Origin of the sequence: Bdellovibrio sp. 22V (genome assembly GCF_030169785.1) — a bacterium.
Taxonomy (GTDB): Bacteria; Bdellovibrionota; Bdellovibrionia; order Bdellovibrionales; family Bdellovibrionaceae; genus Bdellovibrio.
In genome coordinates this window covers 170326-227094 of the sequence record NZ_CP125854.1, presented here as the reverse complement: position 1 = coordinate 227094, position 56769 = coordinate 170326, and the positions used below count along the sequence as shown (strand labels likewise).

Here is a 56769-nt window from a genome sequence, read left to right as displayed (position 1 = left end):
TGAGGGGCGACGCTTTGCGGATTAAACAGATCCTTTTTAACGTCATTGGCAACGCCTTGAAATTCACAGACAGCGGCGGTGTCTGGGTGCAGACGACATATCAAAATCGCACTTTGAAATTCACCGTTGAAGATACCGGTATTGGCTTAACCGAAGACGAGGTACAGCGTCTATTTCAACCTTTTAACCAGGCGGATTCCTCAATGGCGCGGCGATTTGGCGGCACAGGGTTGGGTCTTGTTATCTCAAGACAGCTTGCTCGGTTGATGGGCGGTGATCTTGTGCTTGTCAAAAGTGTGCGCGGTATGGGGTCTGTCTTCGAAATTTCGTTAAAGATCAAAAAAGCCTCATAGAATGTTCGCCCTGCGTTCATGCGCAACGAAGCAATTAACGTTTTCGTTTATTTTGTGACTGGGCGTCTCGGTTTGCGGCGGCAGCATCTTCAATAATACATCCTTCCTCACGGTACCAATCAATAACAACAATCCTTAGGAGGGATTTTATGAAGACTCTAGTTCTTGTTCTTGCGTTTCTAGGTATGGCTGGAACAGCTTCAGCCGCGTGTAAAGAAGGTCGTCGCAGCATTATCACGATTCATGATCACGATGATAGATCACGCACGGAAGTGCGCACGTGCGTGAACGGTTCGTATATGACGCCTGAAGAGAGAGCGAAATACATCTACAATCCGCGCACAACCTGCGTAGAAGGCTCAAAAGGTTGGGTGACTTTGTACGATGATAACAATGATCACTCGTACACAGAAATGCGTATCTGTCGAAACGGCTCTTATATGACGGATGAAGAAAGAGCGGCGTACGTTCGTGTCCCAAGAAATCGTTGTAAAGAAGGCTCTCGTCGTGTGGAGACTGTTCATGACAACGTTAACGATCACTCAGTGAACGTCACAAAAGTGTGCCGTGCTGGTAAATGGGTGAATGCAAGAAACTAGTCCGACAACCCTCTGGGCGAAGAGGCCGTAGGGTCTCTTCGCTTTTTGTCATTTTTATTACATCCTTAAAATTTGAATTAGCCTCTGGACGTCACTACATAGACGTCATGTCTCAGCCGATCTCTCACCTTAAACTCGAGCGCAGTGAAATATTCATGGCGCGAATTCGCGAAGCCTGCTCTTTGCTGGGTATTCGCCAAAAGGATCTTGCAGAGAGTTTGCAGCTTAAGCCCAGCCAAATGAATTTATACTTTCAAGGTAAAGTCGAAATGAGAACAGATCGTTTGCTTCCGCTTCTTGAAATTCTTGGCATCGACCTCGAACGGCAGTTGGAAGAAAGAATCAGAGAGCTCGGTGATACGACGACTTCTTTGCAGAATAGTGAAAACAAAGTGCTGGCGAAAATAGGACGCTTGGATGAATACAAAAGACAGTCTTTACTCAGAATTATCCACATTCTTGGATCCAAGTAAGACGGGGATTCCAGAGGCCGGGTTTAGTGCTGACGACTTTCTCGAGAAGGTGAAGGCGGATATTCGGCAGAACTATCAGTTCGCTCTTTTTAGTATTCTGCCAGGACTGGTTTCGGATTTAGATACACTCAAAAAATTAGCGAAGAAAATGGGCGTGGATCCTCAGACGAGCGCCGAGTTTTCATATCGCCTTTTGCGAGCGGGTCTTTGGAAGGTTGCAAACGAGCGTATCGAAACGAATTTTGAGTTCCTTAATTTGGGCGATATTTCCGTGAAAGATTATCTGGCGATGACCGTCAGTATTATTTCTCATCTTTCCGAATCGAAGTCCTATGAATATGACACGTTGTCAGTCGTTACCAATCGCGGACTTATTCGCGGTTTTATCACAAAAGTGAATCAAGCCCTTAAAGAGCTTCATGAAAAGTCGCACGAGGCGGAAGCTGCCAAAGAGTGCGTTTTTTCGTGGAGTCATACAGGTGTTATCGAACTTGAATATAGTGCGAAGAATTCGCATAAGGACCAAGAATTATGAAAAGTGCAGCCCGTGTTGGATGGATTTTTTTTCTAATGTTGTTGTCGATGCATACTTACGCTCAGAGCGTGGGAGGCGGAGGCAAAGGTGGCGGGGGTCTGCGTGGCGAAGCCAATTCCCTGCGCCGGGGCAGTGGCTGTGTCGAAGGTCGCAGGACTCTTTTTTATGAAGTTGAAAAGCGCTCAGGGAATCGAGTGACCGTTGTGCGCGAATGTCAAAACGGCAGCTATTATGATCTTTCCGATTACATTTATAATCCGCAAACTCGTTGCACAGAGGGACGTCGTGAGACGTGGACGGAAAGTGACCGCTGGGGAGATCGCGTGAAATCTGTCACCCGCATCTGCAAGAACGGCAAATGGATTCCTTATGAGCGCAAACCCCTCAGAATCCGCTGGCCGTGGTGGTAGATTTTTACTTAAAGTGTTTTTTAAAACCCTGCCAGCAGTCTTGGTAATCTTCTTGAAGGAAGCCTTTTTGCATCGCAAAGTCTGTAACCATGTAAGGCGTTCTTGATTCGAACATGAAAGCCATCGTGTCTTGGATTTTGTTCGGCTTCAATTCGACAGCGCTCGCCTTTTCGAAAGTTTCCGCGTCGGGTCCGTGGGCAGAGAAGAAGTTGTGCAGGCTTCCTCCGCCAGGCATGAATCCGCCCGCTGTTTTCGCGTCATATTCACCGTAAATCAAACCCATATACTCGCTCATGCAGTTGCGATGGAAATAAGGCGGACGGAACGTGTGTTCGCCCACCATCCAGCGCGGTGGGAAGATCACGAAATCTACGTTCGCAGTGCCCGGAGTGTCGCTGCCTGATGTAAGAACCGTAAAAATAGAAGGATCTGGATGATCGAAGCTGACCGTGTTGATCGTATTGAATTTGCGAAGGTCATATTTACAAGGGACATAGTTTCCGTGCCACGCGACAACATCGAGAGGAGAGTGTCCCATCTCAGCGCTCCACAGTTCGCCGTTGAATTTTCCGATCAACTCAAAAGAACCCTCTTTGTCTTCGAAGGCGGCGGCTGGTGTTAGGAAGTGACGACGATGTGCCAGACCGTTGGCCCCGATCGGACCTAGCTCTGGAAGATGGAACGGATGACCGAAGTTCTCGCCCACGTAACCTTTGCAAGCGCCCTTGAGCGGATTGACTTGGAACTTCATTCCGCGCGGAACCAACGCGATTTCACCCGGTTCACATTCAATCACGCCCAATTCCGTTTTGATTTGTAAAGAACCTGATTGCGGAACGAAGACGAAATCACCATCTGCATTCATCATGTAACGATTGTTCATTCCCTGTGCGAATGAATACAAATGGATGTGAATGCCCTTTTGTTCGTGACTAGAGCCATTTCCACAAACCGTGCGCAGACCCTCGATGAAGGAACCGTTCAAGTCCGGCATTGCGTTCCAGCGCATTTGATTGGGATTGATATGCTGAGGTTTAAAGAATGTTTTTTGCGTAAGGTCTTTCATGGGCTTAAACGCTTTGTGCATAACCGAAGGACGAATGCGGTAAAGCCAGGTGTAAAGATTTTGCGAACGTGGCGCTGTGAAGGCAGAACCACTAAGTTGTTCAGGGTAAAGACCCAACGGCGCTTTTTGTGGAGAGTTTTGATCGGCAGGAAGCGCGCCAGGGCGAGCCTCTGAAGAGAAATGATTGCCAAAGCCAGATAAGTATTTGTTTTCCATGAATAGAGCTAATCAGTCTTAGGCTTTCAAAGTCAACAGAGGGTGCATAAGGACAGAAAATACACCCCCGCGGTTTATGTGTTGGTTCTCCAACCTGTTTTTTTCGTCCATGCCAGAAACTCTTGATAGCGTTTGGCAGGGTCGGGGGGATGATATTCGCCATCCAGCGGAGTAATCACGAGACTTTGCACGGGTTGCAAACTCATTTCAGCACGACGCTCGTTAAGGTGGTTAGGATCTTCAACGTCGGTGATGCGCAGAATACCGTTTTCGTCCCAATCGGAATTAGTGCCATAAACTTGTTTGCGCCCCTCGTAAAAACGAATGCGATCGACAAGAAACGCCACATACGATTTAGGGACTTGGTTATTCTTCGCAAGGACCAGAAGGTTTTCTTCATGCGCACGCATGAATTCAGGCCAGCTGATTGCATGAAGTAAAATGCGCAGAGCCGCGATACAGGCTTCTTCACCGACCTGACTCACTGTCGGAAATCCTTTGTTGGCTTCAATGAGATCTTTCAGGCGCTGAGCATTGCGGAGATGCACCTTTTCCATCTCAGGATGATAACCATGAAAAAGCTCGCCTGTGCTGGCTAAGGCCTCCCGGACGACTTCATCTTCACGCATCAGATGGAGAAGTTCGTCTTTTAAGGTCATCCGAAGAACTCCGACATGAATCTGTTTTTCTCTGCCTCGGCGATGAAACTCGCATCGAAAGCGATTTGATTGCAGCGTTTGAAATCCTGCAAAGTGAATTTGTGCACACGATGAAGAACTTCGTAATCGTCGCTCAGTGTGGTCGCGAAAACTCCCGGATCATCCGAGTTGATTGTGACCAGAACTCCGGCGTTGATAAGCTGACGGATCGGATGTTCCTCGTAAGTTTTGAAAGTTTGAGTTAAGTAGTTGCTGATAGGGCAAACCTCTAACGGAATACGACGGTCGCGAACGAAATTCAGGATGTCAGCGTTGCGAATGATTTGCACGCCATGTCCGATTCTTTCGGCACCAAGAATTTCAATGCTGTCTTTCACCCATTGCGCGGATTCAGGTTGAGGGGCTTCTCCCGAATGAACAGTAATGTGCAATCCCGCCTTTTTTGCTTTTTGAAAAAGAGGAGCGAAGGCTTTGGGATCAAAACCTTCTTCATTGTCGGCTAAATCCAAGGCGATAAAGCTGTCTTTGTGATCAATAGCGAAATCGACAACCTCTTCTGCGGTTTCATAGGACTTAATTCTTTGCACGATACAAATAAGACCTACAGCCATTGGGTAAATCTTTTTTGCCTGATCAATGCCTTTGCGCAGGGACTTATGGATTTTTTCAAATGTTAAGTTTTTGTGACCTTCAGAGATAAACGTGGGCGCATAGCGAAGTTCCAAAAGACGAATGCCGTCGTTATAAGCGTCCTCACAGGCTTCAAAAGCGATGCGAGTCAGAATTTCTTCGCTGGCCAGCACTTTCTGTGCGTTCAGGAATTTGCCTAAGACCGCGCCCAAATCCTTCATAGGCGACGTGATTAGAAACTGGTCCTTTTGACCTTGCGACGTTTTTGCGAGGGGAATTCCAACCTGGGGAGCGAGTTCAATAAGGGTGCTCCAACGCACTGAGCAGTCTAGATGACGGTGCAACTCGACCTTCAAGATGTCGCGAATGTTATGGGAATAAAGATTTTCCATTTAACGCTCCCGGTAAGCAGTCCAGTTCGCTTTACCCTCTACGGGTTCCAGAGTAAAACTTTATCCTATGACAGAACCCATTCAAATCAAAACAAAACTCGCGGGCAACCCTTCCCAGGAGCCTCAATTTAAAACTTACGTAAAAAGCAAAGACGGAAGACAAATTCCCGTTGCGGATCCTCGCGCGACTCGTGCGCTTGTGTCCTTGATGGATATGAACGCTGTCCTTGGCGGAGCAGCCTCGCACTACGGTGGACCGGCGGCTTTGGCCGAATTGATGTCGGCTTTGCACGGGCACGTTTTCGACGTTGCGGCTCGCGAGAAAAAACAATGGCATGAACTTTTTCACATCGTGAACGATGCGGGCCACTGTGAAAATGGTCTTTATGCTTTGAAGGCCAATTATCAAATGGCGGGTTTGACTCTTGAGAGTCTTAAAAAATTCCGTTCGATCGAGAGCGGGTTGACGGGGCACGGTGAGGTTCACTGTTTCCCTGAAGGTGTTTTTATCTCTAACGGTCCCTTGGGTTCTGCATTCCCACAAACGCAAGGCGTGGCGATGGGCGAGGCGATCTCCGGTCGCAATCGCGTCACTGTGACGACCATTTCTGATGGCGCGTGTATGGAAGGCGAAGCAAAGGAGGCGTTTGCAGCCATTCCGGGTTTGGCGGCGACGGGCAAGATGGGGCCGTACGTTTTGATTATCAGCGATAACAACACGAAGCTGTCAGGTCGTATTGATACTGAATCTTTCTCTATGACCCCGACATTCCAATCTTTGAAAACATTGGGATGGAACGTGATCACGTTGGCAGAGGGCAATGACTTGCAAAAGTGTTACGACACTTTGGTGACAGCGATTGAGCAGGCGAAGGCCAATCCAAAAGCGCCGGTTGTTATTCACGCAAAAACAGTGAAGGGGATCGGTACTAAAAAAACGGCGGAGTCTGCAACGGGCGCTCACGGTTTCCCATTGAAAAGCCCGACGGAATTGCCGGCTTTCTTGAGTGAAATTTACGGCGGCGAAAATCTTCCGGCTGTTTATGGAACATGGATCGAAGAGCTTCATAAATGGGAAGCGGAGATCAAAGCCAACGCGGTTAAAGACACAGGCGAAAAGATTCAAGTCGGAGTTTCTTCAGCGATGATTCGTGCGCGCAAAGCGGGCTTACCTGTTTTGAGTGTAACTTCGGATCTTCCTGGCTCGACAGGTGTTGCTGGATTCCGTAAAGAATTCCCGCAAGATTCTTTCGATGTGGGTATCGCGGAAAGCAATATGGTGTCTGTAGCCGCGGGTCTTACGAAGCTGGGATATATTCCGGTTGTGGATACGTTTGCACAGTTTGGTGTGACCAAAGGTGCGTTGCCATTGACGATGGGAGCTCTTTCTGAAGCTCCGGTGATTGCGATCTTCTCACACACGGGTTTTCAAGATGCCGCGGACGGAGCTTCTCATCAGGCTTTGAGTTATATGGCGATGGTTTCTTCCATTCCTCATGTGGATGTATACTCTCTTTCTTGCAGCGAAGAAGCGGACGCTTTGGTTTACGCAGCTATCGAGAATTTTGCAAAAGCGTTGCGAGAAGGACAAGTTCCGCACTCTTCGATTTTCTTCTTGGGTCGTGAAAACTTCCCGAAATCTTACGCGCAAGTTTCTGCGTATGATCTGAAAAAGGCGCAAGTCCTTTTGGATACCGCAAACGACAAAGCGAAATCGGTCACAATTGCAACTACGGGCTCTTTGGTTCCTCAGGCGTTGCAAGCTGCGAAGACGTTGGAAGCCAAAGGCTACGGCGCGGTTGTGGTGAATTGTGCTTGTGTGAACCATATCGACGTCGCAACAGTGAAAATGGCTTTGGAAAAAACGCAAGGCCGTTTGGTGACTGCGGAAGACCATCAAGTCATCGGTGGCTTCGGTCAAATGCTTTCTCACGCACTTTTGCAAGCGGACGTGACATTCACGGTGAAAAGTTTGGGCGTCAAAGGTGAATTCGGGCAAAGCGCTTATACGGCGGCAGACCTTTATGCAAAACACAAGGTCGATGCGGCGGCTATCGTGGAAGCGACAGGTTTGTTCTTCCAAAAAAGCGGCGCTTGGTAAAAGGATTTCTTCAGTTCTAAAATAGAAAAGACCCACTGACGTTCATCAGTGGGTCTTTTTTTTATCTAAGAATCTATTAAGCTGCTTTCGCTTCTTCTTGATGAGAGAAGTGCGCCATTTGGCCCATTTGATCGTGTGAGAAAGCGGATACGATATCGACAAGGATAACCACTTTGTTGTCGACTTTACCCATACCACGAACAAAAGACATTGCGTGTTCATTGCCTAGAACCGGTGATGGTTCAATTTGTGACTCTTGCAAATCAACCACTTCTTTCACAGAGTCTACGATCATACCTACCTGACCGATTTCTGTATCGATCACGATAATGCACGTGTCGCGTGTCGTGTCTTGCGGTTGCATGCCGAATTTAATGCGCAAATTAACAACTGGAATGATCTTTCCGCGCAAGTTCATAACTCCTTTAACATAGTCTGGAGTGCGCGGAACTGGCGTGATTTCACCAAATTGGTTGATCTCTCTTACAGTCTCAATAGCTACGCCGTATTGCTCAGCCATAAGTTGGAAAGTTAAGTATTGGCCTGGTTTTGCTTTCAAAGATACATCACTCATTTCGTCGCCTTTCAAAATCGGGTGAAAAAAGATATCCCCGTACTCTTCGAGAAAAACTTATGTGGACTTAACAAAAAAACTTCACGTATTTGAAAAATAATTTAATCGCATCTGGGCTTCGTCCCGACCTGAGACGAGGGTCTGGTTTCATCTCATTCTGGACCAACGATATAAATAGTTAGGCCCCCTAGGAGCCGATAATTTCTTGTGATTTTTCTATATTAATGGAGCGCAAATGAGCGGTGATAATTCTTTCTTTGAAGAACTGCAGATGGATTTTTTGAATGAGTCTGCTTTTATGTTAGAGCAGTACGAAGAGTCCATGATGAAGCTGGAGAACAGTGAGGATCCAGCGAAAGATCTGACAGATATTTTCCGGGTAGCTCACTCCGTAAAAGGGGGAGCCGCAGCGGTAGGTCTGACGGATCTTTCAAAGTTTGCGCATGTGATGGAAGATCTTTTGGATCTGCTTCGTTCTCGTCCCACGCTTGTAAATTCCAATGTGATCTCGTTGCTTTTGCAGTCAGGCGATGAACTTAAAAACCGTATCACCTCTTTGCAACAAGGACAAAACGGTGCTTGGGATACTTCGGCTCTTGTTGCGCAATTGATTCAAATTACGGAAGAGCTTTCGGGAAAACCTTCTCGTCATGAAGAGCCGAAAGCAGTTGTTGAGGAAGTCAAAGAGGCCGTGCCTGATGACTTCTTTGCCTCAGCGTCACCTGTCGCGGAAACCGCGCCAGCACCGGAAGACGATCATACAAATCACGAATTGCTTGCTGAACTTCTTGCGCAACTCTCTCCTGAGGATCAGGCCGAGTTCCACGCAAAAGAAGAAGAGGCCAAGAAGGTCACAGCGGCGGCTCCGAAGGTGGAAACCCCTGTGGAAAAGCCTGCACCTGTTTTGAAAGTTGTTGAGACTCCGGCACCCGCAGCGGCAAAACCTGCTGCGGCAGCGGTTCCTGCAGCGAAAGCGCCTGTGGATTCTGCTAACTCCGGCAATGGTGGCGGCGGTGCGAACAAAGCTGCTGCAAAAGCGACGAACAGCACAATCAAAGTGGATACGGGACGTGTTGACTCAGTATTGGATGCCGTTGGTGAGTTGGTTGTTTTGAAAAACCAATTAGTGCATGACGAAACGGTTCGCAGCGGGGTGAATCTGCGTTTGGAAGCCATCGTCGATCAATTGGATAAAGCTGTGCGTGAGCTCTATGAAAAAACTTTGAGCATCCGTATGACTCCGCTCAAATCCATGTTCATTAAAATTCAGCGTATCGTGCGCGACGTATCTTTGTCTTTGGATAAACCCGTTGATCTGCAATTGATTGGTGAAGAGACCGAGGTCGAAAGAACGGTGTTTGAACTTCTGGGTGATCCTCTCGTGCACTTGGTGCGTAACTCAATGGACCACGGGGTTGAGAAAAAAGAAACCCGTCTTGAGCGCGGTAAACCCGTGACTGCGAAGGTTGTCGTTTCCGCCAAACAGTCGGGTGGTAATGTTATCATCGATATCTCTGACGACGGTGGCGGTATCAACCGTGAAAAAGTTTTGAATAAAGCTATTGAAAGAGGTTTCGTTCCTACAGGTGTAGATCCTTCCACGATTCCGGATGAACAAGTATTTCAGTATATTTTCCAACCGGGGTTCTCGACGGCGGATAAGATCTCGGATCTTTCCGGTCGTGGGGTCGGCCTGGACGTCGTGAAATCCAATTTGGATAAGATCAACGGGAAGATTAATATTTTCTCTAAGTCAGGTCAGGGAACGACGTTCCGTTTGACGATCCCTCTTAGTACGGCGATCACGGACGGTATTATCGTGGCCTTGGATGGAGCTCGTTATATTCTTCCGATTCACTCCATTCGCGAAATCGTGCGTGTTCTTCCTAAAGACTACACGAATATTTCGGGTGCGGGAAAAGTCGCGAGCATTCGCGGGCATCTATTGCCTGTAATAGATGTTTCTAAGACATTGGGCTCTATCAATTGGTCGTTGAATAAAAAAGATCACCAGCTCGTCGCAAAAAGAGAGAACTCTTTAAGCGCACGCCGCGAAGAAACCATGCTTGTTATTATCGAATCCATGACAGGTCAAATGGCGTTCCCTGTGGACGACGTCTTGGGCCAGGCGCAAGTGGTGGTGAAACCTATTACGACGGGTCAGGATATTCCGGAAGTGGCGGGAGCCGCCATCCTAGGTGACGGTCGTACAGTTCTTATTTTGGAGCCGGGCGCGTTGGTTAGTAACGTTGCTAAGGGGCGGGAGATCGCAGCATGACGGCTGTAAAGAAATCGGAAATTGTCGGCGCTTTATACGACTTTGAAGAGATTAAACTCTCTGACAAAATGTTTATGAAGTTTGCCGAGCGCATGTATGAGTTAGCCGGTGTGGATCTGCCGTTGACGCCGAAAAATCACGCATTGATTCGCAATCGTATCGTAAAACTTTTGCGTCGTCATTCATTGAAATCTTATGAAGAATATTGGACGAAGTTAGAGCACGGAGGTCCCGACATGATCTCTGAATTTATTTCCGCTCTGACCACGAATATGACGTCGTTCTATCGTGAATCCAATCATTTTGATTTTTTGGCTGAAGTTTTGCCGGATCTTTTGCGCAAGAACAGCAATGACGTGCGCATTTGGTGTGCGGCAGCCAGCACGGGACAAGAGCCTTATACGATCGTGATGACGGCTTGTGAAGCTTTGGGCGACGGTGCTTCGAAAGTGCGCCTTCTTGCAACAGATATTGATTTGCAGGTTCTCAAAAAAGCTTCGACAGGAACTTACGAAGATCGCGAAATGCAGGGACTTCCTCCTGTGCAAAGAACCAAATATTTTGAAAAAACCAAAGCGAATGGCGACGAGTTTTACAGAGCCAAAGATTCCATCCATAAGATGATCCGCTTTGCGCCTTTCAATTTGATGAATCCTAAGTATGAATTTCAGCACAAGTTCCACGTGATCTTCTGCCGAAATGTTTTGATCTATTTTGATGAAGCGACAACAAAAAGAGTGATCGATAACTTGGTGACATGTTTGGCTCCGGGCGGTTACTTGATTTTGGGTCACTCTGAATCGGGGAATGTAAAACATCCTTCTTTGAAACCCCTTTCCAGAGCCGTTTACCTTAAAACTTAAAAATGATAGAGGCCCTTATGGCTGGTTCCAAAATCAGAGTATTAATTGTCGACGACTCCGCAGTGATCAGAAAACTGTTGGAAAAAATCTTTTCCTCCAGTCCTGATATCGAAGTTGTAGGTACGGCGTCGGACCCCTACATCGCTCGTGACAAGCTCGTGGCTTTGAAGCCCGATGTAATGACTCTCGACGTAGAGATGCCGCGTATGGATGGCATTAGTTTCCTCGAAAAAGTTATGCAGCATTTTCCAACTCGCACCATTATTTTTTCGAGTTTGGCGAAAACAGGTTCTGAAACGTACCTTCGTGCTCTGGAAGCGGGCGCGATTGAGATCATGGAAAAACCTTCCATCGACGTCAGTCAAAACCTGGAATCTCTTTCGCAGGCGATTATTGAAAAAGTAAAAGCGGTGGCGAAAGCGCGCATCAACCCAATTAAAAAACACGTTCATACAGCCGGAACTCCGGTTGAAAAAGTCAAACACACGTCACTGGCAAGGACGACACATCAGCTGATTGCTGTCGCATCTTCTACGGGTGGAACCGAAGCCCTGAAGGTTTTCCTTAGCGGGATGCCTGCGGATATTCCCGGGACCCTCGTTGTGCAACATATGCCGCCAGGTTTTACGAAATCCTTCGCGGAAAATTTGAATAATATGTTTCCGTTTGAGGTGAAGGAAGCACAAGAGGGTGATCAAGTGGTTCCTGGCCGTGTGTTGATTGCACCGGGCAACTATCATATGGAAATCACGCGCAGTGGTGCTTTCTATTACGTGAAACTTCATCAAGGGCCGCAGCTCCATAGCGTGCGTCCTGCCGCTGACTATCTTATGAAGTCTGTAGCGAAGTTCGTGGGTAAGAACGCCCTGGGCGTTGTTCTTACGGGCATGGGTAAAGATGGAGCCGAAGGTCTTTTAGAAATGAAAAATGCCGGGGCTTATACCGTCGCGCAGAATGAAGAAACGTGCGTCGTTTACGGGATGCCGGCCGCCGCCGTGGCGTTAGGCGCTGCGGATAAAGTTCTGCCTTTGGATCGCATTGCAGGGGATCTGCTTTCACAGATTCAAAGTCGTAACGCCGCTTAGCTTAGTAAAGATTTCACGTGAAGGGCCGAAGAAAATCGGCCTTTCAGACAGAAATCCCACAAAAGTGTCAATCAATACAATGGAACTCTGCGCTCGCTTTCGATAAAACTCCGCTCATCAAACGGAGGTTTTATGAAAAACGTATTCATCGTGGCGATGACAGCATTGTTGGCAACGGCTTGTGCTCCCACATCTTCAGTCGATTCTATCACGACATCAGAAGCGCAAAACTCAATCGTCGGCGGCGACAAAGTTCAAAGCTCAAGCCTTATCGGCCGCAGCACAGTCGGAATCTACGAGCCTAATATCGGCTATATTTGTTCGGGAACTTTAATTGCAAAGAACCTGGTTCTGACTGCGGGACATTGCGTAGATCCAAAAGCTAAAAATCTTGTTGTGATGTTTGCTCCGGAAATGCGAAAAGCGGCGAAGGAACAAATTCGTGCGGTGACGAATGCAATCGTGCATCCTGACTATTCGACAGAGATTCGCGAAAAAGACATGTACGATATTGCGATTCTTCGTTTTGAAGGCGAAGCTCCGGCGGGATTCCAAGTAGCACCGATGTTGTTTTCCTCGGAGTACTTGCAAAACAACGGTCGCACGATCGTTGCGGGTTACGGTTTGAGCTGGACAATAGGTTTAAAGGCGGGCGCAGGAACGTTAAGAACGACGACACTAGAAATTGATGAGGTGGATTATTCATCGACGGAAGTGATGTTGGGGCAATCCGTACGTCGCGGCATCTGCAGCGGAGACTCTGGCGGACCGGCGTACTTGCAAATCAACGGGCAGCTTCATGTTTGGGGAGTTGCAAGTCGTGGCGACTCTTTGCCGGGGTTTTTGACTCCAAAGTGCATGCTGTTCTCTATTTTCACTCGCGTGGGTGCGCATCAGACTTGGATTCAAGATACGATGGCGGAATTGGCGAAATAACGTTTCTTTTATCCCAAAGCTTCTCTAGAATAAGACTCTTGTAAAACAGGAGTCTTATTTTTATGAGAAATTCGCTTCGCCGTTGGTTTCTTTTGTTGCCTCTTCTTGTGGGCTGTAAATCCAAAACTATTGCGCAAGATCCTTATCTTTGGCTTGAAGAGGTCGAAGGGAAGAAAGCTTTAGAGTTTGCGCAAACGGAGAACAAGAAAACTCTTGAACACTTTCAGAAAAATCCCCACTTCAAAAAAATTGAAAAAGAAGCGCGTGCAATTCTTCTTGCCGAGGATCGCACTCCCGCAGTCAGTTTAAGAAAAGGTGAACTTTACAATTTCTGGCGCGATCAAAAAAATGTTCGTGGTGTCTGGAGAAAAACTTCGATTTCCAGTTACAAAACAAAGCATCCGAAATGGGATATTCTTCTTGATATCGATGAGTTGGCAAAAAAAGAGAATGAAAACTGGGTGTGGAGTGGGGCTTCGACTTTAGGTCCTCGACATGACCGTGCGCTCGTCTCTTTGTCTCGCGGAGGCAAAGATGCTGTTGTCGTGCGTGAGTTCGACTTGAATACGCGCCAGTTTGTTAAAGACGGTTTTTACGTGCCAGAGGCTAAAACTCATATCAGTTGGAAAGACGAAAATACTGTATTCGTCGGGACTGATTTTGGAGCAGGCAGTTTGACGGACTCGGGCTATCCCCGAATTGTAAAAGTTTGGAAACGCGGAACGCCCTTATCCAAAGCCGTGACTGTTCAAGAGGCTTCCCCAAAGGATATGTCTGCTTACAGTTACATTATTGATGAAAACGACAAGCGCTATGTCTTTCACAGCATTCGCAAGGGTTTCTATAGCAGTACAAATTGGTACGAGGATAAAAATGGCAACAAGACTCGCCTGCCTATGCCAGAGGACTCCGAATTTTGGGGTGTCTTTTCTGACAAACTTTTCTTTGAGTTAAAATCTGACTTAGGCTCCTTCAAAAGTGGCAGCATTGTTTTCATGCCTTTAAATGCTCTCTCTCAAGGTGAAGCGGCCCAGAAGACATTGCGAGCTTTGTTTGTGCCGACGGATAAAAGATTTATTCAAGGAATGAGCCCCACCAAGAATCATATTCTTTTGCATGTCACAGATAATGTTTTGTCTAGGATCGAAAAAGTCACTTTTACATCGGCCGACACGTGGACAACGGAAGTTGTGAAGTTGGGGGAAAACGGTGTTTCTTCAGTCACTTCGACGGAAGAAGAAAGTGACAATTATCTCGCTCAGTATGTGGATTTCCTTACGCCGAACTCCCTTTATCTTGGCAATGCCTCTGACAAAAACAATCACATGGATCTTCTGAAAAAATCTCCTGAAAGATTTAACAGCGTCGGGTTAAAGACGGAACGTTTTGAGGCCACCAGTAAAGACGGTACCAAGATTCCGTATTTTGTCGTGTCTAAGAAAGACATAAAGCTCGACGGAAAAAATCCGACTTTGCTTTATGGTTACGGCGGATTTCAAGCGCCGATGCAGCCTTCTTACTTGAACGTTATTGGCAAAGTGTGGGTTGAAAAAGGTGGCGTGTATGTCTTAAGCAATTTGCGTGGTGGCGGAGAGTTTGGTCCCGCTTGGCATCAAGCTGTTTTGAAAGAAAATCGTTACAAAGTTTATGAAGACAATATCGCCATTGCTGAGAGCTTGATTGCAAAAGGCATCACGTCTCCGCAGCACTTGGGAATTTCGGGTCGCTCTAATGGAGGGCTTTTAACGGGTGCGACTTTCACGACTCGTCCCGATTTATTCAATGCTGCGATCGTGGGTGTACCTTTGTTGGACATGCTTCGTTACCACAAGCTTCTTGCGGGTGCGAGCTGGATGGATGAATACGGAGACCCCGATGATCCTAAAATGCGCGAAGCGATTTTAAAGTATTCTCCCTATCAGCGTCTTAACAAAGAAGTGAAGTATCCTGAGGTGTTTATCATGACCAGCACGAAGGATGACCGGGTTCATCCTGGCCACGCTCGTAAGATGGTGGCGCGAATGAAAGAGCAAGGACATCCTGTGTTTTATTATGAAAATACGGAAGGTGGGCACGCTGGCAGCGCTAATATTGAACAAACTATTTTGTGGAATTCACTTGAATACAGCTATCTTTGGGAACGGCTGCAGTAATTCTTGAGCCCTCATTAACCGGTGAGGGCTTTGTTGGCTTTCTTCAGGCGTTGGGACAGAGTTTTAACCAGCGCCTTCGCCCACGAAGGTCTGGTGAAAATCACATTGTCTAAAGACGCGTGCGGAATAGCAATCAGTTCGACTTCAGTGATGGCTTCGACTGTCGCTGAACGCGGGTCGTGATTGAAGTGGCCCATTTCTCCGACGAATTCTCCCGCCATGATTTCGCCGAGCATGACCTTGTCGCCATCATGTCCCGAACAATAAGCGCGAAGGCTGCCTTTCTTCACAATGTAGGCGATCTCTGTACTGTCACCCTCTTTAAAAAGAACTTCTCCTGGCTGCAGTTGCTTCAATTCGTACTGGGCTTGATTGCTGTCTTTTTTGGGAGAAACGATTTTAGAAATACATTCCATCAAAGCCTGTTCGCGATCGGGCTCTGTTAAAAACTGCACGCGACCCGAGGCCACTTCGGAAGAGAAAAGATCATGATCCGCTACGTAGGACATGATGATGATAAAAATGTCGTCATTGTTTTTTTCTTTGAGAATTTTTGAAACGACGTCAAAGCCCGAACCCTTTGGGAGGTATTCATCAATGAGAATGGCTTTAGGATGAACGTTGTCGAGTTTGTATTTGGTTTCAAACCACTCGGCGCTGTGAAAGACAGAGCAGTTGGGAATATTGCGCGAAAGTACGTCGGTGCAACGCTGAATTCGCGTCTTATCTCCGCTGACGATCAAAAACGTATTCTTTTTTTCGAGTCCCATTTCCACCCTTTCCGTGAGACGAATCTCATTCCATGGTGTTCAATTTATTATCGAACTTTATGGGACTCTCAGCAAGAGACGGGCTTAAAATAAGATTTGTATGTCTTGAAATGAGATGAAAACGTTAATGTTGGGGCTCTTGCGAGGATTTCGTCGGAATTCCTGCGCGATACTTCTCGATTTGTTGAAGCCAAAAATGCATTTTCGAGCCTGACAGAGAATAATCCATAATGGCCAATTTCATTGCCAATGGGAAAGCTTCGTTATGGACGAAAGCCATCTGTCGACGCTCGCCTTTGCGAGTGTAGTTTTCGATGCGATGAAGTCCGTTCATCAAATGCAGAGCTTTGAAAAACACAGAGGCTTCTTGTTTAAAGATGCCCATTTCCTCGCGCATGAAATACGCCAGTTTCGGATCGTTAAGGATCTCTTCATGATTCCAAGGTTCTTCGCCATATTGGGCTTTCATGAATGCAAGCATGAAGCCTGCGAAAAGTTCCGTTGGATTGTTCTTGTCGATATGTGCAGAGTTGATGCGCGCTAAATGGATCTCGAAAATCTCCATTTTGACGGGATCGACAAAAACAGAGTGCAAGCCCGGAAGAATCTGCTCAAGAATATGCAAATCGAAAAGCTCCATGAACGCCAAGTGAGGTTCTTTAAGGCGTAGGAATTTCAACCACTCTTCACGACGGCGCGGTAGAACGGATTTTTTTAACTCAGGACTGCATTCGGCAATTGCAGCACGCATTGAAGACTCAATGGAAAAATGCAATTTGTGCGAAAGGCGAATCGCACGCAAAATACGAATGGGATCTTCGATGAAGCGCTCTTTCGGATCGCCGATCATGCGCAGTACGCGGTCTTGGATGTCCTGGATGCCGCCACAGAAATCGATGAGCTTATGTTTTACGGGATCATAGAAAACAGCGTTCGCCGTGAAGTCGCGGCGTTTCGCATCTTCTTCGCGCGTGCCGAAGTAGTTATCGCCCTCAACAGATTCATCGCCCATATTGTTGAGTTCATCTTGCGTCATATTACGACGGAAGGTCGCAACCTCAAATTGCTGATCTCCGCGTTTTACCAACACAAGTTTGAAGCGGCGGCCAATAACGTAGGCGTTAGGGATTTTTTTGCGGACTTGGTTTGGCAGAGCGTTGGTTGCAATGTCGAAATCTTTAGGATGAATGCCAACGAGCAGATCACGCACGCAGCCACCTACTAGGTAAGTTTCGAAGCCAGACTCTTGCAGGGTCCGAACTATTCTCAAGGCGTACGAATCAATCCAGTCCTCGTGGAGCTGGGGTTTTTGCTGGCTCATCATTGGGGCTGAATCTACATCCCTTCGCATCAAAATTCAAACGTGAAATGACGGGTGTTTGCGGGCGGGGGTATAAGCAGTCCTATGGCTTACTTGAATAATTTTTATCATCATTTTTATGGTCCCGAAAACGGGCGCAAATGGATCTTCGTGCACGGCTTGATGGGTTACGGCCAAAACTGGAGAAGGATCGTCTCTGGCCTCGAGGCTTCTGAGCGCTGCCTTGTTTACGATCAACGCGGTCACGGTCGCTCTTTCCAGCCTGCAGAGGGTTATACTCCCGAAGATTATGCTCATGATCTCAAACTCATTGTCGACGAGCTTGGGTGGAATAATTTCATCTTGGTCGGTCACTCGATGGGCGGCCGTAATGTTCTGCAGTTCGCCTCGCAATATCCCGAATACCTCAGCCACTTGGTCATCGAGGACATCGGCCCCGAAAACAACCCCCAAGCCCACGAGTATTATGAATATTTATTAAATTTGGTACCCTCGCCCTTCCCAACACGCGAAGAGGCCAAGCGCTACTTCTTCGAGGACTTCGTCAAGACGGCGAAGACCCGCGAGAACGTTCAGGTCATGGCCAATTATTTCTACTCGAATATGGTGGAGCAGCCGAATGGAACGGTGGATTGGCGTTTTTCCAAGAAAGCCATCATTGACTCCGTCCGTTTGGGGCGAGGGCAAGACCGATGGGAGGCGATCGCACAGTTGAAGGTGCCGACTCTTCTTGTTCGTGGGGCCAACTCTCGGGAGCTTTCTCGCGAAAATTACGAGAAAATGCTGGCCAGCAACTCAATGATTAAGGGCGTCGAAATTCCGGGCGCAGGTCATTGGGTCCACTCAGATCAACCACAGGCCTTCATCGAGACTTTGAAAGTGTTTGTAGGCGGCTTTTAGGCCCGCCTCTTTGACAATTCCCAAGAGGATCAGTAGGTTGGGAGCTTCAGACCGGAGTAGTAAAAGTTGAAATTCTCAGAATTGAATTTAGATCCCAGTATTTTAGCGGCAATCCAGAAGTTGAACTATGATGATTGCACGCCCATCCAAGAACAAGCAATGCCACCGGTTTTGGATGGAAAAGACGTCGCAGGCCTTGCGCAAACAGGGACAGGAAAAACGGCTGCCTTTTTGATTCCTTTGATGGAGCGTATTCTAAGAGCTCGTCCTGTTGCCGGTGAAATCAGCGAAGAACAAAAAGCTTTGATTGAAAAAAGAGCTTTCAAAGATTGGAAACCGCAAAATTTCATTTTGATTTTGGTTCCGACGCGTGAGTTGGCAGAACAAGTCCAAGACAACATCAACAAACTTAGCGTGGACTCGGGTCTTCGCGGTTTTGCGATTTATGGCGGAACTGGTTACGACAAGCAAAAAGAGGCTTTGAAGAACGGCGTTGAATTCATCGTCGCGACTCCAGGGCGTTTGATTGACTTGTACAAAGAGCATCTTGTTGATTTGAAACAAGTGCGCGCGATTGTCTTCGACGAAGCAGACCGTATGTTTGATATGGGCTTTAAAGATGACATGAAGTACATCTTGCAAAGAGTTCCTCGTGAACGTCAGTTCTTGGTTTTCAGTGCCACATTGAACTTTGATGTTTTGAACACGGCTTATCAGTTCGGTTCCGAGCCTGTTGAAATCAATATCAGCCGTGACCAAGCAAAAGCTGAAAATGTGAAAGACCAAATCTTCCACGTAGGTAACGAAGAAAAGCCTCAGCACTTATTGTCTTTGTTGAAAATCCACAATCCAAAACAAGCGATCATCTTCACGAACTTTAAATTGAGCGTGGAAAAGATCGCGAAGTTCTTGGTCGATAATGGCATTCCTGCTATGGCGATTTCGAGCTTGCTGACTCAAGCGCAACGTAATCGCGTCATTGAGCAATTCAAAGCTGAAAACAATATGAATATCCTTGTTGCAACGGATGTTGCGGCTCGCGGTCTTGATATCAAGGGCGTGGATATGGTGATCAACTTTGAACTTCCAAACGACAGTGAATCTTACGTTCATCGTATCGGTCGTACGGGCCGCGCGGGTACGACAGGACAAGCATTCTCACTGGTTGGCGACAAGGACATTGAAGCTTTGGCGCGCATTGAAGACTACTTGAAACATAAAGTAGAAGTGGGCTATCTCGAGACCGAGCAATTGGTGAAAGACTTTAAGCCGTTCCCATCGCATTTCGAGGGTCATTATCCTAAATCATTGGATCGTGCTCGTGCGCCAAAAGCAGGCGGCGAACGTCGTGAACGTCCAAGCGGAGGCGGCAGAGACCGTCGCGGTGGCGAGCAACGCCGCCATGAAAAAGGTCCTCGTGATCAGCAAAAAACCGCTCACGGTGGCCGTCCAGGCGGTGCTCGTGGAGAGCGTCCTGAGCACAAACGCCACGAGGGTGGAAAGCGTGCGGATCATCCACAACACAAGCGTCATGATCAAAAACGCACGGATCACAGAAAGCATGAGCACCGTAAGGGGGCAAGTGCACCTCATAGAAAACCAGCTCCTGTCGTGGCACAAAAATCTTTGGGCCAAAAGATCACGGGCTTTATCAAACGTCTTTTCTCTTAAGAGTTTGTCATACAAGGAAGGTCTTTCGGGATCTTCCTTGTGATTCATCACTCCTTTCCAATTCAAATTGAAGATGACTGCGGCAAGTCCTAGAAAAGAGGCATGCTTGAACGGGCGTCTTTTACGGAACTCATCACGAGCTTTGTTAACCGCAAGAACTATCCTTGCGTTGCTGCGATTCATTCCATTAACAAAAATGAATACGACGTCGGACACTTCGGTGAGCTTGGCGTTGGATCAGAAAGTTTACGGTTAGCTCGAGAACTTTTAAAATTCCGTGACGAACAAGAAAACACCGGCGAGCAGTATCTCAGTTATATTGCCGTCTTTGAGGGACCTGACAATTTAAGTGAAGAAGAATTTGAGAAACGCCTTTGGCTGGAACTTTCTTACCTTACTTCACACGAAGAACTTTCTTCAGAATGGGATCCCGCCTTCAGTTCTGATCCTCGTGACAAAGATTTCTGTTTCTCCTTGGGCGGAAGCGCTTTCTTTGTTGTAGGAATGCATCCAAAAAGCTCCAGAAAATCAAGGCAGTTTCCGTATCCAATGTTAGTGTTCAATATTTATCAGCAGTTTCGCGATTTGCGAGCGGCAGGCAAGTTCGAGCCCATGGTGAAAACTATTCGCGACAGAGACAAACTCTTTCAAGGCGATGTAAACCCAATGGTTGAAAAGTATGACAACACCTGGGAGTCCATCCAGTTCTCTGGCAAAAACAATCCTCCAGACTGGCAATGCCCTTTCCAACACGGCCTCAAACCCTCATTCTCATCACCCCACCCCTTCTCATCGGGGATCCTCGCCCCGCATACGGAAGCTCCCAAATCACATCATCAAAACCAGCCCTCTTCCAAGACCGATCTCTCTTCATAGTAATTTCCACCACGAGCAATCCTTGCTCGACATTTCGATCTATATACCTCTTCAACGTACTGAACCCTCGCCCCCAACTCGCAACTCGAGTAAACGGCCTGAGGTCCCACATACCAGCCGACTTAAATATCATCTTCGAAATAGTTCCTGTCAGTGCACTAATAAAGCTTACGTACGCTTGTCGATCGGGGACTCTTATGAGGATATGGATATGATTACCCACATTAGCAAAACGATAAAGCTTCACTCGAAAACGAAACACAAATCGTCGCGTGTATTTAAGAAGAAGCTTCCTGTTCACCGGATGCAACAGGGACCTTCGCCCGAAAGCTTTATTACTTTTCAAAACCAAATGAATAGGCTCTTTCTCTGAAAGAGGTCGGCGCGACTTTCTTTTGCCTTTCGAAAGATCTCCGCCAAAAGACGTTTCGAAAAAATCGTGCGAGATATTTCCTTGTAATGCGAAATGTTTTGCCATGTTCGGCTCCTTTATTGAGAAGCCGATGGTGCAAAAGGGGCGGGGGTCCTTAAGAGGGAGTGGTTGAATAAGGGGCATCGGGAAGGGGCGAGGGTCGGGCAGGGATGGCGGACAAAATATGGGCCGGGAAAGAGGGGAGGGTATTCCCGGCCTTGGCGAATCAGTGACCTACAGGGCCGCCTTGTTGGTAAGATGAGCGAGAGGATTTTGTTGATCGAGAAGATTCGCCGGAACGTTCAGAGGCTTCGGCAGAGCCTTCTCTTTGTACACGAAGTTGATTCGTGACATCCCTAACTCCGTAACATCTTTCAGAGCAGTCTTCGGCCAAATGTTTCATGCGACGATCAGGAACAGTTCCTGTAAGTGTAACGACACCTTCCTTCACGTCGACATCAATCTCGCTGGCATCAATATCCGCATCACGCGTAAGCATCTCACACACTTCGTCTTTGATGCGTTCATCGCTTCTCTTAAAATTCTTGGGACCCTTGCCCGTGAATTGCTCCGATCTTTCGGACTGAGAATATCTCTCAGGGCTTTGTGATTCTTCGTACATAGAGCTATAGCGGTCTCTAGATCCGTAGTCTTGTTGATAGCCGCGTGATTGTTCTCTTCTAGATTGTTCGTACCCTTGCCCCTGGCCGTAGCCATAGCCTTGTGATCCATATGACTGGCGTTGGGCAGGATGGCCATAATCTGGATAGTTCCCTTGCTGTTGATAAGACTGGCCGTAGGGATAACGATTTCCAGAGAAAGTTTGTCCGTACGTGTGACCATATGGAAATTGACCCGCACTCGTCGTAGTGTAAGTGTCTTCATAAGGGTTCTGGCCGTAATTAGATTCATGGGAACGTGGGGCACCCACAGAAGATCTCTCCCAGTCATCGCGGCTCGAACCACGGTATTCTTCTCTATAATCACCATAATTTCTGGCACCCTCGCCCGGATTGAAATCCCCGGGCTGACTTCTCACATTGTACGATTGTCTTTCCATATCGTCTGGCATATGGCGCTCTTCCCAATTTCTTTGGCTTTGGCCAAACTGTCTTGATCCACGTTGTGAAGATCCATATCTTTGTTCGTTTTGGCGATATCCGCGTTGCTGCTGGCGCATAACTGAACTCCTTTTTTTGATGTCGAAGACAAAACGGTAAGAGAAGAAATAATGGGGAGCAATTAAGGGGTCTTTGATTCTGAAAAAAGCAAAGAATCAGAAAAGTTTGTGTGAATTGGCGAGCGGAGGTTTCAAAGATGTAACTGTATCGCGGGCGAGGGTCCCTCGAGAATGGAGGGGCGGAGGTCATTATGTCAGGGAAAGGTGGATTTTTGTTGGGGTTGTTTTTTTGGACGGGTGCAGTCAGTGCAGCTGAACAGCACTTGGAACCTGTAGCCGTCATCTTGAATGATGCTCAAGGAAAACAAGTGGGTGATGTAAATCTCACGGAGGAAGTAAATGGCGTACAGGTGATTGTGAATCTCAAGGATCTCCCGCCTGGGACTTATGCTTTGCATTTTCATGAAAACGGAAAATGTGAAGGACCTGACTTCAAGTCCGCCGGCGATCACTTCAATCCTGAAAAAAGGAAGCACGGAAACGTTAAAGGCGGGCCTCACGCAGGAGACATGAAAAATATTAAAGTAGAAAAAGACGGGACGGGCCATCTTGAAGAAAAGAATGCACGTGTGACTTTGAAAGAGGGTGCGAATTCACTCTTAAAAAAAGGTGGAACCTCAGTGATTCTGCACGAAAGAGCGGATGATATGAAATCCCAACCGGCCGGCAATGCCGGTAAACGTATTGCCTGCGGTGAAATCAAGTCTCCCGAGGGAGAAAAAAAATAATTTTACTTAGAAGAAAGAAGACGAACAGCTTCCTTATTGTTGAGGCTCTTCGCGATATCTAAAGCGGTTTGTCCATCTTTGGTTTTTATCTTGCTATCAGCTCCCTGAGAAATAAGAAGTTTTACGGCTTCAATGTTACCAAAACGGATGCTCTGAATAAGAGCCGTTTCACCTAACTTATTTGTCTTGTTGATAAGAGCTTTGTTCTTTTGCAAGATCAGTTTAGCCGTCTCAATATCGCCTAACGAACGCATGAAAAGCGTATCGCCTTCTTCTCCGGCAACGGTTACGTCGACATTTGCGCCGGCCTTAATCAGGGCCTTTGCAGCAGCGAATTGGTCGTTGGTAACTGCCACTGCTAAAGCGGTATCTCCTGATTGATTTTTTGTTTCTAAAGAAACCTTCTTACTGACCAGCTGCTTTAAGATATCAACGTGGCCACCAAGAGCTGCACTCATTAAAGCGGTCATTCCGACTTCGTCTTGGGCGTTCAAGTTTATTTTTTTATCCTTCAGAAGAGCCGTGACCTTCGCCTGATCTCCAGTCTCGGAGGCTTTAATAAGACTCAATTCTTTGGAACTGATTTTCGCGTGAGCGGAAGCTCCCGCAAGCAAACCAAATACAATAAAGAGTTTAAATAACTTTTTCACGTGCAACCTCTAGCCTTTATTCTTATTGGCAGAAATTTCCGTTGCCAAGCTCGACCCTTTATCAAAAGCAAGTGGAAGAGTTTCTTTATAGTTGATAGATTTCGCGCCGCCATTATCAACAATCAATTGATTCACTTTCTTTTTGATTGTCGCATTTGCGGAGCCCCACTCTGTGCGGTTGTCCGTATGCATGAGGACGGCGAAGTAAATCTCACCGTTTTTAGTTGAAACTGTTCCAGCGAGGGTCTTGGCTTTATTTACGCTTCCAGTTTTCGCAGTTGTAGAGCCAGCAAAGTTGCCACCATAACTTGCTACCGTCGAGTCTGAATCAACTCCAGCCACGGCCATCACTTCGCTAAGCTCGTAGCCAGACTTTTCAAGATTCTTATCAAGTTTGTAAAGAACCTTTACCATCGCCTCACATGTCGCTTCATTATAGATGTCCGTATTTGGATTGTAGATGTAGTTCGCGTTATTACCAGAACCCAAATAGAATTCCATTTCGTCGGTATTCATTGAAAGAGAATTTTTGATGAATTGTTGGAATGCCGTCGTTCCGCCCAAATTCCAATACATAGTATCTGCAATGTAGTTATTGGATTGATTATTCATTCTCTTTAGAATCACGCGAAGAGGCGCCGATTTGTAAACCAAAGTCTGAGTTCCTTCTGGTTTTGTATAAGCGGATTTTGGTTTGAATTCGACACGGCGAACGCTGATAGTAGGGGTGGAAGCCATAGTTACGCCGATTCTAGCAGCCTTGTTTTTCAAAGAATCGTATCTGTCTTTGCGAATAGCGGAAGCAAAGTCAGCAATCAATGAATTGCGAACGGCATCGGCCTGTTTTTCGATCGTATCGTAATAAGGAGTGTCTCCGCCAATGCGTGGACTTTCCTCGGACAGCCAATCTAGCAAGAAGTTTTCATCAAATGTTAGAGTTTCAATTTTTTTGATTGGAATACTAAGACGATTCAACTCAGAAATAAGGAAATAGCTGGAGTTTCTGCCAAAGATTGGGTCGCGGCCGCCTTCAATATGCACATCGTATGTGTCATTTCCCACGCGAGTAACATGGAGTTTCGTTTTAAAACGATAATCAGGTCCGAGTTTTTCGACAGCCCACAAAGACGTCACAACTTTTGAAATGGAGGCTAAAGGAAACTTTTCTTTTTTCTTTTGATCGCCCTCGATAACCTGTCCGGCTGAATTGGCTTTCATATAGCACATTGAATTTACGTAAACTTTTGCTGAAGCAGATGAAGCAGCAAGCGCAGTTCCCAACGTTACGTACAGCATTTTCATTTTCAATGAGTTCACCATCTAAGCACTCCTCGTCGTCGGTCCTTTGCTTACACGGATCATGCCTGTCTGGCACATTACTTATTTTCAATATGGGTGTTTAGATTTAAGACAGTGACAATTTTGAGGTGTCGTTTTGAGACATATTTTAAATAGGTCTCAGATTGAGACGCCGGGCGAGGGTCCCACGTTGTGAAAAATTGCGGGATGAGGAAGTGATCCTTGTCCGGGGCGAGGGTCCATGGTTTATTGGGGGCATGAGTACAAACATCACTATAGAACGAACGAAAACGCCTAAAGAGAAACCTTCTTCCCAATCGCTGGGGTTTGGAAAGTACTTTACGGACCATATGTTTTCAGCGAGGTATTCGGCGGGGCGAGGGTGGCATGAGGCGAAAATTACGCCTTATCAAGCGTTGCCGCTCGATCCTGGTGCCAGCGTTCTTCATTATGGACAAGCGTTGTTTGAAGGGATGAAAGCGTTCCGTCATAGCGATGGCCAATGCGTGATGTTCCGCCCCGAGTTTAATTGGCAGCGCATGGTCGATGGAGCTGAACGTTTGTGCATGCAAGCGCCTCCGAAAGAGCTTTTCTTGCAAGGAATCGCTGAACTGATAAGGGTTGATCAAGACTGGATTCCTCGAGAAAAAGGCTGCTCTCTTTATATTCGTCCGACATTGATTGGGACCGAGGCCTTTTTAGGAGTCCGTCCTGCAGAAGAATATCTTTTCTTTACGATTCTTTCTCCGGTGGGCAACTACTACGGTGATAGCAATAAGCCCGTTAAGATTTGGGTTGAGGAAGAATTCGTTCGTGCCGCTCCCGGCGGACTTGGAGCGACGAAAGCCGCTGCGAACTATGCTGCGAGTCTGAAGGCCGCCTACGCGGCGAAAAAGAATTCGTATGCTCAAGTGCTCTGGCTCGATGTTACACGGGAATACGTGGAAGAAGTCGGAACTATGAATGTGTTCTTCGTCTTTGAAGATGAAATTGTGACGCCTTCTTTGGGTGGAACAATCCTGGGCGGGGGTACAAGACATTCCATCATCACGCTTCTTAAGGGCATGAATAAGCCTATCGTTGAAAGACGTATTAAGCTGAGTGAGCTTCGCGAAGGAGCAAAAACGGGCCGTCTTAAAGAGATTTTTGGTACCGGCACTGCCGCGATTATTAGCCCCGTCGGCGAATTGGCAGCGAAGGATTGGAACATCGTCGTGAATAATAATGAAATAGGTCCCATTGCCGCTCATCTCTATGAAGAGCTTCTCGGCATTCAACAGGGAACGAAAAAAGATCCCCACGGCTGGCTTTATACGGTTTAAACGTTCTTTATGATCCAGGCTTTGTTAATTCTTTTGATCTTTCAGTTTGCGGGCGAGGGTACCGTGAGGGGGTTGGGGCTTATAGTTCCTGGTCCTGTTGTGGGAATGGTTTATTTTTTTGGGGCTTTGATTGTGTGGCCTGGTCTGAAAGATCGCGTGGCCGGGCTGGCGGACTTCATTACGAAGCATCTGTCGTTGTTTTTTGTGCCTGCGGGCGTGGGTATCATTGAGTATTTCGATCTCTTGGGGAAATACGGCGTCGGGATGGTTTTCACAATTGTTGTGAGTACTTTGGTGACCCTCGCGGTGACGGCCCTGATCTTTAATCGTTTATTAAAGAAGACGCCGTGACTGAACTTTTCTCTCTCATTATCACTTTAGGATTTTATCTGTTGGCAAGAAAGCTCAGTGCTCGTGGCAATAACCATCCGCTACTAAGCCCTGCATTGCTTGCCATTGCCGCGGTTTGCGTCGTTCTTTTGCTCTTAAATATTAGCTATAAAGATTATTTTCAGGGCGCACGGCCGATCCATTTTATGTTGGGCCCGGCGACAGTAGCTTTTGCTCTTCCATTGTACAATCAGTTCGCCCGATTTAAAAAACTTTTATTGCCGCTCATAATATCACTCACGATCGGATCAGCGATTGGGATTTTAAGTGCTGTTTTCTTAGGCCACGTCGTGGGACTGCCCCACGAAATTCTATTGTCGTTGTCACCGAAGTCTGTCACGACTCCGATCGCAATGGGAATCGCTGACAAAATCGGTGGAGTCGCCTCACTAGCAACGGTGTTCGTGATGATCACGGGGCTCGTCGGCGCGGCTTCTGCGACAACAGTTTTAAATCTTGTGAAGGTGCATGACCCTGCTGTGCGTGGCTTTGCATTGGGACTTTCTTCGCATGGCTTGGGAACCGCGCGCGCTTTCCAAGTCGATCAAGTTGCAGGAGCATTTGCAGGATTGGCGATGGCTCTGAACGGTCTTATGACCGCTCTTCTAATTCCACTTTTGATGGTGCTTTTTCCTTAAGTAGATCCGCAAATCCTTGCACCCAGCGTTCATCGTCATTCAAACAAGGAACAAGATGGTATTCGTCGCCGCCTTTTTCTATAAAGAGTTCCTTGCCACCAATACCGATTTCCTCGAGGGTTTCGATACAATCAGCGACAAACGACGGGCAAACCACGGCGATCTTTTTCTTTCCTGTTTGCGCCAGAATTTCCAATGTGTGATCGGTCGCAGGTTTTAACCATTCACCTCGGCCTAAGCGCGATTGAAATGAAACGCTCCAGTGACTGGCAGGGATCTCGAGGCTTTCCGCAATGCGTGTCGCAGTTGCAAAACACTGCGCGCGGTAACAACCCTTTTCACAGGCATTCGGGACAAAACAACAATCGTCCGAGCGTAAACAACCGTGAACTTTACGAATCTGGCTTTCCGGTAAACCGTGGAAAGAGAAAAGATAGTGATCGACCTCTTTCCCTTCGAGGGCATCGCGAATGATCTGCACGGAAGGAGTGATAAAGGCCGGGGCGTGGTAAAAGGGGGCGAGGGTCCGCAAAGGGGTGTTGAGGCCCAGACGAGCGGCTATTTTTTGCGTTTCTCTGACAGAGGAACCCGTTGTTGCTTGCGCAAATTGCGGGTAGAGCGGTGCGAGTAAGATTGTATCAACAGCAGCTGTCGCAAATTCGCGGAGAGCTTTTTCGATCGACGGCTCTGAATAGCGCATACCGATTTTCACGAGAAACTGTTCACCGAGCTGCTTCTGCAATTTATCGGCAAATCGTCTTGTATAAACTGTCAGCGGTGAGCCTTCGTTATCTATCCAGATTTTTTTGTAATTGGCGGCAGAGTATGGAGCTCTTTTCGGCACAATCATCGCATTCACAAGAGGCCAGCGCAGCAGATAAGGAATGCTGATGATATCTTTATCCATCAAGAAAGTTTTTAAGTATTTTGCGACATCGGAAACTTCATAAGAGAGAGGGCTTCCGATATTTAAAAGCAGTATGCCTGTTTTACCCATGCGTTCCCGCAATCTGTTCAGCCAGAACTTCACTGCGTTCAAGAATTTTACTAAGACCGATTCCACTCAAATAGTTGCCGTGCAAATAAACACCTGACGGAAGATTTTGCGACAAGAGCAAAGAGGAGACCTCTTCAAGCTGTAAGTCGTAATAAGGGAGGGCGTCCTTCCAGCGATTGATACGGTAATCGAGCAGGCTTTCTTTATGTCCCAGTATTTTGAATCGCTCTTCCGCGATAAGCTTTAACACGTCCCGGTCTGGAAGATCCAAGAGAGAAGATTCCTCGTAACCACCCATGATCCAAGTTTCGTTGTAGTGTTTGTTGCGGTCTTTAAATATGTACGAATTCATCAATACGCCCAAGGCCTTCAAATTATATCCGCGAGGAATAAGACAGCCAAAACCTTGGTAACTTGTTTGTGCTTTATTAAAGAAAAGAGTCACGCTCATGAGAGATGACATGCGGATCTTCCCCAAGACCTGTGAAAGTTCAGGATGTTTGGACAACGTGAGAGCGGAGGCCGCTTTCGCTGATGTCGCAATGACTACAGGACCTGTTAACGATGCGAGATCGGGCGCGGTATTCAGGTGAATGCGCACACCTTTGTCGCGCAGAGCTTTTTCAAGAGCATCCACGAGATCTTGCATGCCACCGCGACTGGTAAGAAGCCCGCGATATTTGTCCTTTTTCTTGCGACGAAATAACGGGCCTAGAATCAAACTCGCACTTAAGCCGGAGATGTCATTGCCATAGATACCTTGCATGGCCGGCCCAAGAATAAAGCGAGTGGCTTTAGGTCCCAGCAGGCGCTTTCCCCAGGCTTCCAAAGTTTCTTGGGGGCGCGGGCGAAGGTGCCGTTTTCCTAAAAGAAGGCGAGGCACCACACGTGCAAGCAATGAAAGGCTTTCAGAGAAACTCAAAGGCCACGAACGGGGATGATCACGAAAAAGGAAGCGTTTTTTTGAGGACTCCAAGGGGAAACTTGGAGTCAGGCCCAATCTTGCGAAAAGATCGTTGGCTTTTGTCGTGCGAATAAGAGCATTGGCGGCTCTTTCGGCGATGCCGTATTCCGTGTAATCGGTGCCCAAAAGACCTCCCACGCGGGAGGAACTTTCATAAAGATCGACTTGAAAACCTTTTTGCGCCAGTTCCAAAGAAACTGTTAAACCCGCAAATCCGGCTCCGATGACGGATACATTCTTCATATAGACTGAGAGAAAATCTTTGTTTGAGGTTGTTTCGCTTTCAGGCGCTCGTCGAAAAACACACAAGCATTGCGCAAGAACGGACGGCCCGCTTCTTTGACGATCAGCTTATGATCTTTAATCTCGACCAAAGAATCCTTTAGCATTTCGCTGAGGAACTCTTGAGAACGCGCTTCTTGCTCTGGACTCACGAAAGAAACTTCAAACTCTGTCATGAGTTTCAGAATCTGATCGCGACGAATTCGGTCTTCTTCCGTCAGTACATGTCCGCGCAATGTAGGAATACGTCCTTCATTAAGCGCCGATTCGTAAAGAGGCAAAACTTTTTCATTCTGATGGAAGCTGAACGGAGTTTCAGAAATAGAAGAAACACCCAAGCCTAAAAGAACATCCGTGCGCTGATCTGTATAACCCATGAAGTTACGATGTAAACGCTTTTCATTCATCGCAATGCTGAGGTTATCTGTTGGAAGAGCAAAGTGGTCCATGCCCACTTCGACATAGCCAGCTTCAAGCAGAATGCCGCGGGCGATTTCGTAAAGCTCTCTTTTTTCAGCCGCCTTCGGAAGGTCTTCATCTTTAAACAGGCGTTGCGCTGGCTTGATCCAAGGAACAAGAGCGAAACTGTAAAGAGCAATACGATCAGGACGCAATTTTACGGTCGCTTTCGCTGTTTCGCGAATGGACTCCGCCGTTTGTTTCGCCAAACCGTAGATCAAGTCGAAGTTTACAGAGGAGTAGCCCATGTCACGCGCCGCTTTTGTCAGTGACTCTGTAATCTCCAAAGGCTGAATGCGATTCACAAGTCGTTGTACTTCGGGATTGAAATCCTGAACACCCATGCTGACACGAGTGAAGCCCAGGTCTCGCAAAGCTTTCAATTGCTCTGCGTTTGTTCTGCGTGGATCCACTTCGATGGATCCTTCAAAGTCTTTCGCATCAATTTTTACACGAGTAAGAATAGGCTTAAGAAGCTGTGTAAGAGCGTCTGCGCTCAAAAACGTCGGCGTGCCTCCGCCCAAGTGAATGTGTTTAAGAGGTTTTTGCGTGAGCTCTGGAACGCTATCGAGATAAAGCTGCCATTCTTTGAGAATCATCTCTACATAGGGAGATTCCCTTTTATGATCTTTGGTGATGATATTGTTGCAACCACAGAAGGTGCAAAGAGATTCACAAAAAGGAATATGCAGATATAAAGACCAGCCACCGGCGCCCTCACGTAAGGTCGCACGAAGATGATCAATCCACTGTTCGCTGGTAGGATTCGTTTCCCAATACGGCACTGTCGGGTAAGACGTGTAGCGGGGAGCAGGGACATCGTATTTCGCAAGAAGTTCGGTCATCATGAAAGCACCTCACGGACAGTATCAACAAAGAGCTTTACATTTTTTTCCGGTGTTTTAGGCAAAACGCCGTGCCCCAGGCCACACACCCAACCGGCGCGTTCCGCAGGAGTCATTGCTTTCATAGGAGCCAAGAAAGTCTGCAAGGCTTTTTTGAAATCTGCGTCGTCCATGAACAAAAGACTTTGATCAAAATTTCCCTGAACGAAACCTTTGTTTTGAACTTTGAAGGACTCCTGCAAAGAGCAACGGTGGTCAAAACCTTGACCTGCCCAGGGAAGCTCCGTGAAAGACTTATCGAAGAACACAGGTTGCGTGCCTTTTGAGTAGTAGCCGATCTTATTGGGATAGTCTTGAGACAAACGAGCCAAGACAGGTTGAATCCATTCTTTAAAGAAAGAAGAGGAAACTTCGCCGGCCGCCGTATCAAAAATCATGACGACTTCCGCGCCACCTTCGAATTGCAGACGGATGTTTTCTTTAAGAAGAGGGTACATCTTCTCAAGAAACTGCGGGAACATGTTGATCAGTTTTTTAGACTGAATCAAAGATCCGGCGTGAGAACCTTCAACCGCATAGACAAACAGTGTCCAAGGACCGCCGACAAAACCGATAAGACTTTTATGAGAAGGCAAAACGGCGCGAGTCGCTTTCACGGCTTCCTTTTGAAAGCTCATGAAATCAATCGCTTTGTCGACAGGGCCGAGAGTGCCCAACGTTTCAGGAGTCAGTTTAAAACCCAGTTGCGGACCGTGATCCGTGTAATCCAAGCCCATGCCCAAAGCTTCAAGAGGAAACAAGATGTCGCTAAAAAGAATAGAGACGTCGAAGTCAAATTCAGCAACAGGACCGAGTGCTACTTGAGCAGCAAGTTCCGGCTGTTTGCAAAGCTCCATGAAGGAATGCTTCGCGCGCAAGCCTTGATAGTGTTGGTGATAACGACCGGCCTGGCGCATGAACCAGATAGGAGGAACGGCTTGCGGAGTTCTTTGAAGTGCGTTTTTAAAAAGTGTGTTCATGTATTTTCCTCCACGGCCCATTGGTAGCCTACGCCACGTACTGAGCGAATGTGTTTCTCGCCATCGTCGCCGAGCAATTGGCGAAGACGGACAATGATATTGTCGATAGTTCGAACACTAGGGTTTTTATCAACACCCCAGATTTCATTCATAATTTCATCGCGGCTTAAAACGCGCGGTGATTTTTCAATTAAAAGCTGCAAGATCTTCATGTCAGTCACTGGCGGATATTCAATCTGTCCCGACTTTCGGCGTACTGACATATTCGTGAAATTCACGACGCAAGTTTCGAGCTCAAGTTCGCGTGCAGGAGCGTGAGCATCCAAAACGTGCTTCACGCGCAAAAGAAGTTCTTTCAAATGAAAAGGTTTGGGAATGTATTCTTCCGCACCTAATTCAAAACCGCGCAATCGAGATTCCGCATCCGCTTGCGCCGTCAGAAACAGAAAAAGGACTGAAGAGATTTGTTTGATTTTCGCAGCCAACTCAAAGCCGTTTCCATCAGGGAGGCCGACATCAAGAATTACGATGTCAAAGTCCTTGGATTTCGAAAACAATGTCCAAGCTTCAGAAAAGCTTTTTCCCCAAGTAACGTCATAGTCCTTCTTAAGACGTTCCGTAAGCGTTTCACCTAACGAGAGGTCATCCTCAACCAAAAGAACTTTTCTCATGGCAAGTACCCCTCGAGTTCAAGATAAGAAGCAAAGCCGTCGTTTTCGATGGATTCAAAACGAATGTCGCCTTTCATTTTTTGTAAAAGACGTTTCGTCAAAAGAAGACCGATACCATTGCTGCGGGAATCTTGAGACATCAGAATTTCAGAGCCAAGTTTTTCCAAAGCGCCTTTAAAGCCCAAACCGTTATCTTGAACCACAAGCTCGATGCGGTGGCCTTTCAAAGGACGAACCTTGATACGAACGGTAGAGGCTTTTCCGTGCAATACGGAGTTCTGCAAAAGATTTTTAAAAACGCTGAGCAGGGCCCGACGATCGCCGCGAACAATCACTTCACGTTCCAATTCCAAAGAAAGTTCCGTGAATTCATTGCGCAGGCTCGAGAATAAATTATTCAATGAGATGTTTTCTTGCAGAAGCTCGCCGACTTCCAAATTTGCCAACAGGAGTGAATTTTCCAACTGCAGATCCAGACGCTGAATGTCCTGAATCAAACGTTTCATCACAGGATTGTTGTAATTGGGAAGGTCTTCTTCCAGAACTTCAGCTTGCAGTCGCAAACGAGTGATCGACGTCTTGATGTCGTGACTGAACGTCGAGAAAAAGAAACGCAAACGCTGATGACGTTTTTGATCGCGATACGAAAACACGATCAAAGCAATACCGCCCAAAAGAATCGCGGCGAGAAGAATTGTTCCTTCCCACGCAAACATTCTGTGGGTCGAATTGGAAGGGCTGAATTTAATAAGAAAGAAAACCCACCACCATGCAACCAAAGAAAACGTGAAGGCGAACCATATGATCGCCAGCGCCGTTTTAACTTTTGGTTTCAGGAGGTTTTGAAACATCTTACTCTGCCGCCTCAATAATAACTTGAGCTGCTTGCTGCAAAAGCTCATCTGTGTGAGCCATCGAAACAAAACCGACTTCATAAGCATTTGGAGCCAAGTACACCCCATTGTTCAAAGCTTTCAAGAAAAGACCTTTGAACGTCGCCCCTTGGTTACCGGGAATTTGTTCAATAGAGCGGATAGGAGCCGGTGTCGGGCCGTGGATCCAGAATAAAGAAGCCACCTGGCTTACTTGCAATGACGATCCTTTTTTAGCAAAACCTTCGCGCAGTGTTTGTGCAAACTTCGCCGTCCTTTTTTCAAGAACGTTCCAGCCATCCAAACGCTGCATCTTTTTTAAAGTCGTAAGACCTGCGCGCATACCGATCGGGTTCGCACTTAAAGTTCCAGCTTGGTAAACATCACCGCTTGGCGCGACCATATTCATCAATTCTTTTTTTCCACCGTAGCAGCCCACAGGGAAACCGCCGCCGATAATTTTTCCGTAAGTGACAAGGTCAGGACGAATGCCTGTTTTTTCAACCATGCCGGCAAGACCCACACGGAAACCCGAAATCACTTCGTCAAAAATCAAAAGGCTGCCATTTTTCTCACAAAGCTCAGCCACTTTTTTCAAGAACTCGGGACGTTGAACAAGAAGGCCGTAGTTCGCTGGAAGAGGTTCAATGATCACAGCCGCGATGTCTTTGCCCTGAACTTGGAATACTTCCAAAAGTTTTGCTTCATCATCAAGCGGAGTGACTACAGTATGTGCAGCAACTTCCGCAGGAATACCCGCGCTGGAAGAAGCCGCTGTTCCCGCAAGACCACTGCCGGCTTTCACAAGCAGATTGTCGACGTGGCCATGATAGCAGCCTTCGAATTTCAAAATTTTATTACGGCCCGTTGCCGCACGAGCGACACGCAAAGCACTCATCACAGCTTCAGTGCCGGAAGAGACAAAACGCAATTTTTCCATGAACGGTAGAGTCGAAGTGATCCACTCCGCAAGTTCCAATGAATAAACTTCCGCAGCTCCGAAGGTCCAAGCGGTGTCCACCATGCGGTGAACTTCTTCTTTCACTTCCGCATCCAAGTGGCCCAAGATCAACGGACCAAAGCTTTGACAGAAGTCGATGTATTTTTTGTCTTCGACGGAAGTCAAGAAAGCACCTTCAGCGGATTTAAAGAAAACCGGAGCGCGGTCCAAACCTTTGAAAGAGCGGACAGGAGAGTGAACTCCACCGGGAGCCACCTGCAAAGCGCGTTGGAATAATTCTTCAGATGTTACTTTGTGCATTGTTTTCTCCAGTCCTCTTGATCCAAGAAAACACGAAGACGGCTTGGATCATATGCATTCTGTTTTTCCAAATAAGCACGGATCACTTTGTGTGTATTTCCGGGCCCACTGGCATGATGTTTATTCAAAATCTCGGGTGCTTGCTGAACAGCGTGAAGAAATTGACTTCCACTGCTCCAAAAGAAACTTTCTTTGCCCGCAACCGAAGGTATTGTTCCTAGCGGCTTTAATGTGTAGGTCGGGATGAGCTGCATGCTTTCCTGACCGGCATCAAAACCCTCTTCGTGAGAGAGTTTTCCCCAGCGAAGATCCGAACCCGCGAGAACATCTAGACGTGCGTCTTCTTGTTCCCCTAAGCTCTCTGAACAACCATGCACCCATATACCTTTTTGCGCGAGGTTTTTCCACGTTTTTAGACCTGCGGTCCAAACAAAGTGAGGCCCCTTCAAACCCTCGGGCCAAGCCTCAGAGCGGGCCACGTAAAGCGCATTTATTGCAGAGGGAATTTCGACAGAATTCAAAGCTTCACGGTCCGCACGAACCTCCGCAGACCAAAGAGCCGCTTCAGGGAAACGTGCCACCGATTGTTGCGGCAAAAGTTCTCGTTTATCTAAAACCTGACCGCTGTCGGTAAGACCTTTCAGCAATGTGATCTCGCCGTAAGGACGAGACAAAACCGCCACACCGATTTTCTGGTGGCAACCGCCGCCAAAACTTGAAAGCACGTCACGCTCTTTTTGGGAGCAGCGATAAGTGGCTTCGTCGTGAATGGATTTTAAAAGGTCCTTTAGATCCTGGCGAGAAGACATGACCTCGACCGCCAACGCTCCTTGGGCTGCTGCATTTGGGTTGATGCTTAAAGGCAGAACCACCCAGTTGAGCTCATCGAGATACGAACGCAGCTGTTGCTGCACTTCTTTAAATTCCGCCTGAGGAGCTGAAAGCAAACGGTCCAAGGCCGCTTTCGCGACGATCAAGCCGTCAATCTCACTCGACTCTAAAAGTTTACGAATGCGTGTTGGAATATTTCCACGCACACTTTCAAACTTCACGCTTTCCAGCGTGAAAGGCAGATGTGACTTAAAAAAGTTCGTCAGGTTGTATTCACGGCGGGGCGAGGAGCTGAATACACGCAATGCCTTCGCCGCTTGAATCTTCGTGAAGTGAGATTTTTTTAAAAGCAAAAGATCTCTTTGATCGGCGCGAGGCAAAGTCGCCGCGATCACCGTGTCGGATTTATGCTCGGTTGGAAGGTCCTTCCAAGAATGGACAACCATATCCGTTTCACCGCGCAAAAGCTCGCCATAGAAATCTTCCGTGAAGACACCTTTTTCTGGAATCTTCCAGAGGGGATCTGTCAGATTTTTATCGCCCAATGATTCTTTGAAACGGAATTCGATTTCAAGGTGCGGGTGTTTTTTTTGAAGGGCGTCTCCAACCATATAAGCTTGCAGACGGGCCAGATCGCTTTTGCGAGCTGAAATTTTTAAGCGCATATATCGTCCCAACCAAGTGGGCGAAGCTCCGTTCTTTGCATGAAGGCTACGGCTTTTTCAAGCAGAGTCTGTTTCAATGCTTGAATTTTAGTTTGCGTATCCTTTTTCGTTTCTTCGATTTCCGCAAAGAATTGGTGAAGTCCCGTCAATGAGACATGCGGATATTGGGCGGCAATTAAAGAAGGTAAATTGTTTTCTTCCCCACGCAAATCATAAATAGCAACAGGTCGCGTGTCTTGTCGGCTCAAGAGTTCCAAAATGCGCGCATCCGATAGAGGAGCGGCAATCACCATCGCCTCGCCATGAATATAAGATTCATTGTAAGTCGTAATTGTTAGATTATTGTATTTCTCTGCCAGATTTTGCAGTTTCGCAGGATCGCGGCAGATGGCTTGCATAGAAGCCTTATGCGCAAGCCAAGGAAGAATTTCCTGCGCCAACTGACCTGAACCGCACACAGTGACGGAGCCAAGGTCTTTGGTGTTGCGGCGGAGCAAGCTGCCATAGCTTTGTGAGCCTAAACCCACCAAGTGTTCCGAACGCGTCTTTTTAACTTCGGCCAAAATAAACTGAAGCCATTTTTGATGATCGGCAAAAAGAGTGTCACCCAATTGTTTACGTGATTCGACGAAATTTTTAAACTGCCCGAAGACTTCGGTTTCACCAACGATAGGAGAATGCAAACCACAAAGGATCTCTAAAAGAAGACTCAAGGCATTTTCGCCGCGAAGAATTTGATCTTCTTTCTCAAACACATCCGCATAGGAATTCAATTCGATCTCTGTACAAAAAAGAATCTGACGCAAACACGTTTTCCAGATGGCTGCATCTTGAAGAGACTCGGCGAAGTTTCTATTGGATTTTCTGTGAACGAGAAGTATATCTTCCATTGTGGTTTAGGTTTATCACTAAACTTTCAATAAAGTGTCATCGAAATGTCATGCTCTCTGTAGATCGCACAGCGCAGAGCGCTGAAAATGCCTCAAATGTAGGCACCCCCGGTGGAGGAATTATGAAATTAACTCAAAGGCCGCGCAGAAATCGCAAGTCTGAGTCATTGCGCCAAATGGTCGCGGAGACAGACCTAAGAGTGTCTCAACTTGTTTTGCCTCTTTTCGTCGTCGGCGGAAAGAATGAAAAGCAAGAAATCGCTTCGATGCCGGGTATATTTCGTATGAGCCCTGACATGCTTTTGGGTGAGGTGGCCAAAGCTGTTGAATTAGGAGTGAAATCGTTCGATCTTTTTCCGGCGTTGCCTGAAAAGCTCAAAGACACTTACGGAACAGAATCTTTAAATCCAAACGGCCTGTTGCCCACGACATTGAAAATGATTCGCGACAAATTTCCCGATGTCACACTGATTTCAGATGTAGCTTTGGATCCGTATTCTTCAGATGGACACGACGGTGTCGTGAAGAATGACAAAATTTTAAATGATGAAACTGTCGAAATCCTTGCGAAGATGTCCGTTGTGCATGCGCAGGCGGGAGCCGACATCGTTTCACCCTCTGATATGATGGATGGACGTGTGGGAGCCATTCGTGAAGCTCTCGATCAATCGGGATTCATTGACACAGGTATTTTGTCTTACTCTGCCAAATATGCTTCCAGCTTTTACGGTCCTTTCCGTGAGGCGCTGGATTCCGCTCCTAAGTTCGGTGACAAGAAAACTTATCAAATGGATTTCCGCAATGCGCGCGAAGCTTTGCGTGAAATCACTTTGGACGAACAAGAGGGCGCCGACATGGTGATGGTAAAACCAGCGCTCAGTTATCTGGATATTATCGCGAAGGTGAAAGAACACACGCATCTGCCTGTGGCCGCTTACAATGTGAGTGGTGAGTACGGTCTTATCAAACTAGGCGCGAAAGCGGGTATCATTGATGAAACTCGTGCGATGGTGGAAACTTTGTACTCCATTCGTCGGGCGGGAGCGGATGTGATTTTCACATATTTCGCTTTGCCTATGGCGGAATGGCTTCGCAAGAATTCTTAACGATCTGATAAGCAACAAGTTTCAGGTGTTCGCATTGAGCGGAATGAGGACGTCTTTTAAAATTTCTCCATAAACAAGGAGAATCTTATGAAAGCCGTCCGCTTCGTTGGCGTGGGAAAACCTGTGCAAATCACTGAACTTCCTAAACCGGAACCAAAACCGGGGGAAGTACTCGTCAAGATCGGCGGCGCGGGCGTCTGCCACTCAGATTTACACGTCCTCGATCACGGTATCGGCATTGATCATCCATTTACTTTAGGCCACGAAAATGCGGGTTGGGTCGCTGGCGTCGGCGGCGGTGTCAAAGCTTGGAAAGAGGGAGACGCCGTCGCGATCTATGGACCATGGGGCTGCGGTCACTGTCATTCTTGTTTGCTCTCGATGGAAAACTATTGTGAAAACTGGAAGCCGGGACAAAGTTACGGCGGCGGCCTTGGTGAGAACGGCGGTATGGCGGATTATATGATCGTGCCTTCCGAACGACTTTTGGTTTCGTTAGGGAAGCTAGCTCCTGAAGATGCGGCTCCTTTGAGTGACGCGGCTTTAACTCCTTATCATGCGATAAAAAAAGCGTTGCCTCTTCTGACTCCGGAAACGACAGCCGTCGTTTTGGGTGTCGGAGGTTTAGGTCATATGGCGGTTCAACTTCTTCGTGTTCTGAGTGGTTGTCGGATAGTCGCCGCGGACGTTGATGATACGAAACTCAACATGGCGAAAAAGTTGGGAGCGGATCTTGTTGTGAATACAAAAAACGGTGACGAAGCCGCAGAGGCCATCAACAAATTCACGGGCCCCCGCAAAGCGGCATTCGTTCTTGATTGCGTCGGCGTGCAGCCGACTTACGATTTGGGCCAAAAAATTGTAGGGATGAATAGCCAGTGGACGATCGTGGGACTTGGCGGAGGTACGGTGGTCTTTGACTCAAATAAAATCCCATTCGCTTGTCAAATCAGTACGCCGTATTGGGGATCGCGAGCGGAGTTGATGGAGGTTCTTGCACTGGCGCAATCAAAACGTATTCATGCCGAAGTCACGCACTACAAACTTGAAGATGCGGCAGAGGTTTATCACAAATTGCACGATGGAAAAATCAAGGGACGAGCCGTGCTCGTCCCGAATATGCACTAACTACTGAAAGAAATATCGGTAGTACACCATAAATAGTGTGTCGATTTTACCGTTATCAATATTCTTTCCGTTATAGGTTTGATAGTTGTGCAATTTGCCGTGGCTTTGTTCGATTCTAAAACCGATGCGCCATTGGCGTTTGCCGGTGGAAAGATCGACATAGCCCGTGCCTTGGTATCCCGTTTGATATCCGCGGGACTCATGGCCTACTTCCGCTCTGTAAGTCAAAGTGTTTTCGTTTTGTTGACAGTAAAGCGTGCTGCCGACTTTCGCTGCCACATAACTTGCGCGGTTGATGGTGCTGCCTTGCGAACCGGCTTCCGTAAATGCTCTGACACGACATAAGTTTTTTAAGAACAGATATTCTTTCGCAACTCCCAAGTAAATTCCCAGGATCGCGCCGTTGCGCACGCCTTCTCCGTCGGGAAGATACGTCGGAGTTTTCATTTGGCCAGGTTTAATACTGTTCACCATTTCATGAAACTTCGCCTGTTGAGTCGCGCCCGAAAGAGCTCCGCCACGCGATGCGGAGTTGAGCTGCTGCCAACCGGCTTCCGCTTTCCAGTAAAAGACTTTGCCGCGGTTTTTGTCGACAGTATCAATAATGATCTTCAAAACATTTTCATTCGTAAAATGCTGATCCACGTAACGACCGCCATCTTCAAGGCGTCGCGCGGTACCTTCAATGGGTTTTGTGTAAAGATCCGAAGCATAGCTGAATGTCATGTAGTGACCGCTTGGCAAATGACCACCGATCGCGATTTTCGATCCGTGCGTGTAACCATGATCGTCGGTGCTTGCAGCCACGATCGGGCGAAGAACATTGTAGTCGTTCGTTAAAGAAAGATAGATGCTGATGCCACGAGGACGATCAAAGTTTTCACCGGGAACAAATTGAGAAAATAAAGCAGGAACCTCTTTCGCATCATCGAAATCAAGGCGAACTACGCTGTCGAGCTTTTCAGGAATCACCACCATCTGGCCATAGCGTTCTGCAAAGTTGATGTCTTCTTTGGGAGCTTGAACGGGAGTTTTCCAGAAGTCGTCGTTGGCATGCGCGAAGGATGAAATGCCCAAGACCGTCGAGAGACACAAAAGAGCCGCTTTCGAATTCATTATTTCCGCCTTAGTTATGTGAGGAAAAACCTAAGGTACATTCGGAAAAACCACAATAGACATCGGGGTAACGCATCTATTTTACACGAGAGAGTCTAAAGTTCAGACATCTCGCACTCACGGAATTTGCTGGCACAGGGGTTATTTTTTAGGAGACTCTTGAGGGGCAGGGGCAGAGGCTTTTTCCTCTTCAACCCAAGCAAAGGATTTCATGATCTGGTTGCAGCTTTGCAAGCTTTCACTGAAGCGCGACTTTTCATCCAAGCAGGTCATGATAGCCACGCGGTCTTCATTCTTGAGGATTACTTGGCGGATCTGTTTGTTCTTTGCACGGGAAAGCATATCGACAACCAAAGCGGGACTGCCGTTCAATGTGAAGTTCTTCGCAGAGATCACCTCAAAGCCGTAGCTTGGGTAATCGCGCATCCATTTGCGTGTATAAAGCTCTAGAGAAGCATTCTTAGCTACTTTATCCGTGCGGATGCTGAGACTTCCGTTCTTGCTGCCTTTAGATGAAAAGCGAACGGTATCTAAAAGACTTTGATCGGAAGAGCCCGCAACCGGAACCCAGTCCGTGCCTGCGGTTTTTAACGTAAAGCCTTTATGCAAGAAATAATAACCCTTTTCCGGAGACGTCAAAGCTGACGTGCTCGTCGCCGGGTGAGGCGCCGCCCAAGAGAACGCAGGAAGGAATAAGAAAAGACTTAGAACCTGTTTCACTCCTTTATCGTAGCTTGAGGAGCTGGTTCTAAGCAAGGCCCTAAATCCGTGGGAACGGGGGCTATGTAAATTTGTCGCTTATCTTGAAAAGAACGAGCAAACGCCATTCTTTCCGGATTTTCACTGGAAATAACCGGGGAGAATAAGGAGTCTTTGCCTTTGAAAACAACCTGCGTGCACTGCTTTTCAATGTCATAGACTTCAATTTGGTATTGCTTTTCGCCTTTACGCAAAACGCTGTAAAACAAACGCAGCGGAGGCCGAGGAGCAAAAAACAACTCGCGATATTGTCCTTCACCGCTTTTTAAAACGAAGGGGATTTTTCCTTTCAATTTGAAAAGAACAAGGCTTTGTTCTTCGCTCTTCAAATCTTTTTCCACCCAAGCCAGGCGCGTTTGATCGGGAGTGGCCGCCGGAAAACGCTTTTCTTTTTCCTTTTGTGCCGAGATCAAACTGACAGGCACTTGTTTCAAATCCAGTTTATAAATACCCGCAAGATCTCCGCGACGAGACGTGAAATAAATCGAGGGCCTGGTCGCGTGAGGAAGAAACAAGGGTTCGCCGTCAAAACCCGGCTGCTGCGTCAGTCGCAAAATATTGTTTCCATAAGCGTCGCTCATGTAAAGATCTGACGGCGGAAATTCTTTGTTGAAAGTTTTATTTAACAACGGACTTTCTTTAATTTCGTCAGTCGTCGAGGCGTAAAGAATTTCTGATTCGCTGACGTAAACGGCGTCAAAGGCGTCGCCGTCAGAAAAAGTCACGCGACGTTCTTTGTTTTTATTAAGATCCATTTCATAGATTTGCGCGCCTTTGTGGCTGCCGCGATTGCGACTGACATAAAGAATGCGCGTGGCATCTTCGGAAAAACGCGGGTGATCGTTATCGCCCAAGAACGTAACCTGCTTAGTGCCTTTCGCAAGAAGGAAGTCGGGAGTTAAAACATCTTTGGTCACACTGAGATGAGAGCAGCCCACCATAAAAACAACAAGGACTGCGAGCTTCCCACTTTTCAACATCATACCTCTACCTTATGCAGCACTTTCTGAAGGAGTGATGAAGGGTTGACCTTTTTTAGTTCACTCAACTTCACCCATTCGATATTTTTACCAGTCACAGATTTTTTCTGGGAGACCTGAATAAAGATATCATGATGTGTAATGTTGTGTTTGGCATCATAGGCTTTGGGCTTGTTTTTTTCCATGGAGATTTCGCCAGGGAAAATCATCTGTCCTTTCAAAAAAGGCGCATAATCGTTCTTCACTAAAGCGACCTTTTGGTCTTTGATCGCGACAAGGGGCTTCCAGACCCAGACTTCGCTTTCTTTGCGCGGTTTTTTAAGTGGTAACTTTTCGACCAGATTTTTCTCGCGCGCCACACACGTGCCTGACCAAGGACACATTAAGCACATTACTTTTTGCGGAGTGCAGACCGTCGCGCCTAACTCCATCAACGCTTGATTGACGACGTCAGCTTGGCCCAACAACGACAAGTCGTCTGAAATGTTTTGTAATTGCGCACGGCCTTTGTTGTTCCACCATTCCAGCTTCAAGCCATAACGGCGCGACAAAACTCGAATGACATTCCCGTCAAGAACGCCCACTTTTTCTCCGAAGGCGATACTCGCCACCGCACGAGAAGTGTAGGGACCAAAACCCGGAAGTTCCAAAAGTTCCGCCGCTGTTTGTGGAAAGCCATTCTCTGCCAGAGCCTTCGCGGCTTTGTGCAGATTGCGCGCGCGTGAGTAATAACCCAAGCCCGCCCAAGCTTCCAAGACTTCGCTTTCTGGTGCTTTTGCGAGGTTATGAACCGTCGGGAACTTTTTAAGAAATTTCTCGAAGTAAGGAATGACCGCAACGACTGTGGTTTGTTGCAGCATGACCTCGGAAAGCCAAATACGATAGGGGTCTTTATTTTCTCTCCAAGGCAAGGCACGTTGGTTCTTTTTGTACCATTGCGTAAGCAGCTTGTGGTCGAGTTTATAGTCGTCTTTTGCCGTCATTCGCGGTAATGTATTCTTCGAGTCATTGAGGAGTCAATATGGAATACAAACCCCTAAGTGGACGTGAGTTTCCCCGCTTTTCCGCGATTAAAACTTTCTTCAGATTGCCTTATGTAGCTGTCGACGCAGACTATGACGTGGGTATGTTCGGCATTCCTTATGACGGAGGTGTTTCTTATCGTCCCGGGGCGCGCTTTGCTCCTTCCAAAGTCCGTGAGGTCTCAAGCCTCGGTCGCGGCTTCCACATGACTCGCGCCGAAAACTTTTTTGAAAAATTGAAAGTGGCGGATATCGGTGATTGCCCGACGGTTCCAATCGATCAAGCGCAAACATACGAGCGCATTGAAAAATTCGTCGGTGAGGTTTTGCGGAATAATAAAAAGTTTTTAGCAGTGGGCGGAGATCACTCTACAACTTTACCGGTTTTAAGAGCGCTTCGCAAAAAATACGGTAAACCCTTGGCGTTCATTCATTTCGATGCGCACTTGGACACGTATCCTGCGGCATGGGGACAGGAATACCATCACGGTGCTTTTGCTCGTCACGCTGTCGAAGAGGGCTTAGTAGATCCAACAAAGATGGTGCAAATCGGAATTCGCGGCCCCTTGGCGGGGGGTGACGACTTGAATTTCGTAAATAAACACGGCATTCGCGTTATCACTGTGGATGAAATTCGCAATCAACCGATCAACGAATTTTTGCGAACACTTCCAGTCTTTGACGAAACGCCAACCTACATCAGCTACGACATCGACAATCTCGATCCAAGTTGCGCGCCTGGAACAGGAACACCTGTGCCAGGCGGTTTAACAACTTACGAAGTGCAACGCATCTTCCGTGCTTTACACATTCCAAATCTTGTCGGCGGCGACGTGGTGGAACTTTCTCCTCCGTTTGATCACGCCGACATTACCGCTCTCGCTGTGATGGACGCTCTCTTCGAAATGCTCCATCTTTTTAAAAGTAAGTAAGCTTAGTTGCGTTCACCGTGGGAGACGATCACGATCTGTGACGTCTTCGTGTTGACGGCGACAAAGCTGATGGCGTCGACACTCGGGAACCAATAAGTGTGAGGATCAAGCCAGAAATACTCCAATCCTTCGCGGAGCTTTAGAAGCTCCCACTGGTTCTTGGCTTTGGTGCGACGAAGAATTTCAATATCGTCGGGATGCTGATAGCGATAAATCTGCGCATCCATCGAGCGCATCAAGATATTCAACAGGTCCTTCCAGTTGACGGGTTCGAGGCGCAACTCATACGCTTCGAGAAGCTCATTAAGATCCCTCTGTAACGACTCTGCGGAACTTTGGAAAATCTCAAAACGCAAGCATGCAAATTCAGGATAGCTTTCTTCCACACGGCGACATTCGTGGTGCAAACTTTCGACGGAAGACAGAACGGCGACGGGTGCAGGTTGCGCGAGACCGAGTGAAGAAAAGGCCAAACTTGTTAATAGAAAAATATAAAACTTCATAAAATTCCTCCTGGCGGGGCAGGGTGCAAGACGTAACTCCTATTCAAAAACAGACTCAGAAAAGGCCACGTCCGAGGTCAGGAATCATGATGGGTTCTTAATAAAAACTGCCTTGGCGATGAAACCCAGGGAGCTATCATTAGAGGTGTGGAGGATATGCGCAGAAGTGGACCAAGGAGGATTTATGAAAAAACAAGTCATGACTATATTGATTCTTTCTTCACTGACGGGATACGGCTATGCGGCTCAAAACACGGGATCGCAAAGCGGTTCTGCGACAAATAATAATACGACAAGTGATAGTGGAGCTATGGGCAGCCCAACAACTTCGGGCACAAGCCGAACTCCTAGTTCAACAGGCTCATCTTCAGACTATCGATCTAGTACACCGTCTATGGGAAGTCCGACAGCTTCAGGTACGGACCAAACTCCTCGGGCAGAGGACACGAGCCCATCAGATTACCGTTCAAGAACTCCTTCAACAGGCAGTCCTACAGCGGCCGGTACTGGTGAAACTCCGACAACAACGGGTTCTGGGAGCGACCGCTCCATGAGCGCGGGTCGTACAGGAACTTCGTCTGACACCGACTTAGCGGCGTCAGCACGTAGAGCCTTGCAAGAAGACACAGCTCTTTCTCAAGAAGCACGCAGTGTGCGAGTCGACGTGAGAAACGGCCGTGCGACACTTCAAGGTACTGTCTCTTCTCCTGAAGAAAGACAACAAATTAGAAGTAAAGTAATGGCAACAGAGGGTATTCGTTCCGTTGATGATAAATTAACAGTGAAAGAATAAACGATGTTGAATAGCTGATCTGTTTGCAAAAGCAGATCAGCTATTTATTTTTTGAAATTAAACAGGAGTGACTTCGTTGGGAGGAATAAGACCTTTCTTTTTGATCTTCTCCACCAATGTTGTTCTATTTAAGCGCAGCAAAGCCGCCGCTTGGTTGCGATTCCAGCCGGTCTTTTCCAACGCTTTTAAGATCAAAGCGTTTTCATAAGCATCTACGGCAGAGTTGAAATCCATGCCATTGTCAGGAATTTCCAAACCGCCAATCTCCGAAGAAGGCGATTTGCCTGATTTATATTTCAACGGCAGATCCGAAGTATCAACTTGGCCCTGGCCTTTAAGGATCGTCATGCGCTCGACAAGATTCTCAAGCTCACGAATGTTTCCCGGCCAAGAGTAATTTGTCAGGCAATCCAACGCATCGGCGGTGATTCCAGTCAAACCACGTCCTTTGGATTTATTGAAAATATCCATAAAGTGGTTCAACAAAAGAGGAATGTCTGTTTTACGCTCGCGCAAAGCAGGGACCGTGATAGGAATGACATTCAAACGATAGAAAAGATCTTCGCGGAAGCGGCCAGTTTCAACAGCTTCTTCCAAATTCAAATTCGTAGCTGCGATCACGCGCACATTAACGCTGACAGTTTTTGTTGAGCCTACAGGTTCGAAGCTTCTTTCCTGCAAAGCGCGAAGAAGTTTAACCTGCAATGAAGGTTCCAGATCGCCGATCTCATCAAGGAAGATCGTTCCGCCGTCAGCCATTTCAAAACGGCCCACGCGATTGGCGATAGCGCCGGTGAAAGCGCCTTTCATGTGACCGAATAATTCACTTTCCAAAAGCTCAGAAGGAATCGCGCCACAGTTAATAGGAATAAAAGGACCCGTCGCGCGAGGTGAATTGTAGTGAATCGCACGGGCAATCAATTCCTTACCAGTTCCGGACTCGCCCGTAACAAGAACGGTTGAGTCAGAGTCTGCCACGCGCTCAATCAAACGCAACACGTTTTGGATTTGTTCACTGGTACCAATGATTTGATCGAATTTATATTTCTTATTCAACTCAGAGCGAAGCTGCTGATTTTCTTGCTGCAACTTCTTATGAGTCAAAGCTTTCTCAATCAAGCTCATCAACTCTTCAAGATTGAAGGGTTTTGTGACGAAGTGGAAGGCACCTTTTTGAGTCGCGCGAATCGCGGATTCAATAGTTGCATGTCCTGTAAGAATGATGACTTCCGTTGCTGGCATGATGGACTTCAAATAAGTCATGAATTCAATGCCATCCCCATCGGGAAGATTCAAATCAACGATTGCTAAGTCTACGGGAGTTTCGCCTTGGCACAAGACCTTTGCTTCTTCGATCTTGTTGGCTGTGATGACGTTCAGTCCTTTTCTATCTAAAACTCTGAAGAGAGCGGTTCTGAGTGAGGACTCATCATCTAATATAAGAACTCTTTGGCTTCGCATGAACCTTCCTTCCATGGTGGGTTCTTTTCCTTAAATTAGGATAGTGTGATTTTGACGGTACTGTCAAAAAATCCGCGCCTGGTAAGGCTTTCAGGACCTTAAAACTGGACGGGAGAAGGAAATTTTTGCCACATTTTCCTGGCCTGGAGACGAGGAAAATTCGAGGTGAGCCTCGTGATCACGCAGGATCTGCGAGGCCACAGAAACGCCTAACCCCATGGGAAGACTTGGATTTTTTTCGGGAGTTCCATTGTCTTTGATTATTATCTGGGCAGAGTCCGAGGTCGAGGCGATTTCAATGTCGAGAAAACCTCGAAATCCCTTTTCCTGGCGGGTTCTCTCGGTCACATGGTCAATAGCATTTTGTAAAACGTTTTTCAAAGCTTGGGCCAACAAGTTGAAATGCCCGCGCACCTGAAGATCATCACCAGGGAAATGCAATTTCACTTCAATTCCCTGGGACTTCGTTTGCAGCTCGACAATTTTCAAAGCGCGCAAGCAGGTCTCTTTCAAACTCACATCGCCTTCTTGATCGGCATTTGGATTGCGTGTGAAGCCCAAAAGATTTTGCACGATCTCTTTACAGCGCTGGACGCCGGCTTCCATCTCGACAATGTCGGGATAAAGCGGATTCGACGGATCCATATCCATTTTGATCAATTGAGTGAAAGACAAAATGCCGCCCAAAGGATTGTTCAGTTCGTGCGCGATACTGGAGCCGATCGTCCCTAGCTCCGCCATTTTTGCAGACTCGAGAATCTGATGTTCCATTTTTAATTGTTGAGTGATGTCGTGGTAAAGGTTCACGAACACCGGGGGTTTTTCCGAATCCAAAGACAAACTCTGGCTGTACACTTCATAAGTACGCGGCGTAGAGCTGCGCGATTGCACGCGGAAGTTACTGCCGCGCTGACATCCAGGGCAAGGTTCATCACGATTGTAGAGAACTTTGAAACACTTGCGCGAAGTTTCTTCTTTGTTTCTTTCTTTGAGGCGTTCATCCAAAACTTTATTGGACTGAATGATGTCATAGTTCGTATCAATCAAAACGACAGGATCAGACATCGAGTTGAATGTCGCTTCCCATTGTTCCTTGAAGGATTCCGACTCTTTCAATTTTTGGATGCGATCCAGGGCCAAGGCCACAGCCTCCGCCACGCGCGTAAGGAAATCACTTTCATCACGGGAAAACGGATGATCCGGCGCGCGCAAAAAGAAAATAGAGCCGACTTTTTCATGATGATGAAACAGTGGTACCTGCAACTGCGTGAAACTTAATTGTGTCTGGACTTGGCGCGCGAACATGTCGTCCTGCGGGTGATAGAAGATACGAATCCAAGACGTGTTCACGGTTGCCGCCATAGAGTCATTCAAAAGCTGTTCAATTTCAACAACCGAGCTTGCCTCATGCACGGCCATCAGGGCGCGCTTAAAGCCTTCGATCCGTGAATTGGTTAAAAATAATTTGCGGCGGGCTTCAGTGAGGAACTTGGTTCTTTTCTGAACACGTTCTTCCAGTTCAATCTGCAAACGTTTCAGCTGCGCGGTCTGTTCGCGAATCAACAAAGCCAAATGCTCGTCTTGTTTTCTTTGATTGGCTTCTTCTAAAGCTGAAAAGAGATGCGTTTCTAAATCCCTTTCGTTGTATCCGGAGATAACGCGATAAAAAGAGAACTCTTCGTGCAGGTTGGCCAATTGATGTGCGGAAAAATCTTCCGGCACTACCGCAATAAACTGTGTCGCCGGCGACGAACGTTTGATCTCGTGATAAAACTCCGGAAAACGTTTTCCCAGAATCAGCGTGACCGACAAGGCAACGACGTCATAGGTGGAATCCTGAATCCAATGCCAGGCTTGTTGGAGATCCGTGGCGATATGAGCGCCCAATTCTTGCAGGCGCGCATCCCAAGGGCCAATCAGCAGAAAGCTGGCTTTTAAAGTCCGCATACCTGAATAAGTTCCTTGTGGTGAGAAATCGTGAAGTCCGGATGGTCTTCAGGAATTTGCGGTTTTTCGCCGACGTGTTCGCCGTAAGCAAAGTAACAAGTGTCGGCGCCAATACTTTTTCCGTCGCGAATTTCGCTTGAAAGGCGATTGCCGATACTCAGAAGCTCGTGAGGATGATGTTTTTCAGAGCGCACAATATCGCGAAATGCAGAATCTTTTTTTTCTCCGATGAATCCGTTCAAGATGTAAATTTTCTTGAAGTGATGTTCGATGTTCAAGGCTTTGATTTTTTTGACCTGAGACTCGTAAGATCCCATCGTCACCAGAAAAAGATTGTACTGCTTTTTTAAAGCTTCCAGGTTCTCCAAGGAGCCGGGAAGGAGAGGCAACGTCACTGGCACGTGGGGATTGTAAAACTCTTCCAAAGCATCGTGAATCGCTTTGCCGGCTTGGTTCGTGCCGTAGCGATTGACGATCTGAGTGAAAATTTCCGTATGCGAAAAGTCAGCGGCAAGTTCCTGGCGTGCTTGCAGGCACTCGTCAAGGGTGCAGCGCAAACCCGCAGCCAGCATGGCTTCGCAGGCGCGACGGGACGCCATCGGAACTAAAAGTCCTGAGGTGTCTAACAAAGTGTCGTCCAAATCAAAGGCCAAAGATTTATATTTTGCCATTACGATTTTCCTGTCAGCAATTTCTCCAGGCCCGGTTTGAAGTGAGGCCACACCAGATCCAAGCTGATGTGTTCCTGCTCTTCGATACAGATAACGGGAATCTGATGTTCGATCCAGCCGTACTGCCCCAGGCTTCCCGGAGTCGGGTAGCCGATGTCCTCGCGTGCTTCGTAGGTCGTTCCGCTCGCAAGAATTTCCGCAGCTTCTTTGCCCGGTTGTCCCGTATAGACAACGCAAGGCTCCCACGAATGAAAGTGTACTATGAGCTGTGGCTTTTCGTCCTCAATGAGTTTTACCAAAGCCTGTACTTCGCTCTCGCTTCCGGGCGAAGGGCCAGGGTAATATCGAGGTGCTTTCGCTTCAGGGCTCCAATCGCGGCAGGGAAAATTGCGGTTCAGGTCCACGCCATTGGCGTTCGTTCTTTGATTCTGAGAGTATCCGTCAGGATTAATACAAGGAATGAGAAGCCAAGGGCGAATTTTCTCACTTTTGAGTGCTTCTTGCTCGAGGAGCCAGCGAATCAACTCTTGTGCGAGTCGCACGCCCTCGGGCTCGTCACCGTGAACCCCGCCGATAAAGAGAATGGGACGTTCGGAAAAGTCACGCAAACTGTGTGATTTTTTATACAGCTCGATAGGAGTTCCACGAGATGTTTTTGCCCAAGAAGTTTGGTGAAAAATTTTTCCTTGCATGTGATAATTAAGCCTGTTTTTTTCAGAGAAGAAAAGCTTTTAAAAGGAATCCTCGATGTCAGCAAATGGATCTGAGAAATTGACGGTGATCGCGCTCGCAGCTGGGAAGGGCACTCGTATGAAGTCCCCGCTCCCGAAAGTCCTGCATCCTGTGGCCGGCCGCCCTATGATCGAAAAAGTCATTCAAGCTTCTAAACAAGCGGGCGCTGCCGAAGTGCGCGTCATCGTGGGCCATGGACAAAACTTGGTCCGCCAAGTCGTCGAGCCTATGGGAGTCGCTTGTTACGTTCAAGACGAGCAGTTGGGAACAGCGCACGCCGTTCGTTGCGCGAAACCTGAAACAATCGAAGGCGACGTTGTTATCATGAACGGCGATCATCCCTTGATTGAAGCTGCCGACGTTAAAGAGTTCGTGCGTATTTTCCGCGATGAAAAATGCGATTTGGCGGTGGTGACTGCTGTTGTAAAGAAACCAGGCGAGTTCGGCCGTATTGTTCGTCACAAAGGTGATTTGATGGCAATCGTAGAGGCAAAAGACGCTTCTGCCGATACATTAAAAATCAACGAGATCAATACCGGCATCTACATCGTGAAAGCTTCTATTCTGTCCGAGTATTTGCCAAAGATTCAAAACAACAATTCAAAAAAAGAATTCTACATCACGGATTTAATTTCATTGTGCATTCAGGATAAGTGCCGCGTTCAAGCGATTAAGTCGACGCCGAAAGTCGCTGTCGGCGTAAACAATCAGCTGGAGTTGGCTAACGCCACTCGCTTGATCTTTAAACGCAAAGCTCTTCGTTTGATGGAAGAGGGCGTTTTGATGATCGACCCGCGCTCGACTTATGTGGAAGAATCCGTGGAAATCGGCGCTGGGACTGTGATTTACCCGAATGTCTTTATTCGCGGCCGCTCCAAAATCGGTTCGTTCACTGTGATTGAATCGAATTCTTTTATTTCAGATTCCGAGATTGGTGACAGCGTGCAAGTGCGCGGCGGCACGTATCTAGAGAACTCAAAACTTCATAATAAAGTTTCTGTCGGTCCTTATGCGCGTCTTCGTCCTGAAACGGAAATCTTCGAAGAAGCGCACGTGGGCAATTTCGTCGAAATGAAAAAAGTGAAGTTCGGGAAAAAATCCAAAGCCGGTCACTTAACATATCTTGGCGATGCCGAGGTGGGTGAAGAAGTGAACGTAGGTTGCGGAACTATAACTTGCAACTACGCTGCGGACAGAAAGAAATATAAAACGAAGATTGGGAATCGTGTGTTCGTTGGCAGTGACACGCAATTCATCGCCCCTATTGAAGTGGGTGACGATGCCATCATCGGTTCGGGATCGACGATCACGAAAAATGTCCCCGCAAAAGCTTTGGCTGTGGCGCGTGGGAAACAATTTGTAAAAGAAAATTATACTCCTAAAGCTCCGGAAGCGGATGACAAGGAATAGGTGTTAGTATGTGCGGTATCGTTGGTTATCTAGGACCACAAAATCCAAAAGACATTATTATCAGCGGCCTTAAAAAGCTTGAGTATCGCGGTTATGACAGCGCGGGCGTGGCTATTCTTGATCAAGGCAAAACGAAACGCGTGCGCGCGCAGGGCAAACTTAAAGCTCTGGAAGAAAAGCTGACCACGGAAAAATTCGACGGTCATATCGGTATCGGTCATACGCGCTGGGCGACTCACGGAAAGCCTTCTGAAAGAAACGCCCATCCGCACCAAGTGCGCGGAATCAATCTTGTGCACAACGGGATTATTGAAAACTATCTTGATATCCGTGAAGAACTTGTCGCTCAAGGCGCTGAAATCACTTCCGACACAGACTCTGAACTTGTGGCGCATTTGATCGCGAACGAAGTTGAAAACACAAAGGACCTGTTTAAAGCGGTTGAAAGCGTTCTGAACAAGCTTCGCGGTGCCTTTTCAATTGTGGTGATGTGGGAACATCAACCGGATCGTTTGGTGGCATTTAAAGACGGTCCTCCTTTAGTGGTGGGCTTGGGCGAAAAAGAATCTTTTGTCGCCAGCGATGTGCAAGCGCTTATTCAGTACACGAAAAAGTTTGTGTATCTTGAAGATCGCGAGATCGTGGCAATCAACGGCACGGACGTTCAGTTCTTCTCTGCCAACGGTTTCCCGATTCAGAAGAAAGTCGTCGAGCTCAACTGGAATCCAGAGATGGTTGAAAAGCAGGGTTACGCGCATTACATGCTCAAAGAAATTTACGAGCAACCTCGTGCCGTGGCCGCCGCGATTGAACCGCATGTGAATCCGGAGTTCTTCACTGTCGCTCTTAAAAATATCGGCTTCGGCGGTCACCCTGTTCAGAAATTGGACGAGTTGGACAGCGCTGCGGATTGGACAAAAACGCAAGCCGTCTTGAAGGACATCGAACGCGTATTCATCATCGCGTGCGGAACTTCGAACTATGCCGGCATGGTCGGTAAATACTTGATCGAGCAATTGGCGAAAGTTCCAGTAGAGTGCGATATCGCCAGTGAATTCCGTTACCGCAATCCGGTGATTCCGCCAAAAACTTTGGTTATGACGATTTCCCAAAGTGGAGAGACTGCCGATACGTTAGCAGCGATCCGCATGGCGAAAGAAATGGGCGCAACGACTTTGAGCATCTGTAACGTGCGTAACTCGACGATTGATCGCGAGGCCCACGGTCACATGTACATGAATTCGGGCCCTGAGATCGGAGTCGCTTCGACAAAAGCCTTCACAAGCACAATGGCGGTTTTAAACTGCTTTGCAATTGCGATGGCGCGTGTGCGTGGCGTGATGGATGCGGCGACAGAAAAAGATCTTGTTAAAACTCTTCTTGCTTTGCCGTCGCAGATGGAAGGCGTGTTGGCTTATGACAAATATTTCGAAGAAGCGTCGTCAAAGCTTAAACTTTTCCGCGGCTTCCTTTACATGGGACGTGGAACAAGCTTCCCAATCGCGATGGAAGGGGCATTGAAGCTCAAAGAACTCGCTTATATGCATGCGGAAGGCTATGCGGCGGGCGAAATGAAGCACGGGCCTTTGGCGTTGATTGACGAGCGTATGGCAATCGTCATGGTTGCTCCGACAGATCACCTGTATGAAAAGACAATCAGCAATTTGGAAGAAGCGCGCGCGCGCGGTGGGAAAGTGATTTCTATCGGCACAGGCGATAATGAAAAATTGCGTGCGATCAGTGAATATTATCTTTCGATCCCGAAAGCGCACTGGACTGCGAACGCGATTCTTTCTGTCATCCCATTGCAGTTGATGTCTTACCATCTTGCATGCAATCTAGGTTACGACGTGGATCAACCACGCAATCTCGCAAAATCAGTCACAGTAGAATAATTTTTAGAAAGTCAGTCCTCTAACTCAACAACAGAGGACTGACTTAACTCGCGGAGTTCATTAAGTTATAGAACGATTTCACGCGCTCGACGAAATCAACCGTTTCGTAGCCGCGTGCAGGACCGTATTCAAGTTCATCGGCGTAATCAGGATCCGCCAATAAAGGAAGAACTTCGCGCAGGTGGCGCCAAGAATTAGGATTGCGTCCCATTTTCTCTGCCAACTTCTGAGCGTCTTTGAGATGCGCCAAACCAACATTGTAAGCGGCAAGAGCTAAAGCCAAACGGTCTTTATGATTAAGATGCTTCGGAGTTTTATCCAAAAGATAGCGCAGATATTTGGAACCGCCCCAAATACTTTGCAACGGATCCGTGCGATCTTCGATGCCGACGTGATCTGCCGTTTCTGTCGTCAACTGCATCAAGCCACGCACGCCCGTGAAACTGCGGGCATCTGGATTCCAGTGCGACTCTTGATAAGCAACGGAAGCAATCAACTGCCAAGGCAGACGATGTTCATCGCCGGCATTTTTGAAAGCCTGCTTGTAAGTCGGTAACGTCGTACGAATCTTTTTAAAGAAACGGGAGATGTCGCGTTTATCTAATTGCGAAAGATAAGTTTTATAGCGATCCAGCACAAGCATCACTTCATCGTCGCGGGAAGCTTGTTGGAACCACGCCTGCATCAACGACAAAAGATCCGGATTGTTCGGCGTCACCAACCAGCTTAGAGAGTACGGCTCTGTCAGGGCGGCGATTTTTTCAACTTGGCCATGATAACGGCTATAAAAATCTCCGCTGAAATTTTCAGCAATCGCGCAGTCGTATTTGTTTTGTGACGTCAGAGAGATGAGTTCTTGCGTTTTGATGTTTTCGAGAACTTCCACCTGCACCGCAGGAGAAAGCTGATTCAAGCGTTGAGAAAGCCCGAGGTAGTTGTCTTTGTTGAGGATCGCGATCTTTTTGCCATTCAAGTCTTTGATATTTAAGACCTGCGATTTTTTGTGGCAGTACAGGCTAAGATAAGTTTCTTCGTAAGCCGGGCCCGCCAGAAAGCCTTGATTATTATGAGGAGTCCTCAAACGGGCGGCAGCGATATCTCCTTCGCCTTTTAACAAGGCTCGCATCACCGAGTCCTCATCCGGCAACACCACGTACTTTATCTTTATATTATAGCGGTGGGCGAAGTTTTGGATCAGGTCGTGATCGATACCGAAGGCGTCTCCTCTTTTCGGCTTACTATATATAAGAGGACTTTGCGTAGTGAGTACGACGATCTCGCCCTTGGCTTGAACCTGGGCAAGACTCTCCTGCTCATCCCAATAAATAGAGTCGCACCCATTCATTGCGATGGTCGTGAGTCCTAAAGCCCCAAACAAAAAGGCCTTAGTGATTTTCTGTCGAAATCTTAAAAACCTACTCATAACGTTCGGCCTAGGTAGCCGAGGATGCGCCGCAACATCAAGCATTAAGAGCCGTGGACCCCCTTAAAAATATGAAAGATCGACGTGTTTTGCAGAAAATCGGCACCAGTTTAGAAAAAACTTCAGTCGCCGAGGTGTCTTACAGATCGGCGTTAGGAATCTGGAAAGGCCTCATGATTGTAACGCAGGCGTGCTTTTTGGCAGTGTGCATCCAGTGTTTTTGGAGTCTTTGACACGCTGGCCAGTTTCCATGATCGTTTCGGGGAACAGAACACTGGAGGGGTTTAGTGTCTGAGTTTTCTTATGTTCATCCCCGCGGATGGATTGAAGTTGTTGTGGGTTCTATGTTCAGTGGAAAGACCGAGGAGTTGATCCGACGTCTTCGTCGCGCCGAATTCGCGCGTCTGCAAATCCAAGTTTTTAAACCGATCATTGATAAGCGTTATAATGAAATGGCCGTTACGTCGCACGATCTAACGACGATCCAGTCGCAACCGATTCAAGATGCCGAAGAGATTTGGAATCATCTAAAACCAGGAACAAAAGTGATTGGTATTGATGAAGGTCAGTTCTTTTCGCAAAACTTGGTGAAAGTGGTGCAGGATCTTGCCGATCGCGGATTGCGTGTGATCATCGCGGGCCTTGATACGGACTGGCAGGGCAAACCTTTCGAACCGATGCCGACTTTGATGGCGATCGCCGAGAGCGTGACGAAGCAACATGCTGTCTGCGTAGTTTGCGGAGCTCAAGCCAGCCGCACCCAAAGAACCGGCGGAGGCGACAGCCAAGTTTTAGTTGGTGCGCATGATGCTTATGAAGCGCGCTGCCGTCAGCACTTCAAACCGGAAGTCGATCTTCCCACGATGGACTGGAAATTAAAAAGAGAAGTGGACCTCGCCTAGAGGTCCCGGGACTAAGCCGCTTTTTGCACTTTCTGTTCGTGACCTTCAATCGTCTGCAGGTCTTTCCATACGGAATTTTTCTTTGCAATAAACGAGTCGTTATTATGCGCGTGTTCTGCATAAACAGGATGCGCGCGCAAACTTTTATGCAGAGACTTCAAGTTGTAGTGAGGCACGCTGGGAAACAAGTGATGCGCTAAGTGATAGTTCACATCGTGAGGACTTAAAAAGAAAGACTCAATAGGACCCGCAAGAGTGTTGCGTGACCCATTAAGTTCGTGAGAGCGCACCAAACCAAAATGCTCTGAGATACTGCGAATACGCTGAAACATCGGAAAGAGAGTTGCTAAAGGAACCATCCAGTAAAGGAGAAATTCCTTCCATGTACCCGTGACTGCAACGGTGCCAAGAAGGCCCGCCCAGTAAAGCCCCTTTTTCCAGTCTTTCTTCGACATCTTCACCATCAACGAAATCCACTGCCATCCACCGACAGCGATCTGTTGCAAAAGAGTTTTGGTGATGGCGGATTTAGATTGAGGAAACTGCCATTCCTGCAAAGGAATTTTGCGAACCCAGTCGGGATCTTGCTCGCCATTTGTGTATTTGTGGTGAGCCGTGTGATGCACGCGATAATCCAACGTTGAAATCATCACGGGATATGCCGCCAGCATATTGCTGATAAAATCATTCACTTTGATATTCTTGGAAATTCGAAAGTGGGCACCTTCGTGCATAACTACCAGCAAAGCATGT

General features: G+C 47.4%; 55 protein-coding genes (2 of these 55 cut by a window edge). 25 read left to right on the top strand and 30 right to left on the bottom strand.

The window, feature by feature from the left end; genetic code table 11:
- From QJS83_RS01115 to QJS83_RS01095, 5 genes are all read left to right on the top strand, one after another.
- On the top strand, positions 1–353 hold the 3' portion of the coding sequence (locus tag QJS83_RS01115) for a sensor histidine kinase (RefSeq protein ID WP_284606995.1). It extends 331 nt beyond the left edge of the window; 353 of the gene's 684 nt are visible here — the last part of the coding sequence; its start codon lies off the left edge, out of view; its stop codon occupies positions 351–353.
- A gap of 149 nt (positions 354–502) precedes the next feature.
- Positions 503–952: a hypothetical protein gene (locus QJS83_RS01110; protein WP_284606994.1), complete on the top strand. Its 450-nt coding sequence runs from the start codon at positions 503–505 to the stop codon at positions 950–952.
- A 107-nt stretch (positions 953–1059) separates the two neighbouring features.
- Positions 1060–1425, top strand: coding sequence for a helix-turn-helix domain-containing protein (locus QJS83_RS01105; RefSeq protein ID WP_284606992.1), 366 nt, complete (start codon positions 1060–1062; stop codon positions 1423–1425).
- Positions 1370–1960, top strand: coding sequence for a hypothetical protein (locus QJS83_RS01100; RefSeq protein WP_284606990.1), 591 nt, complete (start codon positions 1370–1372; stop codon positions 1958–1960). The genes QJS83_RS01105 and QJS83_RS01100 overlap by 56 nt, the downstream gene beginning before the upstream one ends.
- The gene (locus tag QJS83_RS01095; RefSeq protein WP_284606988.1) at positions 1957–2370 is read left to right on the top strand and encodes a hypothetical protein; all 414 of its coding nucleotides are present in this window, start codon (positions 1957–1959) and stop codon (positions 2368–2370) included. The genes QJS83_RS01100 and QJS83_RS01095 overlap by 4 nt, the downstream gene beginning before the upstream one ends.
- A gap of 4 nt (positions 2371–2374) precedes the next feature.
- Here the strand turns inward: QJS83_RS01095 and hmgA are convergent, their stop codons facing one another.
- The 3 genes from hmgA to add all read right to left on the bottom strand — a co-directional run bounded on the left by hmgA (position 2375) and on the right by add (position 5333).
- The gene (gene hmgA / locus QJS83_RS01090) at positions 2375–3652 is read right to left on the bottom strand and encodes a homogentisate 1,2-dioxygenase (protein WP_284606986.1); all 1278 of its coding nucleotides are present in this window, start codon (positions 3650–3652) and stop codon (positions 2375–2377) included.
- 74 nt (positions 3653–3726) lie between these two features.
- On the bottom strand, positions 3727–4311 hold the full coding sequence (locus tag QJS83_RS01085; protein ID WP_284606985.1) for a DUF6624 domain-containing protein: 585 nt from the start codon (positions 4309–4311) through the stop codon (positions 3727–3729).
- Positions 4308–5333 (bottom strand): adenosine deaminase, encoded by a 1026-nt coding sequence (add, locus tag QJS83_RS01080; RefSeq protein ID WP_284606983.1) that lies wholly within the window; start codon positions 5331–5333, stop codon positions 4308–4310. Before add ends, QJS83_RS01085 begins: the two co-directional genes overlap by 4 nt.
- Positions 5334–5400: 67 nt before the next feature.
- On the opposite strand from add, the gene QJS83_RS01075 reads away from it, so the two are divergent.
- Positions 5401–7434, top strand: coding sequence for a transketolase C-terminal domain-containing protein (locus QJS83_RS01075; protein WP_284606981.1), 2034 nt, complete (start codon positions 5401–5403; stop codon positions 7432–7434).
- Positions 7435–7510: 76 nt separating this feature from the next.
- Here the strand turns inward: QJS83_RS01075 and QJS83_RS01070 are convergent, their stop codons facing one another.
- Complete coding sequence (locus QJS83_RS01070; RefSeq protein WP_284606979.1) at positions 7511–8008, bottom strand: chemotaxis protein CheW; 498 nt, start codon at positions 8006–8008, stop codon at positions 7511–7513.
- Between the two features lie 235 nt (positions 8009–8243).
- Between QJS83_RS01070 and QJS83_RS01065 the strand changes: the two genes are divergently transcribed.
- From QJS83_RS01065 to QJS83_RS01045, 5 genes are all read left to right on the top strand, one after another.
- Positions 8244–10286 carry a chemotaxis protein CheA gene (locus QJS83_RS01065; RefSeq protein WP_284606977.1) on the top strand — a complete coding sequence of 681 codons (2043 nt, stop codon included), beginning with the start codon at positions 8244–8246 and terminating at the stop codon, positions 10284–10286.
- Positions 10283–11149, top strand: coding sequence for a CheR family methyltransferase (locus QJS83_RS01060; protein ID WP_284606976.1), 867 nt, complete (start codon positions 10283–10285; stop codon positions 11147–11149). The genes QJS83_RS01065 and QJS83_RS01060 overlap by 4 nt, the downstream gene beginning before the upstream one ends.
- A 17-nt stretch (positions 11150–11166) precedes the next feature.
- The gene (locus tag QJS83_RS01055; protein WP_284606974.1) at positions 11167–12234 is read left to right on the top strand and encodes a protein-glutamate methylesterase/protein-glutamine glutaminase; all 1068 of its coding nucleotides are present in this window, start codon (positions 11167–11169) and stop codon (positions 12232–12234) included.
- A 132-nt stretch (positions 12235–12366) separates the two neighbouring features.
- Positions 12367–13170 (top strand): S1 family peptidase, encoded by an 804-nt coding sequence (locus QJS83_RS01050; protein WP_284606972.1) that lies wholly within the window; start codon positions 12367–12369, stop codon positions 13168–13170.
- 62 nt (positions 13171–13232) lie between these two features.
- Positions 13233–15323 carry a prolyl oligopeptidase family serine peptidase gene (locus QJS83_RS01045; protein WP_284606971.1) on the top strand — a complete coding sequence of 697 codons (2091 nt, stop codon included), beginning with the start codon at positions 13233–13235 and terminating at the stop codon, positions 15321–15323.
- 14 nt (positions 15324–15337) lie between these two features.
- On the opposite strand, the gene QJS83_RS01040 is transcribed toward QJS83_RS01045, so the two are convergent.
- Both QJS83_RS01040 and QJS83_RS01035 read right to left on the bottom strand, forming a co-directional pair.
- A complete protein-coding gene (locus QJS83_RS01040) occupies positions 15338–16093 on the bottom strand; it encodes a cyclic nucleotide-binding domain-containing protein (RefSeq protein WP_284606970.1) in 756 nt (251 codons plus the stop codon).
- A 124-nt stretch (positions 16094–16217) separates the two neighbouring features.
- Positions 16218–17417 carry a tRNA nucleotidyltransferase/poly(A) polymerase-related protein gene (locus tag QJS83_RS01035; protein WP_284606969.1) on the bottom strand — a complete coding sequence of 400 codons (1200 nt, stop codon included), beginning with the start codon at positions 17415–17417 and terminating at the stop codon, positions 16218–16220.
- Positions 17418–17498: 81 nt separating this feature from the next.
- On the opposite strand from QJS83_RS01035, the gene QJS83_RS01030 reads away from it, so the two are divergent.
- The 3 genes from QJS83_RS01030 (at position 17499) to gntA (ending at position 20861) form a co-directional block, all read left to right on the top strand.
- On the top strand, positions 17499–18314 hold the full coding sequence (locus QJS83_RS01030) for an alpha/beta fold hydrolase (RefSeq protein WP_284606968.1): 816 nt from the start codon (positions 17499–17501) through the stop codon (positions 18312–18314).
- A 66-nt stretch (positions 18315–18380) separates the two neighbouring features.
- On the top strand, positions 18381–19985 hold the full coding sequence (locus QJS83_RS01025; protein ID WP_284606966.1) for a DEAD/DEAH box helicase: 1605 nt from the start codon (positions 18381–18383) through the stop codon (positions 19983–19985).
- Between the two features lie 102 nt (positions 19986–20087).
- A complete protein-coding gene (gene gntA, locus QJS83_RS01020) occupies positions 20088–20861 on the top strand; it encodes a guanitoxin biosynthesis heme-dependent pre-guanitoxin N-hydroxylase GntA (protein ID WP_284606965.1) in 774 nt (257 codons plus the stop codon).
- Here gntA and QJS83_RS01015 read toward each other — a convergent pair.
- Together QJS83_RS01015 and QJS83_RS01010 are read right to left on the bottom strand one after the other, a co-directional pair.
- Positions 20743–21339: a transposase gene (locus tag QJS83_RS01015; RefSeq protein WP_284606963.1), complete on the bottom strand. Its 597-nt coding sequence runs from the start codon at positions 21337–21339 to the stop codon at positions 20743–20745. The two genes, gntA and QJS83_RS01015, sit on opposite strands and share 119 nt — an antisense overlap.
- Positions 21340–21499: 160 nt before the next feature.
- The gene (locus QJS83_RS01010) at positions 21500–22453 is read right to left on the bottom strand and encodes a BON domain-containing protein (protein WP_284606961.1); all 954 of its coding nucleotides are present in this window, start codon (positions 22451–22453) and stop codon (positions 21500–21502) included.
- Between the two features lie 191 nt (positions 22454–22644).
- On the opposite strand from QJS83_RS01010, the gene QJS83_RS01005 reads away from it, so the two are divergent.
- Positions 22645–23181 carry a superoxide dismutase family protein gene (locus tag QJS83_RS01005; protein WP_284606960.1) on the top strand — a complete coding sequence of 179 codons (537 nt, stop codon included), beginning with the start codon at positions 22645–22647 and terminating at the stop codon, positions 23179–23181.
- Positions 23182–23183: 2 nt separating this feature from the next.
- Here the strand turns inward: QJS83_RS01005 and QJS83_RS01000 are convergent, their stop codons facing one another.
- Together QJS83_RS01000 and QJS83_RS00995 are read right to left on the bottom strand one after the other, a co-directional pair.
- The gene (locus QJS83_RS01000; protein WP_284606959.1) at positions 23184–23831 is read right to left on the bottom strand and encodes an ankyrin repeat domain-containing protein; all 648 of its coding nucleotides are present in this window, start codon (positions 23829–23831) and stop codon (positions 23184–23186) included.
- A 9-nt stretch (positions 23832–23840) separates the two neighbouring features.
- Entirely contained in the window at positions 23841–25151 is a 1311-nt protein-coding gene (locus tag QJS83_RS00995) for a D-alanyl-D-alanine carboxypeptidase (protein ID WP_284606958.1), read from the bottom strand.
- A gap of 236 nt (positions 25152–25387) precedes the next feature.
- On the opposite strand from QJS83_RS00995, the gene QJS83_RS00990 reads away from it, so the two are divergent.
- From QJS83_RS00990 to QJS83_RS00980, 3 genes are read left to right on the top strand one after another with little or no spacing between them, the layout of a single operon-like run.
- A complete protein-coding gene (locus QJS83_RS00990; protein WP_284606956.1) occupies positions 25388–26452 on the top strand; it encodes a branched-chain amino acid aminotransferase in 1065 nt (354 codons plus the stop codon).
- 9 nt (positions 26453–26461) lie between these two features.
- Positions 26462–26803: a CidA/LrgA family protein gene (locus QJS83_RS00985; protein WP_284606955.1), complete on the top strand. Its 342-nt coding sequence runs from the start codon at positions 26462–26464 to the stop codon at positions 26801–26803.
- Positions 26800–27480 (top strand): LrgB family protein, encoded by a 681-nt coding sequence (locus QJS83_RS00980; protein ID WP_284606953.1) that lies wholly within the window; start codon positions 26800–26802, stop codon positions 27478–27480. Before QJS83_RS00985 ends, QJS83_RS00980 begins: the two co-directional genes overlap by 4 nt.
- Here the strand turns inward: QJS83_RS00980 and hemH are convergent.
- Genes hemH through QJS83_RS00935 form a run of 9 tightly spaced genes read right to left on the bottom strand, consistent with a single transcriptional unit; the run spans position 27434 to position 37236 of the window.
- Entirely contained in the window at positions 27434–28477 is a 1044-nt protein-coding gene (hemH, locus tag QJS83_RS00975) for a ferrochelatase (protein WP_284606951.1), read from the bottom strand. The genes QJS83_RS00980 and hemH overlap by 47 nt on opposite strands.
- Positions 28470–29684: a protoporphyrinogen/coproporphyrinogen oxidase gene (locus tag QJS83_RS00970; protein ID WP_284606950.1), complete on the bottom strand. Its 1215-nt coding sequence runs from the start codon at positions 29682–29684 to the stop codon at positions 28470–28472. The genes hemH and QJS83_RS00970 overlap by 8 nt, the downstream gene beginning before the upstream one ends.
- Positions 29681–31030 carry an oxygen-independent coproporphyrinogen III oxidase gene (gene hemN / locus QJS83_RS00965; RefSeq protein WP_284606948.1) on the bottom strand — a complete coding sequence of 450 codons (1350 nt, stop codon included), beginning with the start codon at positions 31028–31030 and terminating at the stop codon, positions 29681–29683. The genes QJS83_RS00970 and hemN overlap by 4 nt, the downstream gene beginning before the upstream one ends.
- Complete coding sequence (locus QJS83_RS00960) at positions 31027–32046, bottom strand: uroporphyrinogen decarboxylase family protein (RefSeq protein WP_284606946.1); 1020 nt, start codon at positions 32044–32046, stop codon at positions 31027–31029. Before QJS83_RS00960 ends, hemN begins: the two co-directional genes overlap by 4 nt.
- Complete coding sequence (locus tag QJS83_RS00955; RefSeq protein ID WP_284606945.1) at positions 32043–32717, bottom strand: response regulator transcription factor; 675 nt, start codon at positions 32715–32717, stop codon at positions 32043–32045. Before QJS83_RS00955 ends, QJS83_RS00960 begins: the two co-directional genes overlap by 4 nt.
- The gene (locus QJS83_RS00950; protein WP_284606943.1) at positions 32714–33568 is read right to left on the bottom strand and encodes a sensor histidine kinase; all 855 of its coding nucleotides are present in this window, start codon (positions 33566–33568) and stop codon (positions 32714–32716) included. The genes QJS83_RS00955 and QJS83_RS00950 overlap by 4 nt, the downstream gene beginning before the upstream one ends.
- A 1-nt stretch (position 33569) precedes the next feature.
- Complete coding sequence (gene hemL, locus QJS83_RS00945) at positions 33570–34850, bottom strand: glutamate-1-semialdehyde 2,1-aminomutase (RefSeq protein WP_284606941.1); 1281 nt, start codon at positions 34848–34850, stop codon at positions 33570–33572.
- Positions 34838–36346, bottom strand: coding sequence for a hydroxymethylbilane synthase (gene hemC / locus QJS83_RS00940; RefSeq protein ID WP_284606940.1), 1509 nt, complete (start codon positions 36344–36346; stop codon positions 34838–34840). Before hemC ends, hemL begins: the two co-directional genes overlap by 13 nt.
- Positions 36337–37236 carry a Rossmann-fold NAD(P)-binding domain-containing protein gene (locus tag QJS83_RS00935; RefSeq protein ID WP_284606938.1) on the bottom strand — a complete coding sequence of 300 codons (900 nt, stop codon included), beginning with the start codon at positions 37234–37236 and terminating at the stop codon, positions 36337–36339. Before QJS83_RS00935 ends, hemC begins: the two co-directional genes overlap by 10 nt.
- A 122-nt stretch (positions 37237–37358) precedes the next feature.
- On the opposite strand from QJS83_RS00935, the gene hemB reads away from it, so the two are divergent.
- A complete protein-coding gene (gene hemB / locus QJS83_RS00930) occupies positions 37359–38342 on the top strand; it encodes a porphobilinogen synthase (protein ID WP_284606936.1) in 984 nt (327 codons plus the stop codon).
- A gap of 87 nt (positions 38343–38429) precedes the next feature.
- Entirely contained in the window at positions 38430–39470 is a 1041-nt protein-coding gene (locus QJS83_RS00925) for an NAD(P)-dependent alcohol dehydrogenase (protein ID WP_284606934.1), read from the top strand.
- On the opposite strand, the gene QJS83_RS00920 is transcribed toward QJS83_RS00925, so the two are convergent.
- The 4 genes from QJS83_RS00920 to QJS83_RS00905 form a co-directional block, all read right to left on the bottom strand.
- Positions 39471–40586 carry a hypothetical protein gene (locus QJS83_RS00920; protein WP_284606932.1) on the bottom strand — a complete coding sequence of 372 codons (1116 nt, stop codon included), beginning with the start codon at positions 40584–40586 and terminating at the stop codon, positions 39471–39473. It abuts the gene before it with no gap.
- A gap of 141 nt (positions 40587–40727) precedes the next feature.
- A complete protein-coding gene (locus QJS83_RS00915) occupies positions 40728–41306 on the bottom strand; it encodes a hypothetical protein (protein ID WP_284606931.1) in 579 nt (192 codons plus the stop codon).
- On the bottom strand, positions 41303–42328 hold the full coding sequence (locus QJS83_RS00910) for a TolB family protein (protein WP_284606929.1): 1026 nt from the start codon (positions 42326–42328) through the stop codon (positions 41303–41305). The genes QJS83_RS00915 and QJS83_RS00910 overlap by 4 nt, the downstream gene beginning before the upstream one ends.
- On the bottom strand, positions 42325–43308 hold the full coding sequence (locus QJS83_RS00905; RefSeq protein WP_284606928.1) for an A/G-specific adenine glycosylase: 984 nt from the start codon (positions 43306–43308) through the stop codon (positions 42325–42327). The genes QJS83_RS00910 and QJS83_RS00905 overlap by 4 nt, the downstream gene beginning before the upstream one ends.
- Positions 43309–43346: 38 nt before the next feature.
- Between QJS83_RS00905 and speB the strand changes: the two genes are divergently transcribed.
- Positions 43347–44279 (top strand): agmatinase, encoded by a 933-nt coding sequence (gene speB, locus QJS83_RS00900; protein ID WP_284606926.1) that lies wholly within the window; start codon positions 43347–43349, stop codon positions 44277–44279.
- Between the two features lie 2 nt (positions 44280–44281).
- Here speB and QJS83_RS00895 read toward each other — a convergent pair whose 3' ends face one another.
- Entirely contained in the window at positions 44282–44782 is a 501-nt protein-coding gene (locus tag QJS83_RS00895; protein ID WP_284606925.1) for a hypothetical protein, read from the bottom strand.
- 184 nt (positions 44783–44966) lie between these two features.
- Here QJS83_RS00895 and QJS83_RS00890 point away from each other — a divergent pair, with 184 nt between their 5' ends.
- Positions 44967–45575 carry a BON domain-containing protein gene (locus QJS83_RS00890; protein WP_284606924.1) on the top strand — a complete coding sequence of 203 codons (609 nt, stop codon included), beginning with the start codon at positions 44967–44969 and terminating at the stop codon, positions 45573–45575.
- Between the two features lie 57 nt (positions 45576–45632).
- On the opposite strand, the gene QJS83_RS00885 is transcribed toward QJS83_RS00890, so the two are convergent.
- The 4 genes from QJS83_RS00885 to QJS83_RS00870 form a co-directional block, all read right to left on the bottom strand.
- Positions 45633–47036: a sigma-54-dependent transcriptional regulator gene (locus QJS83_RS00885; RefSeq protein ID WP_284606923.1), complete on the bottom strand. Its 1404-nt coding sequence runs from the start codon at positions 47034–47036 to the stop codon at positions 45633–45635.
- 90 nt (positions 47037–47126) lie between these two features.
- Positions 47127–48983 (bottom strand): histidine kinase dimerization/phospho-acceptor domain-containing protein, encoded by a 1857-nt coding sequence (locus QJS83_RS00880; protein ID WP_284606922.1) that lies wholly within the window; start codon positions 48981–48983, stop codon positions 47127–47129.
- The gene (locus tag QJS83_RS00875; protein WP_284606921.1) at positions 48971–49654 is read right to left on the bottom strand and encodes an HAD hydrolase-like protein; all 684 of its coding nucleotides are present in this window, start codon (positions 49652–49654) and stop codon (positions 48971–48973) included. The genes QJS83_RS00880 and QJS83_RS00875 overlap by 13 nt, the downstream gene beginning before the upstream one ends.
- Positions 49654–50346: a M14 family murein peptide amidase A gene (locus QJS83_RS00870; protein WP_284606920.1), complete on the bottom strand. Its 693-nt coding sequence runs from the start codon at positions 50344–50346 to the stop codon at positions 49654–49656. Before QJS83_RS00870 ends, QJS83_RS00875 begins: the two co-directional genes overlap by 1 nt.
- Before the next feature lie 55 nt (positions 50347–50401).
- Between QJS83_RS00870 and glmU the strand changes: the two genes are divergently transcribed.
- A complete protein-coding gene (gene glmU / locus QJS83_RS00865) occupies positions 50402–51796 on the top strand; it encodes a bifunctional UDP-N-acetylglucosamine diphosphorylase/glucosamine-1-phosphate N-acetyltransferase GlmU (RefSeq protein ID WP_284606919.1) in 1395 nt (464 codons plus the stop codon).
- Between the two features lie 8 nt (positions 51797–51804).
- Entirely contained in the window at positions 51805–53691 is a 1887-nt protein-coding gene (gene glmS, locus QJS83_RS00860; RefSeq protein WP_284606918.1) for a glutamine--fructose-6-phosphate transaminase (isomerizing), read from the top strand.
- Between the two features lie 43 nt (positions 53692–53734).
- On the opposite strand, the gene mltF is transcribed toward glmS, so the two are convergent.
- Positions 53735–55114 (bottom strand): membrane-bound lytic murein transglycosylase MltF, encoded by a 1380-nt coding sequence (gene mltF, locus QJS83_RS00855; protein ID WP_284606917.1) that lies wholly within the window; start codon positions 55112–55114, stop codon positions 53735–53737.
- A 287-nt stretch (positions 55115–55401) separates the two neighbouring features.
- Here mltF and QJS83_RS00850 point away from each other — a divergent pair, with 287 nt between their 5' ends.
- A complete protein-coding gene (locus tag QJS83_RS00850; protein WP_284606916.1) occupies positions 55402–56016 on the top strand; it encodes a thymidine kinase in 615 nt (204 codons plus the stop codon).
- A gap of 11 nt (positions 56017–56027) precedes the next feature.
- Here QJS83_RS00850 and QJS83_RS00845 read toward each other — a convergent pair whose 3' ends face one another.
- A protein-coding gene (locus QJS83_RS00845; RefSeq protein WP_284606915.1) for a fatty acid desaturase family protein crosses the window boundary here: on the bottom strand, positions 56028–56769 show its 3' portion. It continues 209 nt past the right edge of the window; 742 of the gene's 951 nt are visible here — the last part of the coding sequence; its start codon lies beyond the right edge, outside the window — the gene reads right to left on this strand; the stop codon is at positions 56028–56030.

Bases quoted from the DNA above. Each gene is read 5' to 3' on its own strand.
- QJS83_RS01110 (WP_284606994.1), top strand. From the start codon at position 503: ATGAAGACTCTAGTTCTTGTTCTTGCGTTTCTAGGTATGGCTGGAACA.
- QJS83_RS01105 (WP_284606992.1), top strand. From the start codon at position 1,060: ATGTCTCAGCCGATCTCTCACCTTAAACTCGAGCGCAGTGAAATATTC.
- QJS83_RS01100 (WP_284606990.1), top strand. From the start codon at position 1,370: ATGAATACAAAAGACAGTCTTTACTCAGAATTATCCACATTCTTGGAT.
- QJS83_RS01095 (WP_284606988.1), top strand. From the start codon at position 1,957: ATGAAAAGTGCAGCCCGTGTTGGATGGATTTTTTTTCTAATGTTGTTG.
- hmgA (WP_284606986.1), bottom strand. From the start codon at position 3,652: ATGGAAAACAAATACTTATCTGGCTTTGGCAATCATTTCTCTTCAGAG.
- QJS83_RS01085 (WP_284606985.1), bottom strand. From the start codon at position 4,311: ATGACCTTAAAAGACGAACTTCTCCATCTGATGCGTGAAGATGAAGTC.
- add (WP_284606983.1), bottom strand. From the start codon at position 5,333: ATGGAAAATCTTTATTCCCATAACATTCGCGACATCTTGAAGGTCGAG.
- QJS83_RS01075 (WP_284606981.1), top strand. From the start codon at position 5,401: ATGACAGAACCCATTCAAATCAAAACAAAACTCGCGGGCAACCCTTCC.
- QJS83_RS01070 (WP_284606979.1), bottom strand. From the start codon at position 8,008: ATGAGTGATGTATCTTTGAAAGCAAAACCAGGCCAATACTTAACTTTC.
- QJS83_RS01065 (WP_284606977.1), top strand. From the start codon at position 8,244: ATGAGCGGTGATAATTCTTTCTTTGAAGAACTGCAGATGGATTTTTTG.
- QJS83_RS01060 (WP_284606976.1), top strand. From the start codon at position 10,283: ATGACGGCTGTAAAGAAATCGGAAATTGTCGGCGCTTTATACGACTTT.
- QJS83_RS01055 (WP_284606974.1), top strand. From the start codon at position 11,167: ATGGCTGGTTCCAAAATCAGAGTATTAATTGTCGACGACTCCGCAGTG.
- QJS83_RS01050 (WP_284606972.1), top strand. From the start codon at position 12,367: ATGAAAAACGTATTCATCGTGGCGATGACAGCATTGTTGGCAACGGCT.
- QJS83_RS01045 (WP_284606971.1), top strand. From the start codon at position 13,233: ATGAGAAATTCGCTTCGCCGTTGGTTTCTTTTGTTGCCTCTTCTTGTG.
- QJS83_RS01040 (WP_284606970.1), bottom strand. From the start codon at position 16,093: ATGGGACTCGAAAAAAAGAATACGTTTTTGATCGTCAGCGGAGATAAG.
- QJS83_RS01035 (WP_284606969.1), bottom strand. From the start codon at position 17,417: ATGATGAGCCAGCAAAAACCCCAGCTCCACGAGGACTGGATTGATTCG.
- QJS83_RS01030 (WP_284606968.1), top strand. From the start codon at position 17,499: ATGGCTTACTTGAATAATTTTTATCATCATTTTTATGGTCCCGAAAAC.
- gntA (WP_284606965.1), top strand. From the start codon at position 20,088: ATGCTTGAACGGGCGTCTTTTACGGAACTCATCACGAGCTTTGTTAAC.
- QJS83_RS01015 (WP_284606963.1), bottom strand. From the start codon at position 21,339: ATGGCAAAACATTTCGCATTACAAGGAAATATCTCGCACGATTTTTTC.
- QJS83_RS01010 (WP_284606961.1), bottom strand. From the start codon at position 22,453: ATGCGCCAGCAGCAACGCGGATATCGCCAAAACGAACAAAGATATGGA.
- QJS83_RS01005 (WP_284606960.1), top strand. From the start codon at position 22,645: ATGTCAGGGAAAGGTGGATTTTTGTTGGGGTTGTTTTTTTGGACGGGT.
- QJS83_RS00995 (WP_284606958.1), bottom strand. From the start codon at position 25,151: ATGGTGAACTCATTGAAAATGAAAATGCTGTACGTAACGTTGGGAACT.
- QJS83_RS00990 (WP_284606956.1), top strand. From the start codon at position 25,388: ATGAGTACAAACATCACTATAGAACGAACGAAAACGCCTAAAGAGAAA.
- QJS83_RS00985 (WP_284606955.1), top strand. From the start codon at position 26,462: ATGATCCAGGCTTTGTTAATTCTTTTGATCTTTCAGTTTGCGGGCGAG.
- hemH (WP_284606951.1), bottom strand. From the start codon at position 28,477: ATGGGTAAAACAGGCATACTGCTTTTAAATATCGGAAGCCCTCTCTCT.
- QJS83_RS00970 (WP_284606950.1), bottom strand. From the start codon at position 29,684: ATGAAGAATGTATCCGTCATCGGAGCCGGATTTGCGGGTTTAACAGTT.
- hemN (WP_284606948.1), bottom strand. From the start codon at position 31,030: ATGATGACCGAACTTCTTGCGAAATACGATGTCCCTGCTCCCCGCTAC.
- QJS83_RS00960 (WP_284606946.1), bottom strand. From the start codon at position 32,046: ATGAACACACTTTTTAAAAACGCACTTCAAAGAACTCCGCAAGCCGTT.
- QJS83_RS00955 (WP_284606945.1), bottom strand. From the start codon at position 32,717: ATGAGAAAAGTTCTTTTGGTTGAGGATGACCTCTCGTTAGGTGAAACG.
- QJS83_RS00950 (WP_284606943.1), bottom strand. From the start codon at position 33,568: ATGTTTCAAAACCTCCTGAAACCAAAAGTTAAAACGGCGCTGGCGATC.
- hemL (WP_284606941.1), bottom strand. From the start codon at position 34,850: ATGCACAAAGTAACATCTGAAGAATTATTCCAACGCGCTTTGCAGGTG.
- hemC (WP_284606940.1), bottom strand. From the start codon at position 36,346: ATGCGCTTAAAAATTTCAGCTCGCAAAAGCGATCTGGCCCGTCTGCAA.
- QJS83_RS00935 (WP_284606938.1), bottom strand. From the start codon at position 37,236: ATGGAAGATATACTTCTCGTTCACAGAAAATCCAATAGAAACTTCGCC.
- hemB (WP_284606936.1), top strand. From the start codon at position 37,359: ATGAAATTAACTCAAAGGCCGCGCAGAAATCGCAAGTCTGAGTCATTG.
- QJS83_RS00925 (WP_284606934.1), top strand. From the start codon at position 38,430: ATGAAAGCCGTCCGCTTCGTTGGCGTGGGAAAACCTGTGCAAATCACT.
- QJS83_RS00920 (WP_284606932.1), bottom strand. From the start codon at position 40,586: ATGAATTCGAAAGCGGCTCTTTTGTGTCTCTCGACGGTCTTGGGCATT.
- QJS83_RS00910 (WP_284606929.1), bottom strand. From the start codon at position 42,328: ATGATGTTGAAAAGTGGGAAGCTCGCAGTCCTTGTTGTTTTTATGGTG.
- QJS83_RS00905 (WP_284606928.1), bottom strand. From the start codon at position 43,308: ATGACGGCAAAAGACGACTATAAACTCGACCACAAGCTGCTTACGCAA.
- speB (WP_284606926.1), top strand. From the start codon at position 43,347: ATGGAATACAAACCCCTAAGTGGACGTGAGTTTCCCCGCTTTTCCGCG.
- QJS83_RS00895 (WP_284606925.1), bottom strand. From the start codon at position 44,782: ATGAAGTTTTATATTTTTCTATTAACAAGTTTGGCCTTTTCTTCACTC.
- QJS83_RS00890 (WP_284606924.1), top strand. From the start codon at position 44,967: ATGAAAAAACAAGTCATGACTATATTGATTCTTTCTTCACTGACGGGA.
- QJS83_RS00885 (WP_284606923.1), bottom strand. From the start codon at position 47,036: ATGCGAAGCCAAAGAGTTCTTATATTAGATGATGAGTCCTCACTCAGA.
- QJS83_RS00880 (WP_284606922.1), bottom strand. From the start codon at position 48,983: ATGCGGACTTTAAAAGCCAGCTTTCTGCTGATTGGCCCTTGGGATGCG.
- QJS83_RS00875 (WP_284606921.1), bottom strand. From the start codon at position 49,654: ATGGCAAAATATAAATCTTTGGCCTTTGATTTGGACGACACTTTGTTA.
- QJS83_RS00870 (WP_284606920.1), bottom strand. From the start codon at position 50,346: ATGCAAGGAAAAATTTTTCACCAAACTTCTTGGGCAAAAACATCTCGT.
- glmU (WP_284606919.1), top strand. From the start codon at position 50,402: ATGTCAGCAAATGGATCTGAGAAATTGACGGTGATCGCGCTCGCAGCT.
- glmS (WP_284606918.1), top strand. From the start codon at position 51,805: ATGTGCGGTATCGTTGGTTATCTAGGACCACAAAATCCAAAAGACATT.
- mltF (WP_284606917.1), bottom strand. From the start codon at position 55,114: ATGAGTAGGTTTTTAAGATTTCGACAGAAAATCACTAAGGCCTTTTTG.